The following is a 57,671-nucleotide window of genomic DNA, read 5'->3' as shown; positions in this document are numbered from 1 at the left end:
CACCGTTATCAGCTAATAATTGACGAACACAGTCTTCAACTTGATCAATAAACTGAAGGTCACGAGCCGCAATAGTGATCCCCGTTTCAACCCGACTCGCTAAACAAGGCTGACTAGGTAAATGTTCTAAATCGGTTAAATTAAACTCGGCCGCTAACGCATAAATATCGGCTTTAGTTAATTCAGCCTCAATGTAAGGATGCACAACCTGTTGTTCTTCAGCCGCTTTTAAACCCGGTCTAAAATCAGCTAAATCGTCTATATTAGTGCCTGACATAACCACGCCATTTCGAACGCCTCGTAAACGGCTATACAAGTTAGATTTGCAAAAATAACAACGGTTGATTGGATTTTTTAAATAATCTGGGTCGGCAAACTCGCCAGCATCCAGCACCTTTAAATTCCACTCATATTGATGTGTATAGTTTAAAACGCGTTGCAACGCTTTTTTAGGTACCGCAGGTGAATGTGCATGTACCGCTAATGTGCGTTTAGGAAAATATAAATGGCTAACAAAACTCAACAACATACTGTCGATACCGCCACTCACCGCAATAGTTAATTGGGGGTACTTTGCTAAGCAATCAATGAGTCGATTCAACTTATCCGCTATATTCATCGTACAATCCTTGTTAATTGAGCCGCCGGTGAGTTTTGCTCTGCGAGCGCTTTAACTGCACGACGTCGAGCCAACGAATCGTATTTAATCAACTCATCATGTTCGATTTTTAATGTAGTGGTCGCATCTGGCCGCTGTACTTTTTTTACGGTTACAATATTGTCGGTATTTGATGTGCGCTCAAGACAGCGTCGTTGCTCAAAACGCCAGCGCAACCCCGTTGTCGATGTTTCAATAAAACACTGATCAATCACTTGTTTATGTAAACTTAAACACGCTTGTATCTGAACTTGTTCTACGTGACGACCTTTTTTACCACGTGCCGAAAACACATTAACGTCTAATACTCCGGTTGTTGCTCTTAATTTATCTAATGCTAATGCCACTTCTTCACCGGTCATATCATCAATATCAAAATGAATGATCGCGATTTCTTGTGCTTCTTCCTCTTTTGCGTATTCATAAACCATTGCGCGCAACATATTAGGCAGGCCGTTTAAGGTTCGATTGCCGCCGCCATAGCCCGAGGTTAATAACACGCTTTGTTCAACCGGTGTTAATTGGGGTTTTAAATAACGTAAAATAGCGGCACCGGTTGGTGTGATCCGTTCACCTTCAATGCCGTCGTCTCTAAAAGAAAAACCTTGCAATAATTCACTTGTTGCAGGCGCAGGAACGGGTAATAAACCATGCTGTGTTTTAACAAAACCACGCCCCATGGGTAGCGTTGATACACTCCAACTCACCTCTGCCAGCTGAGAAAAAATAATGGCTGCCGCGACGATATCCATTAAAGAATCCCAATCGGCTAATTCATGAAAATGAACGCGATCTAATGTGGTGTTATGTACTTTGGCTTCAGCGGTTGCCAATATGGTCAGTAAGTCACAGGCAATGTCTTTTTCATCTTCGCTCAATTCACTTTTGGCAATAAGCGACAATAAATATTTACACGTTGTTTTGATATGGGCACTTTCATGCTGATGTGTATGTTCTTGTGTATAAGAATGTTCGTGCTGATGCTTATGAACCGGTTGGGCCTCAGAGCCACTTGATTTAGCTAAATCAATCTCGGATGCAACAACATCATTCATTAAAGCAAAACGTTTAATACACATGCCACCATTAACCGTAAACCACGTTTTTACGTCACCCGCATCCGCCGGCATAATCGCTTTTAGTTTATCAAGAACAATCGTTTCTAAACGAGGAAATGCATCCAACATTGCACCGACAAACATATCGCCAGCGATCCCGCCAACGACATCTAAATGTATATGTTTTTTTGGGTTTAATTTAAGCATGCAATCCCCCTTTATGAATATTTTATTAATCTGATGGAGTTAAAATTCGTGTTAATTTTGACCTGAATAGTGATATTAAAATCAATTCAAACCACAACCTTGTTAAGCTTCAAACCGGGCTCGGGTTGACCATAAGCCTAATGCGGGGTTGCTCACATAAAATATTTCTTCACCGTCTGGCATCGTATTCCAACCGTCTTTTAATTCACCAATTGGATATCGCTTAAGCATTTCATCATAGTGACAATAGCCATAATTAACGGATTCAATTTCGGCTTGAGAAACACCATCGCCAGGGCAATAAGTTACGTTGAAACGTTTATCACTGGTGCCATGAATTAAATGTGCCGCAGCCGATAAATTATTGGCAAGTTCAGGGTTTTCTTTAACCGCGGCTAATGTTTCGTCTGTTGTTTTATAACCAAACTCGCGAATCAAACGGTCAATCTCTAAATCTTCACCAAAGCGATGTAAAGCTGGCGCTAAAATAATCAGTTCACCGGCATCAGCCATCGCCATACGCGTGCGATAAATCGCTTTATTGCCTAGCCATGTAGTTTTAAATTCAGAAGGTTCTAAATACACAATCGCCTTGTTGATCGGTTTATCTAATAAATTTAAATTAAGCTTTTGACTTAGCTCGGCAGCCGCTTCGTAGGTTTCGTTTCCTGAGCCGCAATACACACCTTGTAATGCTAATTTATCGTGTTTGTTACCTAATACCGTTAAAATAAATTCAATCGGCAAGTGTGTTAAAAATGCGTCATACCCTTCATTTAATGCTTGGCGCACAGGTGTGTTAACACGCCCCATGATGCGCTCCATGCCATAAACGGCACCTAAAAAATGTGATTTATGAATAGTGTCTGAGCCACCGGTACCCACCAAGATATTTTTGGTGTAATTAGCCATGCCAATCACTTCATGCGGGACCACTTGGCCAACAGAAATAATTAAATCCCAATTGCCTTCAACCAACAGTTTATTGGCCGCGACATCCATACTGTAATCGAGTTTGCCTTCAGAAAGCGCTAACATTCTACTGCTCGATATTTCACCCAACTTAACAACATCGGTACGCCATAAATGCGGCAAAAATAATTCTTTTGGAATAGCAGTACCAAACATCGCATCAATTTCGTGTGCCGGCATCGGCTCATGTGTGCCTAATGCCGGTAAAAAGAAAATTTCGGCCTGGTCTTTTAATTGAGCATATAAATAGGCCGAAATGAAACCCGCTTTAGAATAAAACCGTGTAATATCAGGTGGTAAAATTAAAATTCGCTTTGCATTTTTAGCCTTAACCGCAATAAACTCATCAAGAATCGCTTTTAACTGTTCATCTGAGATTGTGTTATCGGTGTCGACTTTATGGATTGGGTAATTCATTTTTTTATCTCTTCTATCGTTCGCGCAACAATGACATCAGGCGTAGAATCAATTGAAACCGTGATTGCATCTGTAGGCGCTTCTAGTGCTTCAAACTGACTATCTAATAATGTAGAGGCCATAAAATGGTTTTGACGATGCGCTAAACGATCACCTATGAGTTGTTTTGAACCCGCTAAATAAACAAATTTAACTTGTTCTGCTTGAGTAGAAACTAATACATCACGATAAGCTTGTTTTAACGCAGAACACGCTAAAACCGCACCGCCTTGTTGCAACCAACCAGACATTTGATCAGCTAAACGCGTGAGCCATGGCCATCTGTCGTTATCGTCTAATGCGACCCCACTGCTCATTTTTTTTATATTGGCAGCAGGGTGAAAATCGTCTGCGTCATAGAAAGCCAGTTTTAATTGATCAGCAAGCATTTGACCAATCGACGATTTGCCACAGCCACTTACCCCCATAACGATATAAATCATTTAATTAATCCTCGAGCTCTGTTGTAGAATGCGAAAATACTATATGCCACCGGTGGCAATGTCAAATACTATGCACTATTATTTACACTTAAGTAACATAAAAGTGTAATTTACCGAGCTAGTCATCGATTAAACACGAAACAATAGGCATCTAGAATCGCCGAAATGGATACATAAGCAGCATAAAAATGGCGAATAATCGTTAAACGTATATTAAAACCCAGTGCCAGTGTTCTTAACGACACCTCAAACGCCTTAAACAGATTAGGTCTACCAAAACCATGGCTGATTGATTACAATTGGCTTAAAGCTAATGTATGCTACCGGTATCTTTGCTTAAGTAGCGACATAAATAACCCCGCCTACACGCTGATCAGTCGTGAGGCCAATAGAGTATTGTTGGAAAAAAAATGGGTGAGGAAAAAGTCACAATTAATGATATCGCCAGATTAGCTGGCGTATCAAAAAGAACCGTTTCGCGAGTTATCAACCACTCAGATAAAGTCGGTAAAAAAACCCAAGAAATGATTGAAAAAATAATAGCAGAAAAAGGCTTTGTGCCCGACAAACAAGCGCGTGGCTTAGCCTCTAGTCGCTCGTATTTGCTAGGGTTAGTTTATGACAATCCCGATGCACTTTATATTGATGAAGTACAACGCGGTGTGTTGAGCTACTGCAGCCAACGTGGCTACGAGCTCGTTGTACACCCTTGCGAATATAAAAGTGATGACTTAATTGCCAATGTGATCTCTTTTGTCAAACGTTCAAAATTAGACGGTGTCATTATTTTACCGCCCGCGTCTGAAGTTGATCAGTTAGGTGCTACGCTAGACGATAATAATATCCCCTACATGCGTTTAGTCTCGGGAACCGACGAGCGCTCTGAACGCTTTGTTGTGTCAGACGATGGCAGCGCAATCGGTGAATTAACCGACTATTTAATTTCACTTAATCATACAAAAATAGCCATGATCACCGGTCCAATGATTTATCGTTCATCGAAAGAACGGTTTGGTGGCTTTAAACGTGCAATGGAAAAAGCCAACTTAAACATGCCCAGTGAATATATTGTTGAAGGCACTAACCAATATGTGAATGGCTTAGAGTGTGGTAATCAGCTGTTGAATTTAGATTCGGCGCCAACGGCCATTATCGCTAATAATGATGAAATGGCAGCGGGGGTAATGAAAGTCGCTTTATCAATGGACTATTCAGTGCCTAACGACATTTCAATTTGTGGTTTCGATGATAACTTACTCGCCTCGCGTATTATTCCACAACTAACAACCGTGCGTCGCCCAGTGCGCGATATGGCAATATCAGCCACTAAAAAGCTCATTACTATTGTTGAAAAAGGCAACCCTGCCATTATCGAAGAAAAATCAGTTTTTAGTCCAAAAGTGATTGTGCGAGAATCAACCACGCCACCAAAATAAATCTGCATACGTATTATAAATATTCAATTAAGAATATATACCCACAAGTCACTTCAACAGGCTAGTTCAGCGTCTTGAAGTCACTTGGGTAGCGCGTTTTTATCACTTAAATTAAAGCACTTTGCAATGAATCACCAGCATCAATAATTTTTTGATAGGCGCACGTTAAGGCTTGTTTAAAATGCACATTCGATCTTAATGTTTCAGGAATAATCCCTTCCTCCGCCAAAAAACACTCGATATCATTCATTGCATTATTGTTAAACCTTGAAACGATCGCGATTAATTGAGTTGCATTTGGATCATTTAACGTTTGTTGCTGTTGCGCTTTTAAATACACAAATTGGATCCATGCAGCGACCACTATCGACAATAATTGAATGCTGCGCGCTGCTTGCAAGTTTTCAGTGATCGGTTCTAAGGTGCGCACTGCAATTTTAATCGAACCATCACAAGCAATTTGTTCTAAATGATGTTGAATTTTAACATTCTCAAAACGCTTAATAATGTCGCGAGAATACACATGCAAATCTAAGCCGGCAGGCGCCGCAATAGAGGGAATAATCTCTTCATCAACTAAACGCAATAAATACTTTTTAATAATACTGTCGTTAATCGCCTGATAAACCGTATCGTAACCCGCAACTCGCCCTAAATAAGCTAACGCAGAATGCAAACCATTTAAAATACGCAGTTTGGTATGCTCATAGCCCGCCACATCGTTACTATAAGTGACTCCCACTTTATCCCAATGCGGAATATCAGCATGCAAGCAATCTTCTATCACCCACTGGGTAAACGATTCACGCTGCACAGGCGCACTATCAACTAGGCCCGTACTGTTAGTGATCAAATCTATCGTTTCTTGTTCGGTTTTAGGCGTTATGCTATCAACCATCGTATTGGGAAAATTAACTTGTTCACTAATCCAATCACTTAATTCCGACGATATAAAACGACTATATTGCACGATCGCCGCTTTCAATTTTTTACCATTTGCAGGCAAATTATCACAGGCTAATACTTGAAAAGGCGCAATGCCGTTTTCTTTTCGTGTTTGTAATGCTTTGCTAATTAAGCCAATCGCGGTTGAAGGGATTGCTTGGTTTAATAAATCATGTTTTATACCGGCTAGCGCCAAATCTAAATTACCTGCACTGTCTAAACAATAACCTTTTTCAGTGACGGTAAGCGACACGATTTTAGTGGTTGCGGCAGTCATACGTTCTAGCACTTGATCTAATTGCTCAGCGGCAACAAGCACTTCTTTAATGGCACCAACAACCTGAAATTCATTTTGCTGATCAAGCTTAGCGATCGTAAATAAATTATCTTGCGACGCCATCGCGTCACGCGTATGAGTGCTGCGCATTGAAACGCCACAGATAGCCCAATCGCCACCAAATTCATTTAACGCCTTTTCGGTGTAATAAGCTTGGTGAGAACGATGAAAAGCCCCCAACCCCAAATGGACAATTCCGATCCCCGTTTGCGAGCGATCATATTTTGGCAAGGTTAAACCACTATCGTCACCTTGCTGTTCAGCTAATTTAGCCAGATTAAAATTATTTAATTTCACAATTCTTTCCAATTTTGACAATACATAAAACACTGCTACCGGTGGCAATCTAGCAATTATAAGTAATAAGGTCAATGTATAATTACCTATGCAACCGTAATAAATTCATATAAAAAACAAAATAATTATATTTAAATAAAACAACTAAATTTAAGTGATTGATAATTAACCTTAAATAACGGTAATTAGCGCTATATACACTCAATTCACTTCAACAGGAGCCACGCCGCTTAAAATAAAGAGGTATTGATATTAATCCACCGCCGCTAGGGCGTGTTTATCTTTGTCGTATATATTTTGTTCAATTCCAAAGCGTTTTGATCGCGGCATTGGCTTGACGGCATAGTGGTTCTACGTCAAAAGCCAATAACAAAGAGCAAAACGTTTTGGATTGAACCCAAAGGGTAGCGAATTTGCACTATTTCTACTACGTTATCGCTCTTTTATGTAGAATAACGACACCGCAATCGCTCTGCCTTGTATAAATCGTGCAATTGATATTACGCAACAAAAAGCCCTATAGGTTAAATAGGGCTATTTTCTTTGCTCCCAAAGAAGCCAAACCTTCGGGCAACTAGCCTTGAAATCAAAATAAAGTTTACCTGCCCCATTTATCTAACTAAATCGAAACAACCTGTGCCCGACCCCATCTAATTTCGAGTGGGTGTCCGTTATTTATTCCTGACTTTATTGATTTGATTTTAATGAATTAGACGCTCTGGAACAGTTGACTTTACGCCCTTTTGTTTGTTTCCATTAACGTCAATAAGCTTAAAAAGCCTATCATATTCATTATAAATAAACTCATGGAGATCAGCCCACTGATTCAAAATTTCTTTGTTTGATTTTGATTGTCTAAAGACCTTCCCATTATCTATATCATAACCCACTACAGAACCATCATATTTGTATGCTCCGATATAAATAGCTCTACTTATGTGATAACCAAAAGAAGTGTTATTTGGCATAGCTATATCGAACGGTTGCTGGATAGTAGCCAAAACAGTCCTAGCTTTATCTTTGCGCAATCCATACATATATAACGTACCACAATAAAAATCTAATCCATTTACCGTCATGTAAAACTGTTTAAGTTCTTCAGGTAAAGCGTATGAAATTTGTGCTTCTAGATCTTCAATCTCACTTTCATCCAAAGGAGCATATAACGAGTGTAAATATGCTTTTGGAGCTATATCAGGAACATTTCTTAACAACACAGATCCATTTTCCGTTGTTATATTAGGGCTATCTATATACTTTTCTTTTAATAGCCTAATAAATTCGATAAATTTCATTCTTAATCTCTTAACTTATATTGCATTTGGATCATTAACTTCACCGCCCATAATTTGATAGGAGTTACACATAGCAGCGTCACCAGCAGCGCAACCAGCTCCAGCAGACATCATCATCAATCCCTCTGGACTATAAGTATCCATCACCTCCAGAACGCTAATACCTACGCCCAATGTTATAGAGAAAGTTCTATCCATTAGACTACCAACTGTCTGGTTTCTCCAATTGTTACCATGCTTAGCAAAGTGCTCTTCAGGAGTCAAAAATTCGATATTGTTAGGATCTCCAGCCTGAGTTGGATGATCTTTTACACTATTAATATGATGACCATGAAATCCGCTTGGAACTTTTCCATCCAACGCAATCGACTAAAATCAGCTGCTGTTGGATTAAAAAAGGTCAAAATAAAGCGATTGAAACAACGGGCAGCCAAACGCGATTAACTTAAATGATATTGTAGCGGCTCAGGTTACAACCATGATTATTTGACATATTCAATTGGCTGCTGATCATCTTAGTTAAATGCAATCGGGTTAGTTAGGGTATTTTAAATGAATGAGTTCGATATTCCAGCATAAAGCAGCTTCCACAAACTATTTTCATTCGGAAATGCCCCTTCGTCAATTTTCTAAACTGACGATACACAGCCTCAACGGCATTCGTCGTATAAATCCCCTTGCCAAGGTAAGATTACGTGTGCATAAAAAACAAGCTGAAAGACTTTATCTGCATAATCAGTAGCTAAAGCGGTTTTAAATCGTTTAGCTTTTAACCCTTTGTTAACGCTTGTTTCTAATTTTAATAAGCACATAAAAGGCCCGTTCCTTCTTCGCAAGAGAATAATTTTCTCTATAACTAATAAAAAACACCTTCCTTTATTTATGCGTTCGTATAAATAACGGAAAGCGTTTTCATTATCACCCTTTATTTATGCGTTCGTATAAAATTATAGTGTTAGCGGTGTTTTATGGTAGTATTCATGCGTTCGCATAAATAAGGTAGTTCTAATGCAAGTTAAAATAAGAAATATAAAACAGCTAGGCGCTGTATCTAAGCTTGTAAGACAAAGCCAATCGCTTGATCAAGAAACCGCAGGGCTATTATCAGGAAATGGCTTAACCTTTATGAGCCAATTTGAAAATGGAAAAGAGACAGTGGAAATTGGCCGGGTGCTTACTCTATTGGAGCAATTAGGCATAGAGCTTGAAATTAATTTACCTCCAAACCTACCTGAAAAAACAATTGATAAGCTAAAGGCGTTGCATAATATGGATGTAGGGTGAATAAATGCGCAAGCTAAATATATTCATTAATCAATTAAAAGTAGGCTCGCTATTCGAAGAAAATGATATATGGGCTTTTCAATATTATGATATGTGGCTTAACCACCTAGAGAGGCACCCTATTTGTCCTCAAATTCCACTACAAGCTGAGAAGCAGGTAGACGGTTCAACAAAGCGATATATTCAATGGTTTTTTGATAATTTATTACCTGAAGAAGGAGCTAGAACGTTATTAGCAAAAGATATAAAAATAAACGAAGCCGATTCGTTTGGTATTTTAGCTATTACTGGTGCTGAGTCTGCGGGTGCAATTACATTATTAGAATCAGAAAATGATAATGCTGAAAAAGGCGTTATTGAGTTGTCCTACTCTGAGTTAAATTCTCGAATTAAAAGTCTTCCGGATGTTCCATTAAATAATCAAAAAAGTAAAAGAATGTCTATTGCTGGGGCACAGCATAAAATGTTGATTATTAAACAGGGTAATCAATTTTTAGAGCCTGTAGGGGCGACCCCATCTTCACATATATTAAAACCAGAGCACTCAAAACCCGATATTTATTGGCAAACGGTCAGGAATGAGTGGTTTGTAATGAACTTAGCGGAAGCTGTTGGCTTGGATGTGCCTCATACAGAGGTTTGTTACCTCCCTAAGCCTGTATATATTATTGAGCGATTTGATAGAAAAAATTTATTTCCGGATCAACTTAGGATGCACGCATTGGATGGGTGCCAATTACTGGGCTTAAGCCGCTCACTTAAGTATGCACAAAGCAATGTAGTACAATTAAAGCAATTTACAGAAGCTTTAAGAGGCAAAGGTAAAGCAAAAATTACCGTTTTAAAGTGGGCAATTTTTAACGCCATAGTAGGAAATACCGATGCACATTTAAAAAATCTATCTTGCTTAGTCACTCCTGATGGAATGGTGCTATCACCAATGTACGATCTTATAAGTACCGCTATATACGATGATGAAGGCCGCCATTTGCACGCTGAATTATCTCAACCAATGGGAAATGCAAAAGTACTAGGGAAACTTACTCGTAATGATGTCTTAGAGTTTGGCGAAGGGCTAGGTTTAAATAAAACGATCACTCAACGTGAGCTTGATAAAATGTTGAAAATAATAGAAATAGAAGCAGATAAAATTATTGAGAATGTCACTAAGCTTGAAGGGATAACAAATAAGGCTGGTGAACTCCATATGCTAAGAGAGATTCGTTATAAAATGATCCAAGAAATGGTAACAAGATTACAACCATGATGATTTGACATAGGTAGTGTTTAGAAATCGATATCAGCTTAATTTTTTTAAATATTAAGGGCAATCTAAACGCCCTTCAAAATAAAACGCCAATGATGAATGGAGGGCATTATCCACTTCTCGGTGGCGTTCAACATGCCAGCATAAAACAGCGTCAATAGGCTATGTTCATTCGGCCCCCTTCGTCAATTTTCTAAACTGACGACGCACAGCCTCAACGGCATTCGTCGTATAAATCACTTTGCCAAGGTAAGATTACGTGAACTTAAAAAAACAAGCTGAAAGACTTTATCTGCATAATCACTAGCTAAAGCGGTTTTAAATCGTTTAGCTTTTAACCCTTTCTTAACGCTTGTTTCTTTTTTAATAAATGCAGCACTAAATGGCGTAATACAGCCTTGTTTCTGCTGCATGACCTCGCCTCACTCGGCTTAAATTTTCATGTTTAATACCTTAGCTTTAAATGTTTTGGGTCAACGGGGCGTGTTTTAGCCGCGAGTGGATGCTGCATAGTACGCAACGCCACTAAAACGAGTTGTGCCACTTCGCGCGCACCCATTTGATTTAAATGGGTATCATCTCTTACGCCATTCGGGTAATTAGGATGCAAGCCCGGTTTAATGTGCATAAAACGTATAGCGGATGCTTGATCACCTAATTGATTAAAATAATCGCGAGTTAAGCGCTCCATATCGATAAAAGTAACATCAGGGTTTTGCAATGCCACTTTTTGTACCAATGGCGCGTAAGGGTGGGTTTCTTTTAATTTACCATTATCTGCAAAATATCGACGGGTGATTGAGCTCATTAAAATGGGATACGCTTGTTTAGTTTTTACGTCGTTTATAAAGCGCTGTAAATTTTCTTGATATTGCTTTGGTGTAGTAAACCGATCTTTTTTTCGGGCAGATTCGTCATTATGACCAAATTGAATAATCACATAATCGTGTGGTTTTACGGTGTTAATTAATGTGCCCCAAATGCCTTCTTCAATAAAGGTACGGGTACTTCGACCATTTTTAGCATAGTTTGCAACGTTTATATCGTCGGCAAAAAAAGTAGCAAAAGGCACACCCCATCCTGTTTCTGGGTAGTCTTTAGGGTCTTTTATCGACATGGTCGAATCACCCGCCATGTGTATGGTTAATGCCAAAACTTGACTGGTTAAGGTCATCAATACTCCCCCAACCAAACTGAGAATAATACGTTTCTTGATTGTGCTTTTTTTCATGTTTTTTTTCACCTTTTTCTCATTATTTGAAGCAACGTCTTAAATGTAAAATACCCACTAAAATCGCTCTTAGTGGGTATTGTTTATCTAAATGCTCAACTCGACATTAAGCGTTTATTTTTTACTAATAACAACGTTATCAATCGTAATAGTTGCATCGGTTTCTGTTCTAAAAGTAAGAAATGAGGTTGCCGTCGCGGTTAAACCGTCGACAGTGTAGGTGTCACCTACGACTAAATCATCTAATACTGTTGAGTAAAATTTTGACGCAGAACCATGAATTGAATTTCCACTGCCGGAAGTATTGTTATCAACATAGATTTGGAAGCCTTTGGTGGTGGTTCCACCCACACTGACCACATTAAAACTAACGGTATAATCAGCACTTAAATCTAATACACCGGTTGTTGTGGTGTCTGCACTGGTTGTCGATGTATCAATTGTATTACCGATACTAAAACGTGCACCGGTCATTTCTAATGCGCCATTAGTCACAAATATACGACTACCGCCTGTCGCAATACGATACATCGCGGCATTCGTACCATCAGTACCTGTTGCCGCTGTAATGTCACGATAGGTTGAGGTAAAAAAGGCGGTCGCATCGACAGCCGAGAACACTTCAACATACGGTGTCGTTAAATCAACCGCACCAGAGTTTGCCAACTCAACGCTTTTTTTCTCGATTTTTAAATCATCGATAGTAATTGTCGCATCCGTTTCAGTTCTCAATGTAATAAACGAGGTAGACGTCGCGACTAACCCATCAACGGTATAGGTTTGGCCAACCACTAAATCATCTAGTGCAGCTGAATAGAATTTTGACGCTGAGCCATGAATAGAGTTGCCACTGCCTGATGTATTATTATCAACATAAATTTGGAAACCTTTAGTCGTTGTACCGCCAACAGCAGTCACTTTAAAGCTAACCGTATAAGCTGAACTTAAATCGAGCACCCCCGTTGTGGCGGTATCAGCATCAGTAGTTGAGGTTGTAACCGTATTACCCACACTAAAACGTGCACCGGTCATTTCAAGTGCCCCGTTAGTCACAAATATACGGCTACCGCCTGTCGCAATGCTATACATTGGATCTTTAGAACCGTCGCTTCCACCTTCAATGTCGCGATAAGCCGACGTGAAAAAGGCATCAGCATCCGTTGCCGAAAATGATTCAACATAAGCCGTTGCTAAATTTGGCGTACCCGTATTAGCGTCTGAGCCTGAACCACCATCGTTGCCGCCAGTTCCCGCATCAACAGCTGGAATAGTGTCATTGGATTGATCAATTTTACCAATACCGGCATGGGCTTTAACATGGGCCTTTACATCGGCCGTATCAAGTAAATGAGTCGCGTAATCATAACTGACATCATCATACGTACCGGTTATCGCACCCGAAATACTGTAGCTGTCTTCTGTGCTACCAAAAGTATCGTTATCGCTATAAGTCACCGTTCCTTCAAAGCTATTACCACGAGCATACCAATAACCCACTTCTCGTGAATCAATTGAAACAATCGGGTTTTTAACATCTTCAAACACGTTGTTTTCAATTAAGAGTTGAGCACCCATGCGTGAATTAATCACCGAACCGTTTATATTGACAAAATAATTATTATACAAGTGTCCAAAACCATAGCGGAATAGCGGTACACGGGAGTTGATGTTGGCAAAGTGGTTATGGTGATACGTAATATAACGATCGCCTGCATCATCGTCTGATGAACCATTTAACATGGTTTTCCAGTGATCGTGTATGTAGTTATACGAGATAGTAATGTGCGAAGCACCTGATCTGCTATCAATCAAACCATCGTAAAAATCTTTATCAACCGCCAATGATCCATATAGCTCGTTGTGGTCAATCCAGATACGGCTGGTGCCAACATTTTCATCACCTTCAATGCCAATCACATCACCGAAATCTTTTGGTACTTCGTGCATTTTTAAGTTACGAATAATAACATTTTGAGCGCGTTCTATTTGCAAACCAATTCCGTTGAATTCACCTCGGTCAGCAACCCCAACAATTGTAATGTCTTTAATATCTTTGATACCGATATTACGTGTTGCATTGCCCGTATTAGCGGCCGTAATAGTACCGTCGATATATATAGTGGAGGGTGAACCTGCGCTTTTAGCGGCATCAAGTGCGGCAACTAAAGCGGTACCGGTTGCAACCGTTACGACCGTTCCGCCTTCACCACCCGTTAAGGTGTAGTTGTCGCCAGCAAAACCGCCATCGCCCATCGCAGGGGTCGAAATAACATCGCCGCCGCCATTATTTCCGCCATCGCTACCATCTGTTGGCAAATTCGTAAAATCAGGTATGGCGAGTGGCTGAGGGTCCCAGCCGGAGCCAGCACCATAGTTCGAAAATACACCAGCTCGGTCATTAAACGGAGCTGAAGTTAATACAGAAGCCAACGGATCACGACCACTTAAATCAAGTGCATCACCATTTGCGTTCATGCTACCAAACTCGCGCCAACCCATTGTATTAGTCGCCGGAGAAGGATTTGGATCAGGTTGCTTTTGGTCAGTATTGCTTTGTGTAGCCCAACCTTCATTAATAATATGTGAACCTAGTTTATTATTAATAAGCAATACGTTGTCGTAATAACTCGTACTGCCGCCACTTCGCGCGATATAAGTTGAGTTGTCTAATACGCCATTGCCTTTTGGCCCTGCTCCGCTGGTAAATTCACTGTTTAAGAAGACAAATCCGGCATTGTCTTTATCACCTTCTTGTACACGGGCTTGCAATATATAACCGCCTTCGCTGTCTGCTGGCGCTTTTTCTGAACGGCCAACCGTACGAATTTCAGTGTTTTCAAACAAGGCCGCTTCTGGATACCCCCAGATAAAATCAACATTGCCCGCAACTAAACTGTTATAGAACCAGGTATATCCTTTAAGTTGCAATGTATCTTGTTCGCTCACAAAATTCATATTGTTCGCGATTAGGCGTTTGCCTGGACTATTAAAGTAAATTGTTTCAGCTTGATCGCCCGAGCCTGAACGTTCGTGTGTATTTTTCAACGTAAAGTTGTTTAACACTAACATATCGGCGCTTTCAACTAAAAATACCGGACGCCCACTTGAACCCCCATTTAAACCTTCATAGTTGTTGTATTGTACAACCGTGCCATCGCGGCTTTCACCTTGTATGGTTAAGTTGTTTTTATCGCGCAAATATAAAATTTCATTGTAAACACCATCACGGATAGAGATCGTTGTGCTCGCGTTTTTATCTGTCATCGCGTAAGCCATCGCCGCTTGCAACGTTCTAAAATCAGCCGTGGCGCCATCATCATCAACTAAAATAGCCGTGCCGGTAGGCATTGTTGATTTAGTCGTGAATGACCACTGCGTTGAGCTGCCTAAACCATCAAAATCAAGGCCATTAAGTTGAGTGTTTAAAGCAACATCATTGCCAATAACAACGTAATATTCAGTGCCGTAAGCTAATGCACCGCTGTGAGGTTTAATAACAAGCTTGTTACCTTCAACATAAATGGCTTGATAACGCACATTACGAAGCTTTCCTTCCGTTGCTGACTTGATCGTATCTAAATCACCTGCCACATTAAGTTCATCAACGAGCTCATTGGTATTGGCATTATAAATACGGACCATGCCGTTTTCGCCTAAAGTCGGCGCGGTATCAAACGCTACGCTGATTAAGGTATCGGTATAAGCCGACATTTCGTTGATAGCTGGGCTTAATTTAGCGGTTAAATCACCATAGTCTGTTGTTGAATCAACAAATTGGGGGGCAACGGTAATATCAATTTTTTGTATCACGGTTGGATCAGTCGCCGAGACCAAATAAATTGCCGTCATGCCTTCTTCTAATGGATTAACCGTAACGGTTGAGCCATCAATCGTGGCTTTTGCAATATCGCCATCACCCGAATGAACCGTAACCGAATCAGCTGAGCCATCACCTAATAAAGCCGATACATTAAAGGTTAACGGATCACCATTAACACCACCAATCAAACTAGATTCGGCTAAATCGGTTGATATTTGAATTGGCTTGTCCATTGCCGCACCAATTTTGAAATCATCTAATTCAAAGGATCGATTATACGTATATAAACCGGCTAACCCTTTAGCTGTGAAATTTGTATCCGCAAACGTGCCTTTTAATTCACCATTGATATATAGCGTTAAATCGCTACCCAGCATTTCAAAACGCACGGTATACCAAACACCATCGTCGGTTGCATCTCTTTCGCCGAGAATAAACGGTTGTTTTTTCTGCACAGGACGCGAAAGTGAATCAGCAATAAGCGTTGCGACTTCAGATTGTGTTGAAGCAGAACTATTTTGTAAATTAAGTCCGCCGCCATACCAGTTTTGTTGATCAACATAACGCCCTAACATATATAAATGTTTATTAGCTGTTGTGCCATTTTGGCGCGGGCGTAATTTAGCCTCAACAAAATAATCGGCATCCGGTACATTGGCCATGGCACTGTCTTTAACCGTGGCTAATACCCCCCCTAGGCTACCGGCGGTATAACGCATTGCGTTATTACCTTTAATATCGAGCACATCAAATACGCCTTCGGGTCCAGCGGTGTTACCTTCTGACGCAAAGATATTCCAATTGTCTAACGTACCTTGTGAAAAATCATCACAGAAATATAAAGCAGGCATGTCGCTACAACTAAATGCCACCGGCTCGTAAGCTTCTTTAACAACCGCACTCGCAACCGTTTCGATCTTCAGGTTATCAATCGTGATACTACCTGCACTATCGGTACGTAACTGGAAGAATGAGTTCGTTGTGGCCGGAAAACCATCATGCGTAAAGCTAAAGCGTTGACCTTTCGGGAAGTTTTCGTCGTTAATTGAACTGCCAACAAATTTAGATCCACTCCCATGTAACGAGTTGCCAGCACTGGTTGTATTATTGTCGACATATAAACTCAAACCACCAGAACTGTTGTGATCAATCACATCAAAGCTAATGGTAAACCCTTGACTCAAGTTATATATACCCGTGCCTTTTGTATCGGCAGAGGTTGTTGATGATGCGGGCTCAGCATTACCGATAGAAAAACGATCACCAGCGAGTTTTAGCTCACCATTTTCGATTTCGATTGTCCCGCCGGTTTTAAAATATAGTGGACCACTACTCGTTGATTCGGCTAATCGCTTGTATGTAGATGAGTAGAATGTGTTTACACTATCCACTTCAAACTCTTCAAATAAAGCGGGTTCGGGTTCATCTATCGTCGCGGCATATTCTTGCATAGCGGCCACTTCATCAGCGACTAATTCAGCATTTAAAATGAGCATGTTGCTTTTACGATCATCTGCAGTTTCACAGGCATTGATCAGTGTTTGTAAACCTGACACATTGGCGGCATTACAAACACTGTAAAGTTCACCTTCAGAACGATTGGCTAACGAGACTAAATAATCCGTATCTGCATCCGTTTGATTTAACATCAATACTTGGCGGCTGCGACTTAATTCATATAAACCCGATGCGACTTCAACATCATCTTGGCTAATGGTGTATGAACCTTTAGTGGCTGAATTATCCGTACTGGCTTCTGGTACAAAATTGATAATTTGGCTAACGACGGTACCATTTTCAACATATATATGAGTAATGGGGCCGGTTAGTGTAGCTAACTTAAATGCTTGCGCTTTGTATTCACCTAATTCAGCCGCTAAAGTCGCAACAAAATGCGAAACCGCATCTTCATAAGACACCAAAGTAGACCGAGTGTTATTAGTGGCTTGACCTAACCATGTCTCAACTGCGGCTGCGAATGCGTTGCCTGATTGGTTAAAAAAGTCTTTGGCACTAAGCGGGTTACCTTCGTCATCGTTATTAACGGTTGCGACACCACCCAATGCGCTATCAATAGTAATGCCATTGCTTGGATCATTATCGCTATCAAGCGATTGTAAAAAGCGCGCTACGTTAGCGACATTTTCGGCATTTGGATTATTAGTTGAAAAAAAGCTTAAAGGCGTAATGATCGATTTAGCTTGAACCGCCGGAAACGTGACCCCGCCGATATAAAATTCGATGCTTTCACCACGGACATATTCATAACGCCCCTCCGCATCGGTTACACCTTCAGTCACTTCGCCATTAATGTTGGTTCGACGAAACGGCATTCCACCCACGCCACTATCTAAAAATTGGCCTTGTAACGGTGTGACTGTTACTGCTGATACATTTTGCTCAGATTCAAATCCGCAACCTGAAACGAGAACAGCACCAATAACACTGCTCAATATTGATAATTTATAATTCATGATTTTTTTCCTTTCGCAGAGCCACCGGTAGCAGCCCTGTTACAAAAATACAATGTCAGTTGGTTAATAAAACTTGTAATTCACACCAACTTGCAACGTTCGGCCATATGCTTCGCTTTGCGCCAACACTTTTCCACCGGTTAATGCGTTACCATCGTAGTAACGTAAATCAACATTATCGGTAAGATTGATCGCATCAAAATAAACCGACAGCCCTTTTGCTAAGTTAACTTTAGCTTTAAAATCGACCGTGGCGATCTTGTCTTGATATTGATCTGACCAGGCTTTACAAAATTCCCACGGTTGAGCTTGATAACGAGTAAAATTATCATCACCTTCAACAGGTAAAGTCGAACAAGATCCAATTTGCTCTAAAATTTCTGAGCGATAATTACCAATAACACGGAAAGATAAATCATCGTTTTCCCAACCCAGTGTTAAGTTAGCCATCATGTCGGCTTGGTCAGGTAACGCAATTGAACCAATGCGCACACTTTCATCAAGCTCTGCGTCACTTTGTTGAATCGTTAAGTTACTTTGTACAAAACCGCCCCAATCAAAAAACTGGTTATAGCTAAGCTCTGCCCCAAAAACCGTTGCACTCTTACCGTTAAGCGTATAGTTAATGTCGTTAAGTAATGTGTCTTCAGCAATAATAAACTCAGTAATTTGACCAACAGGCAATGTTAATGGCAATTCATCTAACCGTTTAGAAACGCCTTGCACATCCACAATGAAATTTTTAATGTCTTTGTAGAAAACCGCTGCTTCAATAAATAAGTCTTCTGAGTGATACCAACTAACAGAGGCATCGTAGTTAGTTGATGTCATCGGGATAAGATTAGGGTTACCCAAATCTAATGTATTATTGGTTCCCAGCACCATGTCTTGTAAATCAAGTGCCGATGCGCCTAAAGTGTCGTTATCGGTATAACAACTGGCCATTTCGCCTTCAACCGTTGGCGGCAAACACAATTCAATATCATTTTTAAACTGAGCCTTTGCTCGGTTCTGTTTAAAAGTAGGACGGGTATAACTGGTCCAAATGGCGGCACGCACTAATAAATCATCAGCGGCTTCCCAACGTAAATGCGCACTCGGGAAAAACTCACTGTATTTAATCGAGGCGGCCGGTAATGGTTCAAATACATCAAGCTGCGCACCCTCACCATCACCAACGGCAAATTCATCGTTAGACAACGCCATATTCCCATTTGAAGCATATTCGGTTGTCACATAACGCAAACCCGTAATTAACTTTACGTCTGCGGCAATTTCCATATCAGCCATCACATAAGCTTCGCTTACATCTTCTTGTAACGTGTAATCACTGGCCGAGCTTTCAAAAGACAACGCACTGTCGGTGCCATCGTATCCGGTGACCGCGTACTTGGTTGGCCCAACAATTTTGGTTAAATATTCTAAAGCGGCGTTATCAACAAACGGATGTTGGAACTTGCTATTGATCGGCATCTCGGTAGTAAAACCTAACCCACCCTCGGCTACCGAGGTTGCTACCGTTTGCTGCGACACTTTATAAGTTGCTAAACAAGCTGAATGCGCTTCACTGCCTATATCGTATGTATCGTCACAGCCATCGGTTGTTGGCACAAAGCTCCAGCGATTTTTATCTAAATCATTAGTCCTTTCACTAAATGACACACCGGCTTTAACGTAATACAACCAATCTGAATCAAAATCATATTTTAAGTTGGCTTTGAACGTGTTGATTTCATCCGTTCGAATACTGTCTTCTAAAAACATGTTATCGAATTCCCAATTATCACGATTGGCGGCATCACCATCGTAATTATCAAAAAGGGTTAAATCGACACCATAGCGTTCAGTTGCCTCGGCTGGGGTTAACGTGCCATAAAAAACGTCTTCTTTAGTTGCACGCCCGTGCATTAATACATTTTGCTCTCGGAACTGTACACGGCGATCATCAACTGAATCTTCACGTGCACTAGACGATGAATAATCATAATCGAATGTCCAAGCATCACCTAAAATGTGAGAACCACCAAAATTAAACGTTTTAACAATTTGCTCCGATTCTTGAATAAAATATTGGTGTTGCATTTCGGCATCGGTAATCAAAAACTCACGTGTGTTGGGGTTTACAAAAACAATTTCATTTTCTTTGTCGGCTTTATCAAAACGAAAATATTCACGATAGGCGACATCTTTATCGGCAAATCGAACATAATTGCCTTTTAAGTAAAAACGGTGAGCATCATTTGGACGGTATTCAATGTTTAGCGCCGCCGTATCACGTTCACGATCAGCGACTTCTTGACGTGTCTCAACTTGATAAGGCGCTAAAATAGCCTCACCAATAGACATTTCGTTAACGGGATCCCATTGGCGAATTGTGCGATAAGTATTTGTTGTATGGTGGCGCTGCTCGTTTACTAAAGACGCACGCTCTTCGGTTGACAACACAAAGCCTAAACCAATTGTGTCATCCGCTAATAACTGCGTACCGTCCAAGGTAAATTTGGGTGAATGCTCTTCACGCAGCTCTGAATACGAATCTTGAATTTTGAGCTTAAGTGAATCCCCTTGACGATCAAAAGCAGATATCGATTTAACGTTAACCGCCCCCCCAATCGAATTTAGATTCATATCGGGGGTTAAGGTTTTAACAACCTCAATCGACCCTAAACTATCGCCAGCGATACCATCTAGCCCAACTTTGCGATCTTCACCCGCGCCAGCCATTTCTGCGCCGTTCATATTAACGGATACAAATTGCGGACCTAAACCGCGCACAGTAACAAATTTACCCTCACCTTCAGAGCGTTGTAAACTAACACCGGGTAATCGACGCATCGATTCAGCTACATTTTGATCAACGAAGTTACCAATATCATCGGTTGATACAACCGAGCTATATTGACTTTTTTCGCGCTCCATCATGCGCGCTTTTTGGTCACTATATTGAATACCTCGTACTTCAATCACTTCTACTTCAGCTTCTTCTGCTGCTGCAGCGTCTTCATTTTCAGCTGCGAGCGGCACGGCTGAGTAGCCAAGCATCATCGCGGCGGCTATGGCATTTAATTCCCAACGTCTCATGCGGTTAGTCCTCATATTATTGATATGATTTTATATTTATATAGAGCCCTTAAAAGTGTAGCTCCACGCTGTGTTCTATCTATCGATGTTCTCTGTATTTATGTTCTTAATATCGAAAATTCAGTTTATTTACGCCTAAGTCTCTGCTTTATCATAATTGCCACCGGTGGCAGGTTGTTTTCCATTATATAGCTCTAAAATTTTTTTTGTATAGTTTTTGTTAAATATTTTAATTTATTTAATGATATTGTATTATAAATAATACTATTTCAGTCGTAATCCACTAAAAATATTAACTTTTAGTTACGTACTAAGGTATATATTAAAATTTATGATGAGGCTTCAATGGGCTCAGCTTTAGTTAAATTTAGCCAAAGCTCTTTACGCTGTAGCGGAGTCGCTTTAGGTAAATAAGGGTTAGTTAAACGTATCGCACGACGATTTTTAAGATCGGCTTGTTCAAGCGTTGCTTTAATCTCTGGGCTATTATAAAAATAATCATCAAATTGCCCATCAACCAACATAGTTTCCAGTCCGGCTTCAATGTCTGCTGCGAGCTTAGGATAGGCCTTAGATACAAAAAAGTAAGTCGGTAACGGATAAACAATAACTAAATCTTTCTCAACGGTTAACGGCAAATCAGAATAAGAACTTAATTCTGTTAACGCTTCACTGGCTCCCCGAGGAAACGCATCAAATCGGTCACCATCCAACATGTAATACAAATTTCTTTTTTTATTCGTTTTGATAACCTGCATACCAGCAGCTTCTAAAATTTTAGCATCCATCCACTTACGCCCTTGGCCAAACCGAATTAACTTTAAATCTTCTGTATTTTTAATTTGGCTGAAAATAGCTTGCTCACCTTCACGTATTAACATTAAGCGATGACTCATTAAACCTCGATAAGTATCAATGCGAATAGGAATATAATTAGCTTCCATCTGATCTGACGTGCCACCCCACGTTAACGAAATAGCGCCCGTTTTCATTGATTCAAGTACTTTAGATTTTGAATAAACTTGATCAGTTGATTCAATTTGGTACTCGCGATGTGAATAAGATAAAGCCAACGTCAGCAAGCCGGTCATATAGACCCCTTTTGTATTAGACTTTTTATTGATAATTACACTTTCACTTGCTGCTTTTACATTCATTGCAACCAAATAGGTCAGTAATAAAAGTACAAGTGTTGCTGAATAACCCGGTTTTTTTGTCATTTTGTACACCTCTTCAACAATTGCCACCGGTGGCAACTATATATCACTAAGGACGAAAAACAAACATTTATTTAACATAAAAACACCTTTTTATATATTTACCTTGTAAATCAGCGTGATAATGTTTCAAACTTATTTGAAGTTAATTCTGATTTCAATCAAGTTATTTTTTTATATGAATGGGATAGGCAGCTACGTTCATTAATTCTAGATGCTATCGAACGTACAGAGATAGCGGTTAAAACACAATTGACCTACCACGGTGGGCATTCCTTTCAGACGAGTTTTAAATGCGCTTACTCTGTGTTGCTCGAACTCAAAAGAGCACCACTATTCTTTCATTTCAGCGCATTTAAACGCTCGCTGAGTGGGCACTTATTATTACTGATTGATATTATTCGTCACTACAAATCAAATATACTGGATTTCCAAGCGTACCTATCTGGATGCTTACTGAGGTAATGTTATTAGGCGCTTTATCATTTGGATATGCAGGCTGATAAATGATCAAAAGAATGGAGAGAGCACCCACTATGGAAGTAAAATGGGTAATTTATCTGTTTATTTTCAATACCCTGAATTCATCCATGATGAGTTAGGGCGTGTTTATCTTTTGTGTATGCTTTGCCAGCCGTATTTGCACGATTTATACAAGGCAGAGCGATTGCGGTGTCGTTATTCTTGACATTAATCATTAATTAAAAGTTCAAATTTATGCTTAGCCAAGCTTTCTTCTTTTCTTACTATTTGATAACGCTTCATGATTGAGCCAACTAAGATGTGTAACCCCGCCGGAATAAAAGCAAACATAAACACGATCCCTTGAGATGTCGTTACGCTTAACTCAAGATCTTGAGCGTTATAACCAAAGTATGTCAGGCTAAAGCCAACCACGGCGCCAGCCAGTCCTATCGCTAATTTTTGACTCATCGAGATCATACAATACGAAAGCCCAGTTACACGTGTGCCTAAGGTTCGGCTGCCATAATCAACCGCATCAGCAATCGCGGCCCAAAAAATAGGGGCATGTAAATCAACCACAAAACTAAGCAAAAAGAACACAATAAAAGCGAACACAACCGCATCTTGACCCGCAAACACGTACAAGCCTAAACTCAATAAGCCGGCAATAATTTGGCTTTTATAATACAACTTAATTTTAGAATAGCGCTTAGTGATCCAGGTTGAAGCCACCATCGCTAAAATTGACGCTAGCACATTGGTAACTAAAAAAAGTGATTGCCCAAATGAGCCAAGGTTTAAACAATATTTAGCAAAATAAATGGCCAGCGCCCCCCTGATCATAAAGCCCATCGTGCTCACTACACAACTAGCTGAAAGCAACATCAATAACTTGTTTGCCAATACTAACTTAACTTGTTGCAGCATATTTATACGCATATTATCGAGTTGCACACGCTCTTGTATAAATACAAAGCAAAAAATCAAACAAACAACCGCAATCAACGCCATCGTCGTCATTACAACTTGGTAACCATGCGATAAATTACCGTTTAAATAATTTGATGCAGTCATGATCGGTACAATTGTTACTACCAAAAAAGCCGCTAACTTAGCCATAAATAAACGATAGCCACTGGCTGATAAACGGGCTTCTCGGTTTTCAGTCATCACGCTGAGTATCGAAATATACGGAATAGTCACCGCAGTAAACATGAGTGAAAAGAAACCATAGGTACAGTATGCCCAGAGTAGTTTTCCGTCGTAATCGAGATCGGGAGTCGTAAACGTTAAAATAATGGAAGCACCAAATGGTAGCGCCAGCAAGATAAAATAATGACGATAGCGTCCCCATTTAGAGCTAAAAGTATCGGTTAAATAACCCATTATTGGTGTCAACATCGCATCAGCGGTGCGCACAACAACAAACATAATACCCAGATCAATGGGCGTTAAATGATAAATGTCTGTATAAAAATAAGTGATTAGCAGCATCATTGACGAATACGCGATATTAATAGCGAAGTCGCCAGCCCCATAACCTATCTTTTCAATAAATGACAAATGTTCTGCCGATAATGCTTTCTTTGCTACCACGTGTTATCGCCTCGATCTCAACCTTTTAATTAATAAAATAATATTACTATTAAGAAATATTAGCGTAAATAGACTAAAAAATCATCTAAAAATAGTTAAATGTGAGCAGAAATGACTTATCTTTGATCGTTTCTCATTAACCGTACGCCATAAATGCCACCGGCAATTGAGTGGTTAGCCGCAACAAACTTTAAGGTGTATTGTCCTTTGGCTGTGCTAGCAATCAAATTAGAAATGGGGTAATCGACAGTAAAAAAATCATTCCCCTTGTCGCCTTTAAGTTCAACATCCGCCAGTTTATGTTCGTTTAACCAAAGGCTAAATTGGCGGCCGGCATCGAGTCCAAAATAGGTAATACGTAAAAAATCCGCGTCTTGTTGCTTATCGTTCAATTCATAACTAAACCATTGATGTGCATGTCGCCAATGACGTCCCATATGCACACCAGCTTCACTTTGCTCGGCTTTAAAAAAATGATCGGATTCAGGTTGTTGCTCACCAGGGGCTACTTTATCAATGGTTAATGCCTCAAGCTCTGCTATCGCTGCAGCGGCTTGAGCCGCCCGATCACGAAATTTTGTTAACGCTTTTGGGGTGGTATTCGCCCAATAGGCTTGATAACGCGTATCATGTAAGCGATAAAAAGGCACCAAAATCACAGGCGACATTAAAGGATTTGATAACTGTTGTTCGGCCACAAATGTTAATGGGCTGCCTGTAACAGCTTTGATCTTTTTAACAAATTCATCAGGGTCATCTAAAATCACAGGCAAGGCTTCGGGCGGACACATAGGCCCATTGGCGATGTGCCCCATGCGGCTATCATCAGCAATATATTCAAGTTTTTCATTCGGAAAAGGGTCGACTTTTGAAGCCAACACAACAGGTCCGTAAACCAAAGCATAGTGTTGAGTATTGCCAGGTAACGCTTCAGCTTTAATCTGCATCGGTAAATCAAACTCGATTGTGTCGCCATTTTGCCAATGGCGGTTTAACGCTAAATAATGATTGTCAGTGATGGAAAAGGTAACAGGGTTACCATTTAAGCGAATATTCATTTTATTACCCGCTAACCAAGACGGCTTACGAATGTGTAATTTGAATTGCGCTTGTCCTTTGATCACGAGTTTAGAGCGCGCCTGATCAGGAAATAAAGTGTGTTGTTTTAAATGGACCCCTAACGCCGGTAGTTTAATCTCAGACGCAACAAACATATTTACGTAGATACCTTTTTGGGCATCAGTATTGTAGATAAGCTCACCATATTTACTGTGATTTTCGATACCGGAACCAACACAACACCACATGGCTTTATCTACCGCCGAGTATTTACGATAATGACCAGGGCGCATCGAAGTAAAATATACAAGCCCGCCGTGTTTAGGGTGCTGCGACGATAATATGTGGTTGTAAGTCGCTCGTTCATAATAATCGAGGTAGCGCGTATCTTGCGTTTTAAAAAATAACATTTTAGACAGCTTAAGCATGTTATAAGTGTTGCACGTTTCTGGGCCTTCAACATCGGTGATCATGGCATTAAAATCATCCAAACCATGAAAATGTTCTTTTACGCTATTGCCACCCATCGCCGTTGATCTATGGTTAACAACACGATCCCAAAAATATTCAGCCGCTTTTTGCCAGGTTTTATCGCCTGATAATTCAGACACACGTAAAAAACCAATAACTTTGGGGATTTGTGTATTCGCGTGTAAGCCACTCAGTTGATCTTGTTGTTTAATTAATGGTGCTAAAATAGATTGCTGCGAGAACGCTATGGCTAAATCAAGATAAGTGTTATCACCACTGATTTCTGCCATATCAGTTAAGACTTCATTCATACCACCATGTTCAGTGATCAGCATGGTTTGAATGTCTTGCCGGCTTAATTTTTGAGTTAATATTTTGAGCCACTCAGCATAATTAAGTAATAATTTTTTAGCCAGCGGGATCTCAGCAATAAGATAGGCATCGCGTAAACCAGCAAACATTTTATGCACGTTATACCAAGGCACCCAACGCTTATTCATCGAGAATAAATCGGCTTGTATGTTTCCTGCCGCTACGTCTTTCCACATAGCAGAACCATTAGGAATACCGCCTAAATAACCATTACCATTGGTTTTTTGAATTACCTCTAGCTGTGCAAGCATATAGATTAAGTGTTTATATAAACGCTCATCACCTGAGGCCGCATAACCTAAGCTGAGCGCAGTTAAATAATGCCCTCCCATATGACCATCTAAACCGGTGTTTTCCCAATTACCGTAGCTGTCAGACGAGGTCTCAAGCCCTGCTTCACGTAAATACGGCGCTAATAATTTATCAGGTTCTAAAGCTAATAAATAATCAAGGTTAACACGCTGAGCCTGTAAAAATGGCCCATCTGTTATCTGTACACTTGATAACGGCAGCATTTTTAAGCGATTATTAAAATCAATTTTATCTACCGCCGCGTTAACAGTTTGTATAAATAGATATAGCAAAACCACGACTAATTTACGTGAAACACGAAATCGCATGCCTATTCTCCTAACCGCTGATTAACTCGGCTTGATCAGCGGGTGTACCAAAATTAGGAAAACCGTTATCATGCCAATTGATTTTTTTAACAAAAGTATGACGGTCAGGGTTCCACAATGGATCACCTTCAATTTCGGTATATTGGCGGGCATGAAACACCAACATATCGTGCTGGCCACATTCAGATTTAGTAAAACTGTTATGCCCAGGGCCAAACATCTTGGCTTCAGTCACCGTTTTAAAGACCGGTGCTTCGGCTTTTACCCAATTACTCGGCTCAAGTACATCCGCATTATCATCTATTGATAGCAAGCCTACACAATAGTTTTCATCTGTCGCACTGGCGGAATAACTAACAAATATTTTGTTATTGCCTATTAATACGGCAGGGCCTTCATTAACCCAAAAGCCACGTGTTTCCCATTCAAACTCAGGTTTACTAATTAAAACAGGTTCGCTCGAAATGGCGGTTGGCGTTGCCATTGGCGCAATATACAAGTTGGAATTACCGGTGATATCTTCTGCTTTTTGCGCCCATAAGTAATATAGTATACCTTTATGGGAAAAAAGAGTGGCATCTAAACAGAAGGTATCTATCCCCGTATCCACTTGACCCACAAAAAACCAATGGCCAGAAACCGGATCTGCGTCATTACACTGCAACACATACATACGATGTTGAAATAAGCCATCAACAATATCTCGGTTCGGCGCGGCAGCAAAATAGACATACCAGATACCCTCTACATAATGTAATTCTGGCGCCCAAATGAGTTCAGAATAAACGCCTTCATCAGGTTTATGCCAAACATCAGCCGGCGTTGCTTGATTCAATTCGGCAATTGTTTTTGCTTTGCGGATCTCAATTCGATCGTAGGCTGGCACAGAGCCCGTAAAATAATAATAGCCATCACTATGTTTAAAAATAAAAGGATCGGCACGTTGCTCAATTAACGGCTTAATAAAATTCATAAATACTCCAAATGCGAAAATAATGACAGCGAATCGCTAGGGCGTGTTGCTCTTTAGTTAACAATTGTTGTTCTATCGGAACACTTTCAGATTGCGGTGCGTGGCTTTTACATCATTATTCTATGTAAAAGCCGATCACAGCTTCCGCATCTTGGTCACGCCAAATACCTGCATCCATGCAGGTAACAACACGCCCTAAATAACTAATTGTTTAGCGCTATCGTTTTTAATTCAGGTTTGATCTCATCGTAATATTGATCCGTGATCACATATTTATACATAATGAAACCGACCACGGTATGAAAAAAACCAGGGATAATACAAAGCATCAATGCGATGCCATACAAGGCTTGTGAGGTTTGTTCTTGATCGGCTTGGTAACCGTAGTAAGCCAATAATGAACTGACTAACCAACCACCAATCCCCATGCCGGCTTTTTGGAAAAAGGTGATACCGCCATAAGCTAATCCTGATGCTCGGTTTTTATTTTTCACCTCTCCATAGTCAACCGACTCAGCAATAGCTGACCAAAAGATAGGCGCATGTAAATCAACAACAAAAGATAATAAAAAGTATAAAATTAAAGCTAAAATATAATCACCCGGCGAGACGGCATAAAACATTACAACGCTTATAATGCCAACTGCAATTTGACTCAGGCGAAATAATTTAACTTTACAATACGATTTGGTGATCCAAGTTGAAGCAACCATCGCTAAAATAGCCGCACCAACCGAAACAGATAAAAACAAAGATTGAAAAGCGGCATCGCCGCCGAGATAATATTTAGCGTAATACAAGGCAACAGCTGAGCGCACCACATAACCCGTTGTGCCAAATAAACATACAGAGGCTAAAATAAGCCACTGATCATTTCGGCACAACACCTTAGCTTGCTGCCATAAACTGCGTGAATCTACTTTATGAGTTAAGCGTTCTTTTGTTGTAGCAAAACAAAAAAGTAACAATGCAGTACCAATAAACGCCATTAAGCCCATCGCAACTTGATAACCTAATGCTTTATCGCCTTGCCAATAATCGGCATCGGCTAAAATAGGCACCACAATTGTTACTAAAAATGCAGCTACTTTGGCACAAAACAAACGATAGCCATTCGCTGACAAGCGCTCTTTAGGGTCGTCGGTCAGTACACCAATTAACGAAATATAAGGGATCGTGACACTCGTAAACATAATGGTGACAAAAATATAGGTCGCATAGGCGTAAACAAGCTTGGTGTTATAATCAAAATCGGGCGTACTAAAGGTTAAAAACACCGAAATACCAAACGGTATGGCTAAAAACAAAAAATAAGGACGATACCGACCCCAGCGGGTGTTTGTTCGATCAGTCAACAAACCCATTAATGGATCGGTCACCGCATCAATCAATCTAACCACTAAAAACATAATGCCTAAATCTTCAGGCTTTAAACCATATATATCGGTATAGAAAAACGTCATGATTAAAAACATTGACGATATCACCACATTAACGGCCATATCGCCTGCGCCGAAACCGACTTTTTCTAATCGTGTAAGTTTAATCAAACTCATATTTACTTCCTAAGTAACCTAAATTGCTCTGCGTACAGGCAAGATAACGCAATGAATATCTTAATATTAGTGTCTATTGCATATTAATTCTGTCTGAGTAACGATTTTATATTACTCAGCTTGATATCAAATAATGCCCAGATAGATTGACCTTATAAATGGGAACGATAATAAATAAGCAACAAGCGATTTTTAAATAATTTAACACAACATATCAACAATTAAAACATATAGTAATACTATTTGATATTTATTACGCTAAAAAATCTATTTTAATTTACATTTAAGTAAAAATTTACTATAAAGCTATATAGTAATACTAATAAGAGAGATCTTATTCTAGTTGTTCAGTTATTATTTTTAAAATAGATGAGAGGCACAATGAAAAACTTAAAACGACTTGCACTCGCAGCAACACTAATGACCACACTGAACGTTTCGGCTAAAAATCCGATCGTAGATAACGTGTTTACCGCTGACCCTGCCGCCATGGTTCACGACGGAAAAGTGTACCTATATACAGGGCACGACGAATCGCCCAGTAATAATGTGTTTTTCCAAATGCATGATTGGCTATTATTTTCATCTGAAGACATGGTTAACTGGACACAGCATGGTTCAATAATGCGCGCAGATGATTTTAAGTGGGCCAAAGGTGAAGCTTGGGCGGCTCACACGATTGAGCGTGATGGCAAGTTTTATTTTTATACGACGGTACGCCACAAAGATGACAAACCCGGATTTGCAGTGGGGGTAGCCGTTGCAGATACACCTTATGGCCCTTTTAAAGATGCCCGTGGCAGTGCCTTAATCACAGATGATATGACAAAGCACACGTCGAATGATTGGGATGACATTGACCCTGCGATACATGTTGAAGAAAACGGCGACGTATATATGTTTTTTGGTAATTTAGTGCCTAAATACGTAAAACTTAAAGATAACCTGATTGAACTTGACGGGCCTATCAAAGTTGTCGATGTACCTAATTTCACTGAAGCAGCTTGGGTGCACAAAAACAAAGATAATTATTATTTAAGCTACGCGTGCGAGTTTCCTGAGAAAATTTGCTACGCCATGAGCAAAAGTATTCATGGTCCTTGGCAATATAAAGGCATATTAAATGAGCTAGCCGGTAATAGCGAAACCAATCACCAGGCGATTATTAGCTTTAAAGGTCAAGATTATTTCTTTTATCATACGGGAAGCTTACCACCTAAACCAGGCCAAGAAAGCGGCGGCCGTTTTAGACGTTCAGTCGCCGTTGAAGCGCTACATTACAACAAAGATGGCACGCTTAAACGCGTTCAAATGACAACAGAAGGGATCACCAAACCCGTTAAATAATCAACGGGTCTATATTTATACTCAAGTTATTGCAGCGTTATACCTAAATAACTTGGGTATATGCTGCTTAAAACAATTTACATTACGCATACAGATAAAATAGCTCATCACCTATTATCATTTCTTTTTTTACTTAACATTTCTTTAACTGATCACGTTTTTACATCCATTTATTCAAAAATGAAACGATGATTCTTTTTCACCACTAAAATTCAAACACGATCAAACACTTAAACAAAATATTAACTTTTAAGTAACATTTCTGTTGATCTAATTAGTATTATGATAGTAGTATTAATGGTGATTTTTATAATGTTATTCATATTTAATAAATCAAACTTATAAAAAACGCCAAACACTTTTTATCAAAGTTTACCTCATTGTTTAAAGTCTTGGCTGTTTAATATGCACACACATAAAAGCTTTTTTGGAGGCGAAATGTTACAAGCACGCAAAATTATAAAAGTACTCAGTGGTTTACTTTGTTTAATAAGCAGCCAAGTATTTGCGATAGACAATGGGGTTTATACTATTAAGTCTAAGCACAGCGGTAAATTGATTGAAGTGGGTAGTGGATCACCTGAAGACGGCGCTAATATTAATCAATGGTCAAGCAACAATGAAGATGCGCAAAAATGGTTAATTACAAAACTTAATAACGGATATTATTCGATTATTAACTTAAGTAGCGGTAAAGCGATGGAGGTTTACAATTTTGATAATAGCGACGGTGGTAATATTACCCAGTGGGAATACTGGGGTGGAATAACACAACAGTGGGATATTAATGAACAAAATAATGGTTATTTTACCTTTACTAATCGTCATAGTGGCAAGACATTAGATCTATTAAATTTTGAAACCGTTGATGGTGCCAATATTGGTCAATGGACATATTGGGGAGGTGATTCACAATTTTGGTCGATGCAAAAGGTCGGTTCAATTGAATCAGGCCCTTGGGACCCATCCACGACGAATGGTTCAACTAATCATTGGGCACTAACAGGTAACATAGTCACACACGACCCTACTATTGGCTATGAAAACGGTACTTGGTGGTTATTTCAAACGGGCCCGGGTATTTATGGTAAATGGTCAAGTGATGGTGTTAGTTGGAATGAAGCGTCTCCTATTTTCCCTAATCCATTAAGTTGGTGGACGAATTATGTACCTGGTAATACAAACAATGATGTATGGGCACCAGAGCTTAAACATTATAACGGTCGAGCATGGCTGTATTATTCTATTTCGACATTTGGTTCACGACAATCAGTTATTGGCTTAACATCGGCAAGTAGTGTTGCAGCAGGTGATTGGCGAGATGATGGTCTTGTTGTAAACACGACAACCAATGACGATTATAATGCAATTGATCCCGATCTGGTTATTGATAAAGACGGTGCACCTTGGTTAGTATTTGGCTCTTGGAACTCTGGGATCAAGCTTAAACGAATCAACCCAATAACAATGAAACCTTATGGCTCATTATATTCATTGGCTGCCCGTTCGGGTGGTATTGAAGCGCCAACGATTGTTTACCGTCAAGGATATTATTATTTATTTACTTCTATCGGTAAGTGTTGTGCAGGTATTGATAGTACTTATCAAATTGCTTATGGTCGTTCGACTGATATCAGAGGTCCATATTTAGATAAAAATGGCACCGATATGTTAAACAGTGGCGGTTCTATTTTAGATTCAGGTAATAGTGCTTGGGCAGGCCCTGGTGGACAAGATATTTTAAATACAGACGTTATTGTGCGCCATGCCTATGATGCATCAGATAACGGTACGCCTAAATTAATGATAAGCACACTTAATTGGGATTCAAGTGGTTGGCCAAAATACTAATTTTTAGTTGATACACTTTTTAAAATAAATGAGTTAAGCCGTAACGTGTTAACTCATTTTACTTAATGTGCGCAAGCATTACTATCAATAGGATAATGCCAGAAAGCTTCATTTTGCATAGCCTTATCAATCTGTAAAGTCGGGTTACATAAATATAATTTTTTACGACTGTTAATATTTAGCTGTTTCAAACTGTTTTTAATATCTGGATCATTGTAAAAGATGGAATCAAATGTACCATCTGCTCGCAATGACTGAATACCTGATTTTAATCTATTGGCTAGTTTTTGATTTTGTTTGCTAACAAAAAAATATACGGGCATTGGATAAATCAAACTTAAATATGGATCCAATTCCAGCCCCTTTTCTTTATGTAAATTGACATCTGGCAATGCTTCTGCGTAACCACGAGATAATAAATCAAATCGCCCCCTTGCTAACATTTTATAGAGTTGTTCAAAGGTGGATGTTTGTATGACTTCAAATTTATTATATTTCATTATTTCAACATCTGGCCAACCTCTACCTAAACCAAATGTAAATTGGCGAAGCTGTTCTATGCTATTTATATTTTGAAGTATGTGTTTATTATTTTTGTTTACTAACATAACGCGATACCCCATTAAACCTTTTAATAAAGGTTCTTTAACTGCTTGATTTTGTGCTTCCCTTTTTTTTGATGTTGAGGTCCAGGTTAAATTTATATGTTCATTTTTACCCAGTAAGACATCGATACGTTGATGGGTTAAAGGTATGTTATGTTCTAAAACGTTACATTTACCATATTCTGCTTCAGTTCGTTTTAATATCGCATCAAGTAAGGTCAAAAAATATTGATTGTGGATACGCTTGGATGGTTCTTGATAGGGAATATAAACTACGGCTAAGTTTGATTGATTATCTAACGTACAGCTTTGAACTTTATGCGTGAACATACACAAGATAATAACTAACCAGATAAAATGCATTCAACCAATCTCAAGATAATTTAACTTAACAAAACTAAGTTTTCTTTATCATTAAGCTTAGTGATTAATAAAACTAACACAAGATGAGTACTTACATTTGTTTATTACGTTTATATTTTTTAGTTTAAATAAACATAAAGTAAATAGACTATGTTGACTGTGGTATGAACTTAAAGCGAATGACACAGATTTTTGGACGCCCTAGATTAAGAATAAAAAATACCGCGATATACGCGGCATTTTAATGGAGTTAATATGCTCTTCTTATAAAACGTTAGCTAAACCATAATAAGCTGAGTTGTTTCGTAAATCAGCCTTAAACTGACGAATTTTGGTGTCCGCATCGATAACAACAAGTTCAACCCCTGCCATTTCTGCGTAGTCATTTATCATATCGGTCGTTACTGCTTGGCTATAAGCGGTATGATGTGCGCCGCCAGCGTAAATCCATGCTGCTGCGGCTATCGATAAATTAGGACGTGGCTCCCACAATGCATTGGCAACCGGTAATTTAGGTAAATCTGCAGGTGGTTTTACAGCATCAACTTCATTAACAATAATGCGGAAACGATTGCCTAAATCAATTGGTGATACATTGATTGCCGGTCCTGCAGCACCGGTAAATAATAAACGCGCGGTATCACATTTAACGCCGATTGTATGGCGATGTATTTCTAATTTTGGTTTTTCTGCTGCTATTGATGGGCACACTTCAAGCATATGCGCTCCTAAAACTTGATCGCGCTCTCCAAAGTTATAGGTATAATCTTCCATAAAAGATGTGCCTCCTTTTCGACCTTGACCCATTACTTTCATTATGCGAACCATAGCCGATGTTTTCCAGTCGCCCTCTCCACCATAACCAAAACCATTTTGCATTAAGCGTTGAGTAGCTAACCCTGGTAAACCGGTTAGTCCAGCTAAATTTTCGAAACAGTTTGTAAATGCACCGAAGCCTCCATCGGTTAAAAATTGACTCATACCCAATTCAAGACGAGCCTCGTTTTTAAGCATGTTTAGCTGGTAGTCATCTTTAAATAATGCATCATTTATTGCATATTCTTGGCTATAACATTCAATTTGTGCAGTAACATCAGCATCAGATACATTGTTAACTAATTCAGCAAGTTCACCTAAACCATAGGCATGAACTTCGTAACCAAATTGAATTTGAGCACTGACTTTATCACCTTCGGTTACGGCTACTTGGCGCATGTTGTCACCAAAACGGGCTACCTTTAGGTTTTGGCTTTCGTTCCAACCTGCAGCAGCACGACACCATTCATCGATTTGTGTTTGTACTTGTGTATTTTGCCAATGGCCAACAACTACTTTGCGTTCTTTACGTAGTCTTGTTCCGATAAATCCAAATTCTCGACAGCCATGTGCACTTTGGTGTGTATTCATGTAGTTCATATCGATATCAGCCCAAGGTAATGCGGCATTGAACTGCGTGTGTAAATGCATGAATGGTTTACGTAATTCGCTTAAACCCGCTATCCACATTTTGGCAGGTGAGAAGGTATGCATCCATAATATAACCCCAACACATTGACTATCGGCATTTGCTGCTTGGCAAACAGCATGAATTTCTGATGGCGATTTTACGGTCGGTTTACAAACAACATCAAACTGGATGTGTGCTGATTTGTTAAAACCGGCAACCATTAGCTCACTGTCTTTAGCCACTTGTTCTAACACCTTTGGCCCATATAAATCTTGAGATCCTGTGATAAACCAAACTTGTTTTTGTGAAAAATTCATATTTTTATCTCTATATTATGCTGTACATTAAACGTTTAAATGATTGATGAGTGCTATTTACTTTGTCCGTAATATGCATTTTTTCCATTTTTACGTAAGTAGTGTTTATCCATAACCTCTTGTTTTAAATCAGTAACTTGTGGTGTTAAGGTTTTAGTTAAATAGGCCATCTTAGCTATTTCTTCCAATAATGCAGCGTGATAAACCGATTTGGCGGCATCTACACCCCACGTAAAGGGAGCGTGGCCAGCAACAATAACCATGGGTGATTCATTTGGGTCACGATCAATAAAACAGTCTGTGATTTGCACACCCGTTTCTTCTTCGTAATCACGATCAATTTGATCATTACGTATAACAGCGGTGCAAGGAATATCACCATAAACATAATCAGCGTGGGTTGTGCCTAAGCAAGGTATCGGTGATCTTGATTGTGCCCATGCCGTAGCATAAGTCGAATGAGTGTGTGTGATCCCACCTACATGATCCCAATGACGATATAAATAAGTATGCGTTTTAGTATCTGAAGACGGGCGCATATTACCTTCAACAATATTGTTTTCGAGATCAACAATGACAATATCATCGACATTTAAATTTTCGTAAGCTACGCCACTTGGCTTTATAGCAACAACGCCTTTTTGACGGTCTATTTGTGAAACGTTACCAAAGGTATAAATAACTAAGTCACGGGTGACTAGTTCCATATTGGCTTCAAAAACTTCACGTTTTAGTTCTTTATAACTCATTATTTAATTCCTCCTTCAACGAATACACCGAGTTTTATATAGCGTTGGTACAATTCATCAAATTTTTCTGTGTTTTGCCTATTAGGCTGATACGTTTTACAGACAGGTGAAGCCATTTGAGCTTGTGCACTTGCGACATCAGGGTAAATACCCGCAGCAACCGCGGCAAATATGGCAGCACCAAGAGCACAACTTTGTTCACTTTCAAGTACATCTATTGGACTATTCCAAACATCAGCACATGTTTGCATAACAAAATCTGATTTTTTCGAGATCCCACCAATAGTGACGACTGAATCAATGCGAACGCCTTCTTTTTTAAAGCGCTCTATGATTGCACGCGAACCAAACGCCGTTGCTTCGACTAAAGCTCGGTAAATATGCGGTGCTTGACTACCCATTTTTAATCCGGCGATAGCCATCGACACGGTCTGATCAGCATCAGGGGTACGCCGACCATTAACCCAATCAAGCGCCGTAAGCCCCGACGAACCGATCGGCAACTTAGCCGCTTCTTCGCCTAGCGCGATTAATGTTTTATCTTCTACCTCTTGGATCAATTTAGCTTTGGTTGCATCATCGATTAAATCGCTAAGCACAATGTTTTGCAGTGGCCAATTAATTAAACGACGGAACCAAGCATATAAGTCACCAAAAGCAGATTGACCCGCTTCTAAACCAATAAAACCAGGCAAAACAGAGCCATCAACTTGTCCACAAATACCTTTAATATTTTTATCGGCGACTTCATCATAAGTAGCCACTGTAATATCACAGGTTGAAGTGCCCATTACTTTAGTTAATACACCCGGTTTTACATTGGCGCCTACTGCGCCCATATGACAATCAAAGGCACTAAAAGTAACGGCAATTCCCACAGGTAAAGAGAGCTTATCAGCCCATTCAGCACTTAACTCGCCACAAATTTGATCAGCTGTAAATGTTTCACTGGGTAATTTATCGCGTAAGCCATCTAAGAGAGGATCTATTTGAGTGAAGAATTCATTGGGTGGGTATCCTCCCCAGCTTTGATGCCACATTTGCTTATGGCCTGCCGCACACCGGCTTGATCTAAATACGGTTGGATGCAACGTGTCGGTTATTAACGCTGACATCCAATCACAATGTTCAACCCAACTATAGGCTGCATCAGCTATCGTTTTATCTTGACGTAATGTATGTAAAGCTTTAGCCCAAAACCATTCAGATGAATAGACACCACCTTCGAATTTCAAATAATTCTCATTGGCGGCATTAGCGGCTTGTGTTATCTGTTGAGCCTCAGTGATCGCAGTATGATCTTTCCATAATATAAACATGGCATTGGGGTTTTCAGCAAATTCAGGTTTAAGCGCTAAAGCGGTACCGTGTTCATCGACTGCGATCGGTGTTGAGCCTGTTGTATCAAAACTAATCCCAACAACTGACTGTTGTGTTTCAACGGGAACTTGTGACCAAAGACCTTGTACAACTGCAGTTAAACTTTCAATATAATCTAAAGGATGTTGGCGGAATTGGTCTTTAGTAGGATCACAATAAAAGCCTTGTTTCCATCTTGGGTAATAAACCACATGAGTCGCGATCTCTTTACCATTTTTTGTATCTACCAAAAGAGCTCTAACTGAATCCGAGCCAAAGTCCAAACCTAATACATAGGACGTCATATATTCACCATCATTTAATATTGCAATAAAATACCGCTTTCAATATATATTAATATAGTATTACTTAATGAAAAATACAATAACTTACACACGAGTTTTAGAAAATAGTATGACTATTAACCCTTAAATTGACTTTTTCAGTCGATAAATTGCGATAAAAGTAATAAATAACGCAATTAGTACTACTTTATGTAAGTGTATAGTTGAAGAAGGAAGTGGTGACGTTGAGCGCCAAGTTCAAAACTAAATTAGTTTTAGCTTCATTGGTGAAAGTCAGTCAGGTATACCGGTTTATATGAAACTAGAGAGTGGTAATTGCAATGATATGGTAAAAGTTAACGTATTGTGAGTAGCTTGAAGTTTTCACAATATTGCTATTATTAATATTTTTTATAATAAGAAGGATAAATTATTAATTTTCTGGCGACCGATCAAATTTTTCATCTCGCTCTCACGTCCTAATAAACAATAAGAATAAAAGATTATTCTTATTGTTTATTATTATTAGAGATTAGGAAAATAAATTTACATGTATGTCAGTAATTTTTTTTTACGTTATGGATTAAAATGTTTGTTTAGCACCTTCATCCGTTACGTTTAACAATGCCATCATTTCAAAATTAGCTCTGTCTGGACTACGGGATTTTATGCCTAAATACACCGCTTTATGCATAGGTAACGAAGCTTGCCAATATTCTTCACCGCGATGTGTTGTAATATCAAACGAACGATATAGCGCTTCTGCCAACATAGTACCAAATGAGTCCATTAACGCATTTCCAGATGCCGTTAAAATAGATTGATGAAACTCAACATCAGCTAGTAAGGTTTGCTCAGTGCCATATTCGGCTGCTTCCATCTTATTGTAAGCTTCTTCAATTTTCAACAATTGCTCATCGGAGCCAGATTTAGCGGCAAGCATAGCAGCGCGAGGTTCTATAGCCTGTCTGAATTGAAATAAATCGGCCAGAATTTCATTTCCCATATCGGATTCAAAACACCAATTCAACACGTCAGCATCCAGCATATTCCATTGTTTTTTTATGCTTACTTTTGTCCCGGTTTTTGGTTTTGACTCGATTAAGCCTTTAGCGGATAATAATTTAAATGCTTCACGCAGTGCTGTGCGCGAAATACTAAACTCTTCCATTATTTTAGCTTCTTGAGGTAAGTTAGCACCTTGGCTGTAATGACCGCTAACAATACGCTCGCCTAATGCACTTGCAACTTGACCATACAAACTGCGTTTATTGACATTTCGTTTATTTTCTAGCATTTGGTTGCCCATCTCTTTTATATACTATTATGATAGTATTTTTTTAAGGATAAATAAAATTATTGCTTAATGAGAGACAATTTAGATATCAATTTGTTCATCTATTTACAATAAGCGCGCAATACCGGCCAAAATTGTATAACAATCAGGTTTAAACAAGATTGGAGCTTGGCTTAACATCGCTTGACAACTCAAGCTAATTTTTTATTACTGGCATGCATCATATTTATTGATAAGATCAGGAAAAAGATGATTTATAACACCGTCTAAATGAGTACCAGATTGATAGATAGAATTAATAAGTAACAAATCTGGTTAAATTTAGCACGGCATGTTGTATTGGTTAGCGAATTCAGCTTGTACTTTTTTATATTAGTGAAAGTAATACCAATTCATATAAATAAGTGATCTCTCAGAATGCATCCAGCGGTTTTTGAACAAGGCGTCGGTGTACAGGAATGGTTGTTCCCTTTCAAATACCGATAACGCAGGTCAAAAGCCGCTGGGGCATTCCTTTCAGGCGAGTTTTAAATGCGCTTACTCTGTGTTGCTGGAACTCAAAAGAGCACCACTTTTCTTTCATTTAAGCGCATTTAAACGCTCGCTGAGTGGGCACTTATTATTACGGATTGGTATAAGCAACCTTCAATACATTTAACTTAAAAAATAATCATTTACTATGTTCATACTCTCATGCACATCAATACAAAACATCCCGGCATCATTAGCCGCTTTAATGCCGGCTTGTGCGTCTTCAAACACAATACAATCCTCAGGTGCAGTTTGCATTAATTCAGCACATCTTAAAAAGGTATCAGGTGCAGGTTTTGGATTGTTAACCTGATCAGCCCCTACCACATGATCAATCAATTCAATTAAACCACAAGCTTCTAATACAGATTTTGCCTCTTCGGTATAAGCACCAGTACCAATTGCCATTGGGCGTTTACCTATATTTTTTTTAGCAAATTCAGCTAGTTTGGTGGGTTTTACGTAAGTATGCAACGTTGCTTTAACTATCGATTCTTTATAATCATTCACTTCATCAGCACTAGCAGATAAAGTTATTTTAAAATGTTTAGCTAAAAATATAACGGTTTCTTTAGTGGGTACCCCTGCAAGAGAGCGCATTAAAACGGGGTCTATCGGAATGCCATAATGATTAAGCGTTTGACTCCACGCATTTTCGTGCAACTTACCACTATCAACTAATGTGCCATCCATATCAAAAATAATGGCTTTAAATTTTTCATACATTATTTTACTTCCTCTTCATTTCAGGCATTTTAATTTACCCACACGTAGCACCAACATAAAACCATATTGTATTACAAATAAAACAAACATGCGATCTTATACGGGTTTAAACAAACGGGTGTACAAATGCCGCAATTTTATCATCTTGACAGTTTTCAAAGAAGCATTGTTGGAAGCGTTCTCCGCCGACAGCCGTTTTTATTAATTCCGGATCTAACGACTTTAACCCGTCTAAAAAGCTTTTAGCCGTTGCCAATTTCACTTGATTTAAAATACCGGCATTAGTGACTTGTGATTCTTTGCGTTCAGTTGGATAGCCTTGACCTCTTTCGCCGCCAAATGCTTTTTCAAAAATGTATTTAATGTTGAGTTCAGCCCCCCAACCAAATCCCTTAGCAAAAGGTAATGCGAGAGCATTGCCGTTATTAATTTGTGCAAACAAGAAGGCATCTGATGGGTCAATACAATAACCACATGCTACACCAGGGTAAGCATTTAATGAGATTAATGCTCCCTGCCCAGTTCCACAACCCGATACAACAAAATCTACCGCTTTACTGTTTAATAATAAGCTCGCGATAATGCCTAAATGGATATACGTTAAACGGTGATCATTGTCACCATTCATTCCGACATTAAAAATGTCATGGCCTTGTTCGTGCCCTACTGCTTGTAATTGTTCTAACACAATTGGATTTTTAGCGGCTTGACTAAATTCATTCATCAGTGCGATTTTCATTTTTACGCCTACATCATATATGGGTTAATAAATGTTAAATTGGATCACGATTAATAATTTAACTACATTGGTTTAATTTATTTGTTTTTACTTAAGTTTGAAAAATCATCCACACCGTTGAGAGTACGTTTAACCGGTTTTATGGTGCCATCAGCATTAAAATGCAAATATTCAGCCGCACTATGACGCTGACGTTTACGTGCCTTACATGCTGATTCTGGAGTTGCTAACCAACGATGGTAAAACAAAATCCATTGACCCTTGTATTCTACAATTGAATGGTGATTATTACTCTTATGCTCTTGAGCCATAAATACGCCTTTATATTGCCAAGGGCCGGAGGGCGAAGTAGCCATGTAATAAGCAAGTTCACGATTGTTTTCTGGCATAGTGTAATAATAGTATTGACCACGTTTAAAAACCCATGGCCCTTCCATTTTTGGTTCGTGCCCGCCCATATCCATTTTAATAAAATGGCCTTGGGTGCTTCGCATATCATCCGCCATTTTTATCACGTTGTAATCTTGATCTTTGGCATGAAAATATAGATATGCCTGACCGTCATCATCGATAAATAGAGAAGGGTCATTCGCATAAGGATGACGCCATAATGGGGCTCCTATTTTATCAACAAACGGGCCAGTAGGACTGTTACTTTCTGCGATGCCAATACCCATCCATTTAGTGCTGTTTTTGGGATTAACACGATCTTTATGGCCAGTGCCTGCAGGAAAAACTAAATAGTATTTACCATTTTTGTAGGCCGCATCAGGAGCCCAAGCATAGTTATCGGCCCAAGTTAATTCATCGACTGAAAATATAGCACCATGTGCAGTCCAGTTAACTAAATCGATTGATGAGAATACATGCCAATCTTTCATCCAAAAATCAAGTTGGCATTCTTGATCATGAGACGTATAGATATACATTCTGCCATCTTGCCACACATGGCCAGAGGGGTCTGCCGTTCGAATATGCGCACCCAAATTTAATGGATTAGCCGCAAAGCAATTGTTGATTAAACATAGATTTATCAAAATAAAACCGACAATTAAATGATAGAAACCAAGCATATATTTTTACCTTATTATTTTAACTAAATTGTTATTTCTCTGGTGATAGAAGGCGGATTATATAAGCCATAAATTGTTTTTAAATTGACAATAATCGCGAGAGTTTCTAACGCTATCCCCCCAATTGAAAACACCATAATATTGTTAATTAACCAGCAAAATGAACCCAATAAAAACCCTAAGCGCATTTTTATACCTGTTAAACAAAACATGGCATAAGTGCCTAAACATGAACCTAAAACACTTAACCAATCAAACCACTGCTCAATCCCCCATACAGCATTAATAAAGACAACCAATGCAATAAAAAAATACGCGACATAAACCGAGCTCGTTTTTATCGACGTGTAAGTACGTACTATAGCGATCGCTGTGCATAAAGCGGATGCAATGGCATCTAGTAGAAAATAGTGCAAGGTGTGAACGACATTTAGCGTGAGCATGGCATATTTGAAATACAGGTCATTTTTTTGTAGGTAGCAAATAATTGCGATAATAAAACTGAGTACCCCAAAAAACTGGGCTACGGGGTTATCTATATTCATTAACAATTTATTCCGACAAATATTACCTCCCAACAATATGCCACCGGTGGCATATTAAATCAAATAATACTTTTTATTTATATTTAAAAAATGATAATTTCTACTGATTTCCCTTCATTAACCTGCCACCAGAATAACAAACTAGCTATGCTCGTAAATAGGTTAAATTTGCTAAAAAAGGATCGTTAGTACAATATGAGGTTTATGAGGCATCTGCAGATTATCTTAGAAAAATCACTGCGAGAGTTAAGCAATATATGCCTCAAAATTGAATATAGTCAAAGCGATCGGGTTTTAGGGGCAGGTTTCTCGTTCCAGACGAAACCGAAGTACTTACATCCATGTAAGCAAAGCCGTCAAGCTTCGAGACGCCATGAGCATATGCTTTACTATGTGATTGGGGCCGCCTAAATGGATTTAGGTGTTAGAACGACGCAGGAGCCAAAGTCGAGAGTAAGCGCTGACAATGAACCATAAAACCTGAGCGAGAAGACTATAATTACTCAATCTAATAAAACGTCTATCTGCCCTACTCCACACAAATCAGTCTATATTAACGGCTTCTTGAGCTTTACTAATTGCTCGTTTTAATTCTTTTTCGTCAATAAATTCGTCACTATGCGTGTTTAAAATATATAATCTTACGATCGCCTCTTTCGCTTGCTCAGGCAACTTCTTAAACGCGGCACTTGGATTTTGTTTATTTTGCGCTTTTGCTGCTAATTCAAATATCGCCTGTCGTTCAGCTTCAGTTTTTGAATTTAAGTAGTTTTTAACTGCTTTTTTAGTAAACTCTTGAGTGACTTCCGAAGCAATTTTTTTATAAACGTTTCGCTTTCTTTGTTCTTTTTCTCTTCTGCTCATTTCTTCACGTTGTCGTTTTTCAAGATAATCTTTTTGGATCTGCGCCCAAATAGATTCAAATGCCGTCCTATTGTCATTTAACATTTTAGTAAAATACGAACCCGGATTACTTTTGTGTCCCGCTTTATATTTAATAAAACGTTGACAATTGAACTCAAGATAGTGCAACTCTTCTTCTGACATTTTATTATCAAAATACGCATCATCATTATATTTTGAATTATAATATTCTTGCGCTACGGTAGCTAAACCAAGATCACTTAAATGGGCTCTAACTCTTTTTTCTAAAGCAATTGATTCAACTTTTTCTATTTTACGCTTTCTCGTTAGCGACAGTAAAATTGTGTGAACGGGTCTTCCCCTCACAGCCATAAATACATCAAACTCAACAAAATCGGATTTATTTAGGTTATCAATTGAAGGTTGTAGCACGCGAGATTTGAACTTTTTAAATTCTCCATAGACCCAGACTTTTTCTCCTCCATCACCAATATCATACGTGAGATCTAAATTGGTTCGCATATTGTCTATTGAATATGCAGCGTTCCTAACACCATCCCTCCAATTTCGCATGCAGAGCTCATACATTCTAGGCGTATATTTATCACTCCAAATATTGGTTACACCTAAGTTGAATGTTATTTCATCAAATCCTTTAAAGTTAATTAATTCACGTCGCACAACAGGGTCAATACGAACGTTTAAAAAACCCTCATTTACATTTGCACCAGAAATTAACTGTTGAAAGCCGATGCTATCAACCTCGTCACTCATCCCCCATTCAACTTGAGCTTTTTTTAATGCCTGGATGACTTTCTTTGCATTATTTCGATTGGAGCTTTTCCAACCCATTGTGTCGCAGAAATCTGGCCATGGTATTGAAATTTGTAAAATAGATTCACCCAGCGCAGACTCGATGACTTCATTATCACCATACCTTTCGGTAACATAGTTTTGAAGATGAAATAATAATGCATTAAAACATTTATGTACTGATCCAGTAATTGCACCACGATCAGATCGCATTAATACAACACGGTCTGATTTAGTTATCAACTGAACAATTTTACTATCAGCATCTGTTTCTGGTTCTAAAGGCATAAAAATCATGAGCTATCTAAGGTACCCGAAATATAAACCAAAGGGTACCTTTGGTCAACACGGACAAGACGTTAACAAATGAGTCAAAGTACCCAAAAAAACGCTATAAGTACCTTAATAAACGAGGAAAGTACCTTAATAAACGAGCCTCTACACAAGGTGCCCGTTTTAACGGGTACCTTAGGTCGTTTTTAAAGGTACTTAAATATAGAAAAAGTCGTTTATGAAGGTACCCTAAACGTTTTTAAGTGTACCCAAACCCCGTTTATATGTGTACTTTATAGTTTATTAAGGTACCTTTGACCTTTAACTTATTGTTTTTATTGACCCCATGTTCAGATCGATCAGATCAACTCTTTTAATATTTAATTAAAAGATCTATTGATCTTATTTCATTTATTATTAAAAACTCTAAAAAATGGCTTTTTATACGATTTTTATTCAAAGTGTCCATTTAAACGACTAATTAGCTTGGTATACATTAGCTATTAACACAATTTAAGTACCCAAGAAAACGGTTAATCGAGAAATATAATAAATAAGCAATGATTTTGATACCGTTCTTTAACTAGGTTCCCTCTAAAACGATCAAAAATGGGTTTCAGCTCGTTTTTTGGGGTACCTTATTGAGTTTAAGACTGACCTTTCGTTATTTATTGGCGATAGGTACCCCAAAAAACTAATACCGTTATAAAAATTGCGTTTATTTGGGTACCTTATAAAAGATAATTATTTAGTAATCACTTGCCAGTATTAATCAAGCTGAAGTACGTTTATTTGGGTACCTTCATGTGTATATAATTATAATCAATTGATTTTAAAGCTTTTTATATGATGATAGATGTAAAAAAAACATATTAAAAAATACTTATATAACTTTAGGTACACTTAAAAACGCTCCTGCTTTAAAATAACTCTTTCTTGGTACTACTTTGAAAAATACATTTTCTTACTTCCCTCTTAGGGTTGGCTTACTGCCATAATCGCAAAACCCCTGCGTTTGCACAAAACAACAATAGTAATGCGTATCGATAACTATGTACCTAAAAAACTAAAGCCTGAAAATGACAGTAATCAATCTTGCCTTACACCAGAGCAAACAGCGCAAGTGGTTGCTCATATCACATAAGACACCTATCGGTATGATTATCAAATGACTGCAGATATTTGGACAAAACATAGTGTGAAATTTTCGGTTTAAAGTTTAAAAAAGAGGTTTCAGAAAAGCTGTTTTCGCTATACACAGCCCAAATATTTCCTTGTTAATTCTGTGCGGATAAACAAGCTGAATTTATTAACATTACAAGTTATTGATAAATATATATTATTTATGGGTGATTGGTTAAAACCAGCTACCGTTTGATTAAAAAAGGTCAAAATAAATCGATTTAAATACTGGTCGCCGAACATGTATAAACTTAATTAGCGCTATTAAATTAAATGATGACATGGCTGCGCATCAGGTTAGCCTATATAAAAAAATGTACAGCAAACTATTCAATTTTAATCTGTGTAATTCGTCAACATTATGGAACAAAAAATTCACTTAATTTTAGATGGCGAAGGCATACCACTGAACTAATACGGTCAAGGGTAAAATAACTCAATACGAATCATTATTTACCGTCTTACAGTCCAAATTTAGATCCCATAGAACTGCTTGGGGAAAAAGATTAACGTATAGGTGCGAAATAATATGTATTTCTCAACCGCTAGCGAATTTAGAGGCGCCATGAGCATATGCTCTACTATGTGATTGGGAGCGAGTAAGCGCTGATAATGAACCGTAAAACCTGAGCGAGAAGACTATAAACTCCCAAGATCGGTAGTGATTAGGGAGGTACAATTAATAATAATTTTCAAGTGCGTGTCCTGCAACTTTCCTACAACTTGAAGTGAAACGGGTATATGTTGGCTGTCTTGAGCTAAGTGTATTTATCTATGTGTATCAATTTCATAAAGGATAAAAATCAAGCATCTTTGATGAGTTCTACAATATTATTTTGTAAAAACATGTTGAAAACATGAGATATATTTGTCCTATGAAGGAAAAGTTCAACGTTGAACTTTTATAAATATAAATATTTTACGACCGATAAAATTTTGTTATGTAAGAGCTTTAAGCCAAAATAAAGACATAAATGTTCGGTCTTGAGGGTTTTACTGGATTAATACCATTAGATTATCTAAGTAATTATAAATAGTCTAAAGAGGAGCATTTTTATAAAAAATTTTATTGCCTTTCGCCTCTTTTCTACATCTGATAGGCCATGTTGTCATGCGAAGAATATATTATCTATCCGCTTACGTTTATATGCATAATTCAAGACGCGATCTAGACGTTCTTCGGTCAATGATAGACAGGGTAATAAATTTAAAGCGAGATAAAATGGGTACCATAGGCTCAGTGCGTTCTGTAAAACTCAATCAGAAAAAGGGCGATAAATCAGGCTTTCCCTACAAAAGCAATTCCATATAAATATTATCATCTGATCGATTGGGCTTGTTTATACATTTGATTAAGTACCAGCTTTGTGACACCTACCCTTATTTATAGTCTTCTCGCTCAGGTTTTATGGTTCATTGTCAGCGCTTACTCGCCCCAATCACATAGTAGAGCATATGCTCATGAGGTCTCGAAGCTTGACTGCTTCCCCTAAAACCCGATCGCTTTGACTATATAATCGTATACTCTACTTACTATTATTCTTGTCTATCACCCACTTAATCGCATTTATAACTAAAGCTGGATCATCTTCATGGATGTAGTGGCTACAAGTATCACAAATGATATGTTTCGATATTGGTGATTTTGAAGAAAGATCTTTTTTAAGTTCAACATCCACTATGTTGTGTCTTCTTTGTATATCGTTTTTGGGGTTTTCATAAGTAGTTGCACTTAAAACAACCAAAGGTACTTCTGGAAAACTGTCGATTGCATTCACTTGCGCAAGTGTTTTAGCAAAACCCTTTATCTCTCCCTCAATAGCAGGAGGTAAAATCAAACTCGCCCAATACGGCATTGATGAAGGCGGTTTACAGTAATTCAGTTTTTCGATTATACAACGTTCAGGATACTTGGAAGGGTAAGGATCTACTAAAATTACGCCTGAAACCTCTTCTGGGTAGGTTTTGGTATATAACTCCATGTATGTGCCGCCTAGGGAATGACCAACCAATATATAGGGCGGTGAGAGGTTTGCTTGTTTAAGTAAATTTCTGAGCTCATTAATAATAACTTGCCCACTTCTTTTTACGATATTGCTTTTACTTCCACTAAAGCCGGCTCTGTTATAGGCAAAAGCTTGCGAAACTTTTTCTACTTGATTAATGATAGGTTCCCAAGTAGTCATATCATTACCGAGTCCAGACTCAAAAGTAACTGTTGGTTAAGGCTCCCCTGCTCAGTTTCTATTTTTTGATAATTTAGGTGGCTAATAAATACAGCCATGAATAATAAAATAACGGCAAGTCGTCTTTCTAATGCTGTACCTTGAAAATTTTATAAATATTTTAATTTAGTAGGTCTTATAAGATCGAATATAGTTTAGAGAATTACAAAATATAAATATGTATCAAAAATCGTGTGCGAAAGGCATCGTTAGCATTCTAGCAGAAGACTTAAAATTAAATGAAATCATAGGTTTATTCGTGTCTGTTCGAATGAATCCTGTTTTGTAAAAACATGTTGAAAATATGAAATATATTTACCTTATGAAGGAAAAGTTCAACGTTGAACTTTTATAAAAATAAATATTTTGCGACCGATAAAATTTTGTTATGTAAGCGCCTTAAATCGAACTAAATATAGTCTTCTCGCTCAGGTTTTAGGGGGCATTGTCAGCGCTTACTCGCCCCAATCTAATAGTAGAGCATATGCTCATGGGGTCTCGAAGCTTGCCTGCATGCAGGTAAGGGGCGAGAGTAGGACGCGGTAGCTTTGACGGCTTTGCTTATCATGGATGTAAGTACTTCGGTTTCGTCTGGAACTAGAAACCTGCCCCTAAAAACCGATCGCTTTGACTATACATACTTAATTGTTCGGTCTTGAGATTTAAACTGAATTAATACCATTCGTTTATCTAAGAAATATTAAATAAACTCAAGTTGCTAATTCTTATAAATAGTTGTATTGCCTTCGCCCTCCTCTCCCCTCTTTTCTATATCAAATTAGCCTGTTGTAATGCGAAAAATATATTATCGATCCGTTTACGCTGATATGCATAATTCAAGACGCGACCTTGAAGTTATTCGGTCAATGTTCGACAGGGTGTAAATTCAAAGCGAGATAAAATAGGTGGTGTAAATGAATTAAGAAATCAAATATAAAGTCTAGATTGGAGCGTTGCCAAAAAGCGTAAAATAGGTGACATAGGCTCAGTGCGTGCTGTAAAACTCAGTCAGAAAAAATGCTATAAATCAGCCTACTCTACCAAAAGCAATTTCCTATAAATAGTATCATCTGCTCGATCGGGCTTGTTAAACAATTGGATTAAGTGCCGGCGTCGCGACACCTATTTTTATGTATTAGGTGCTTTTTCGTTGAAAAAGAGCACTTTATCACATGTATCATTAATACAATTGATGAGAAAGTCAATAACAGTGCAACAAGGTATGAAGCAATAACCGAGCTCACACCTACAGCTGTACCAATAATAAGTAACCATTTGGGTGCGTCATTATTTTTAATCCAGAAATATAAAATGACAAAATACATAACCCATGCTGCAATAAATAAAGGCGCCCCCATTGTTTGCGTAATAAGCAAAGTTAAGAAGGAAGGGACTGTGCATAAAACTGCCGCAATAAGACGATATTTCATAAGCACCTAACGAGCCTGTAGAATTACTCGTTTTTATGGTTACTTATAATTGTTAAAACAGTATCTGATTTTGTCAGCTGCTTCAATCTTATTTACAGTATTTTTGAGGGGCTTAATACTGATTGGCTATTTCAGGTGAGTGTGATGTGGGTGGCTGTTTTGATGGGGTTTATCGTAAATAGAGGCTGTTTTACGTTATGATTGAAGTTTACTTCTTAACTTCTCAAAATTATGTACTAAACAATACAGTTGCCACTATGTATTTACTTTATCTTGACCCCACAACGTGAATTTATTCATGCCTATATTAACCGTGACGTTGCCAAAAATTAGCTAAGCACCATGGATGGAGTGAATGTCGATAATGCAGGAGCAATTATCAACCTATTGTGCCAAGTCTTTTACTGTAATATGTCGGCCTGAAGGGATGTCTATTTTTATCTTCATTCTCGCCGTGTGATTTAAATGTGTATTGGCATTTAATTCAAACGGCACTTACTTACCGATTTTTGTGGTGGCTTTCACATGTATTGGGCTTTAAAAGGACACACTCGGTAGTCGGTTGAATAACCTGTAAAGCTGATATGGATTTTATCGCCGGTTTAATACGATTGTTTTGTCTACACTGTAAAAAAATCGTGTGGGCAAGCATCTTTCCCTTTAACTGAAGACTTAAAACTAAATGAAATCATAGATTTAATATTGTTTGTCCCGCATTAGTTACACACGATCCTGCCCTCACCTATTTGCCAGTAGGCCTTACTCTAAGCAAACTTGTTCAGATATCGCAGAGTTGTAATTCATGTTCAATTTTTAAGTGTAAATTTAATGAGTTCATTTAGCTTAATAATTAAATTTAGGTATCTGACATATTTATTAATATTGGAGGACACATAAAGGTTAAAATTATAAAAGTTCAACGTTGAACTTTTTAGCTTAGTCACGATCGGATTATGATTTTAATCACTTTGATCAAATCGAATACCCCCATATAAACCGTCTTAAACATCATCTCTTGCTTGATATTTTACTGTTGAATATAAGTGCTGTGATATCGATAGATAGAAACAGCGAGCTATTTTTAAAATCAAAGAGCGCAACACAGTACTTCATGCGGTCAGAGCTTGGAGCCTCAACATCAATTTTTTAGGGCTGGTCGTCGTTGATGAAAAATGAAATTACAGTTATACCTGAATTACTTAACTTGCTGAGTATTGAAAATAGCATTAAGAGGTAATTATTTGGGTATGCAAGCAAATTTAAAGCTTGGTGACATAAAATACACGAGAAGGATTACGGGTGAAAATTATAAAATCTACGCAAACATTGATAATGGCCATGGAGGGATAAAACGAGAAAATTCGAATGAATATTGTTAAATATTAGATGGTTAAGAAAGGATCAGTGCTTAGGACGGGTTTAAAAATCATGATTGAAATTAAATTTGAAGTCGTTGAAAAATAAACCGGTAAGTTGACTTTAGAAATCTGCGGGTATACCTGCTCGCTTAAATTAGATACAGATCAAGCACTTAATACGTTAGAAGCCATTGGCAAATATAAAAAAGTATTGGGCATGACGCTTACAGAAGGTGAGTGCCGATTTAGAAAAGGAAGTGGAGCTTGAGCGTTTAACGTAATGAGAAAAATAGTGCTGAATCGTTACAAACAAAATAATACAAAATCAGCCAGTAGGGCATGTAAAAAGAAGCTCGCAGGGCTAGACGATAAATATCACTCAATTTTGTTAGGTTCAGGAATTAAATGCGCACGTCAGATCATTTAACCATAGTAGAACTAAATAATTGTCAATTTGGCAGGTATGTAATACTATTTAAATAGTAATATCATAGTTTTAATGTGGGTGTTGGATGTTCATCAGAAAATTTTACATATTTGGAGGTATTTCATTAGCCTCTGCATTGCTTGGTTGTGGTATTAATTTAAGTCAAATTGATGCTTCTAGTGAGCAACCACAAGAGGCAGACACTAAAACCGAAATTATTGATAGTCGATTAATCGATAATGGCGGGAGTGGTCCTTACAAATCAATTGCCGCTAAAGAATCTAGCCTAGTGGATTTTGTCGTATATCGACCAGAGGATTTAGCCGTTGCTAGCCAACAGGAAAACAAGTTACCTATTTTAGTTTTTGCTAATGGCGGCTGTAATAACACGTCTATACCTCATGAGCGAATGCTATCTGAGGTTGCTTCGCAAGGCTATATTGTTGTTGCTTTAGGATCGTTACAGCGAACTTTGTTAGACAGAGAGTTAAATAAAGCGCCAAATGGCATGATGCTAGAAGCGATTAACTGGGTAAATCAAAAAAATAATGAACAAAAGAGCGAGTATTACCAAAAACTTGATCTTGATAATATTGCTATAGGTGGGCAGTCATGCGGTGGTGCCCAAGTTTTAGCCGTGGGTGCAAACAATCGAGTTAAAACTTACATAATGTTTAACTCTGGTATTGGTGACATGATAATGGCTGATGCTAACCGTGAATCTCTTAAAAATCTTCATGGTCCTGTACTGTATATGGTCGGAGGAGAGACCGATGTTGCAACTGCGAATGCTGAATTAGATTATGCGCGAATAAACCATGTTCCTGTGGCATTTTCAAACTTACTGACAGCAGGGCATGGTGGCACATTTGATCAAAAGTTTGGCGGGTCATATGCAGCCATGACATTAAAATGGCTTGATTGGCAGTTGAAAGGAAAAACAGACCAAGCGCAAGTCTTTTTACAAAGTGAGTTATCTCAATTCCCAGGCTGGACTATGAAAGCTAAACAGTTTTAGCTTTTAATCAAAATTATACTTACATGGGTGTCACTGGATTTTTAAATGAAAAAAAATAACATAATCAATAAGCTAGTTGTTGCTTCTCTCATTTCTGTTTGTAGTTTAAATCTTGCTGCAAAAAGCTTAACAACAGTTAGTGTTGAGCAAGGTATCGTTGAAGGCAAAAAAATTGACAATTTAGCGGTATTCAAAGGTATCCCTTTCGCTAAGCCTCCGGTAGGCGATCTTCGCTGGAAAGCACCTTTGCCAGCGGAAAAGTGGCAAGGTGTAAAGCAAGCTTTCACATATTCGCCTTCATGTATTCAGGCGGGAAATCCGCCTTCTCGCATTAGTGAAGATTGCTTATATTTAAATATTTGGACACCTGCACAAACAAGTAATGAGAGAGTACCTGTTTTTGTTTGGATTTACGGTGGGGGGTTCAGTTTTGGTAGCTCTGCCGATCCTATTTTTGACGGTCGCAATCTTGCTAAAAAAGGGGTCATAGTTGTCTCTATTGCATATAGGGTAGGGCAGTTAGGCTTTTTAGCTAATCCAGAATTAAGCAAAGAAAATCCTAATGTTGTTTCTGGTAATTACGGCCTACTTGACCAAATATCAGCGTTAAAATGGGTTAAACAAAATATAGCTTCTTTTGGTGGCGATCCAAATAAAGTTACCATTGCGGGCGAATCCGCTGGTGGTATTTCAGTTAGCATGTTAGCGGCTTCACCTCAGGCTAAAGGATTATTTCATGGTGCTATTTCACAAAGTGGTGGTTCTTTTGGTCCAAGTAGAAAGCGCGGCTACCCAGGCGAAAATATGATTTTATTAAGTCAAGCTGAAGCTGAAGGTGAAAAGTATGTGAAGCAATTTGGTGCTAGCTCGATTGCTGAGTTACGCAAAATGGATGCTGAAACGTTTATCCCTAAAGGCTGGTCTTTACCGGGGGGGTGGCCAATCGTTGATGGTTATGTGATCAAAGACGATCAACATGAACTATATCAAAGAGGTGAGTACAATGATGTACCTGTATTAGTTGGATATAACTCAGATGAAGGCGCAAGTTTTGTGTGGAATAATGATGCTAAGGCCTTCATTGAGGGATTAGAAACTCGCTTTGGCCCATACGCAAATAGTTTACTTAAAGCTTATCCCATGACAGATAAAAAAATCACACGTGCTGGGCGTAACATAATTCGTGATGCTGCTTTTGGTTGGCATAGTTGGAGCTGGGCAAAACTTCAATCCGAAACAGGGAAATCACCCGTTTATTTATATTTCTTTGATCAGCACCCAAACCATCCTAAAGGTTCGGAAAAATATAATTATGGTTCACCTCATGGACAAGATATTGCTTATGTTTTTCAAAATATGGATAGCAATAACCCTGATATTACAAAAGCTGATTTAGCGTTGTCGGATTCAATTTCTAATTATTGGGTCAATTTTATTAAGTTTGGTAACCCTAATGGTAATAAAAATTTAGCAACATGGCCTAAGTATGAGTCTAAATCGCAAAAAGTCATGTACTTTCAGCAAGAACCCAAAGTGGGTCCAGTGCCAGATGCTAAAGCGCTGAACGCACTTGATGAGTACTTTGAGTGGCGTCGAACTGATGAAGGACGACAGTGGGCTAATCAATAAAATAATACAGCTACACCTTGAGTAAAACGGGTGTAGTAATATATTTTGTGATTTTAGTAGAATTATCTCAGCAGTCCGTGCGCCGAGCTGCGGGTTTATTAGTGTCTGTTTCGCATGGTTCCCGCATGAGTTTTAATTTTTAGTGAAATCCGTCAACATCAGAGTAAAAAACACGTTCACTTAATTTTAGATGACGCAGGCATACCACTGAACTAATACGGCTAAGGGTTAAGTAAAATAACACAATACGATTCATTATTTATCGCCTTACCGTCTAAATTTGGATCCCATAGAGCTGCCTTGAAAATGATCAACGAACATGTGCGAAATAATAATTTTTAAGTGCGCAGTCCTGCAGCTTGAAGTGAAACAGGTAAATGTTGGTAATCTTGAACAACATTTGTTTGATTATGTATATCAATTTCATCAAGGATAAAAATCAAGCACCTTTATAGCACTCTACAATGTTATTTTGTAAAAACATGAAATATATTTACCCTATGAAAGAAAAGTTCAACGTTGAACTTTTATCAGAATAAATAATTCGCGACCGATAAAATTTAGATATAAGAGCCTTAAGTTGAAATAAATAATTGTTCGTTCTTGATCAACTATTAGAGCTATTGGAGGATTACCGTCTGTATAGTAAGAGCACTAATGATCCTCAATGTATGCTCTCGCTTTTCTTTTGCTGAAATTTATGACGCCAATCGTGGATTTATGATTCATGAATAATCTAAATCTCTAGCCTTGGCCCAGCACCGATACTTGCAGCCAATCTAACGGCTTCTAGTTTAAATTTAGTCGTATGATTTTTACGTGGTTTCTTTGTTGTCATAAGTATCTCTATGGTTATTGTACTTACTTAGTTTCACAGTGAAGCAAACTTAGCGTTTAGCCACACTGGCTTGGACAGTTATATCGCAGATACGGAGTTTAGAAGTCGAAATCCTTTATTTCAAAAGAGTGAAACATACCAAACAGAAAAAGAAAAACGACGTTCTAAACGACGAGGCGGCAAGCCTAAGTTGTTTACAGCGGCTGCATTTCATTTTGATAATGACAACGGAAGTTGCCATTGTCCAGCCGGTAAAAAGCTGTGGCGACAAAGCAAGCATATTCAAACGGGCGATAAAATCTATGTTAGGTTTACGGGGTATTTAAAAGACTGTCGAGCGTGTCCATTGCAAGCCCAATGTATGCGAAAACCACCGCAAAAAACAGGACGCCAAGTGCAATTTGAATTAAATGCCGATACACAATTAAATCACACAGCGAGAATGAAGATAAAAATAGATAGCGCCGTAGGGCGACGAGAATACAGTAAAAGGTTAGGCACAATAGGTTGATAATTGCTCCTGCATTATCGACATTCACACCATCCATGGTGCTTAATCCATTTTTGGTAACATTACCGTGAATAAAGGTATGAATAAATTCACGTTACGGGGTCAAGAAAAAGTGAATACCCAATGGCAACTGTATTGTTTAGTGCATAATATTGAGAAGTTAAGAAGCAAACTACATTAATAGTGCAAAACTGCCTCTATTTACGGTAAAAACCAGCATAACAGCCACCCAAATCACACTCGCTTGAAATAGCTAACCAGCATAAATACCCTCAAAAAATACGGTAAATAAGATTGAAGCAGCTGACAAACTCAGATACTGTTTAACGCAATTAAAAATAACAATAAAAACGAGTAATTCTACAAGCTCGTTAGGTACCCAAAATACCCTCGTATTCTTTCATCTATAAGGACATAGTGTAATTATGAAAATCGAAAAAATAATACTAGCAAACTTTCGCTCATACAAAGATGAAATTGAAATCGACTTTGATGATCTTAATGTATTTGTCGGTCGAAACGATATTGGTAAATCGACAATATTGGAAGCTTTGGATATTTTCTTTAATGAAAATAAAGGCATCATCAAAATTGATAAAGACGATGTAAATAAGCAAGCTAAAGCGGAAGAGGATACAGACATCAAGATCGGTGTCGTATTCGGTGACTTACCCCCAACTTTAACTATTGATGCAACTAACCCAACTAAGTTAGATGAAGAATATTTACTTAATAAAGATGACAAATTAGAAGTAATAAAAGTGTTTCCAAATGCAGGCAAAGAAAAAATATTTGTTAAAGCTTTCCACCCTACAAATCCAGCATGCGCCAACCTCCATTTAAAAAAACAAGCAGAACTAAAGAAACTATTAACTGACGAAATGGAATGCGCAGACAAAACAAAAAACTCAGAAGTTAGAAAAGCCATTTGGTCACATCACGCTGAAGATCTTCAATTAGATGATATTAATATTGAATTAACTAAAATAGATGCCAAGAATTCATGGGAACAGTTAAAAAGCTATTTACCAATGTATGCTCTATTTCAATCTGATCGTAAGAATAGTGATGGAGATAGTGAAATCCAAAACCCTTTAAAGTTGGCTGTTCAGGAGATTTTAAAAGACCAGCGGCTTATGGATAGTTTAAATGCAGTAGCTGTAGAAGTTGAGGCTAAGTTAAATGAAGTAGCTGGTAAAACCTTAGAAAAACTTAACGAAATGAATCCTGAAATTGCTGACAGCTTAACTCCTGTGATACCTAGTGCAGAATCTTTGAAGTGGGTAGATGTATTTAAAAGTGTGTCAATTACAGGTGACGAAGATATCCCAATTAATAAAAGAGGAAGTGGTGTTAAAAGGCTAGTTTTACTAAACTTTTTCAGAGCTGAAGCTGAAAGAAGAAAAAATGAAAGTAATGTGCCTGACATTATTTATGCTATTGAAGAACCTGAAACGTCTCAGCATCCTAGCCATCAAAGAAAACTCATAGAGGCATTTAAAGAGCTCTCTCAGAGTGAAAACACTCAAGTATTGTTAACAACTCATAGTCCATCAATAGTTAAACTTCTTGATTTTGAACACCTTAAGCTTATTAAGAAAGAACCAATTAAAGAAGTCGTAAGTGTAGAGAGAAGTGAGCTACCTTACCCCTCGCTTAATGAAGTAAACTTTCTAGCCTTTGGTGAATCCAATGATGAATATCACAACGAACTATATGGCTATATTGAAAGCGAACAACTACTCAATGATTATAAAAATGGAAAGCCTACGATCACGTATATCAGAGTGAAGCGCAATGGTGAGCTATTAGAAGAACAAAAAATTGTTAGTGAATATATACGACACCAAATTCACCACCCTGAAAATGTTGAAAATGCACCATATACTGATGAACAGCTACAAAGCTCTATTGGTGCAATGAGAATCTTTGTACAGGAACAGTTGGCGTAAAGGGTACCTAACAACACGCCCTGAGGTGGACAGCAAGCATTAAGTTTTACTTTCTACCGCATATTTTAAGAGCGGTGAACCCTTACTTTTCAAGGCTTCTAGATAGGTTGATTCATCATATGCGGTGCTGGTTTGCCAGCACCGAAACAATATTCTGATCCACTTAAATGCCAACGCTCTGATGATGGTATTATGTGGTTTTCCTTTCGCTGTTTGTTGTTGATAATAAGCTTTAGCCCAAAACGAATATCGCACCGATTGACCTGCCCATTCAACAAATGTTTGCCGTAAAAATGTTGTGCATGAGTATCGCCAATGTATCCACTCT

At 38.5% G+C, this 57,671-nt stretch carries 36 protein-coding genes and 5 pseudogenes (1 of these 41 running past the window's edge); 10 read left to right on the top strand and 31 right to left on the bottom strand.

The annotated features are described in order from the left end of the window. From larE to DPX34_RS12200, 4 genes are all read right to left on the bottom strand, one after another. Positions 1-619 carry the 5' portion of an ATP-dependent sacrificial sulfur transferase LarE gene (gene larE, locus DPX34_RS12215; protein WP_111978712.1) on the bottom strand. The gene continues 194 nt to the left of window position 1, outside the view, so 619 of the gene's 813 nt are visible here — the first part of the coding sequence; the start codon lies at positions 617-619; its stop codon lies off the left edge, out of view. Next, positions 616-1,923 carry a nickel pincer cofactor biosynthesis protein LarC gene (gene larC / locus DPX34_RS12210; RefSeq protein WP_111978711.1) on the bottom strand — a complete coding sequence of 436 codons (1,308 nt, stop codon included), beginning with the start codon at positions 1,921-1,923 and terminating at the stop codon, positions 616-618. Before larC ends, larE begins: the two co-directional genes overlap by 4 nt. 102 nt (positions 1,924-2,025) lie before the next feature. Further along, positions 2,026-3,312 (bottom strand): nickel-dependent putative hexonate epimerase, encoded by a 1,287-nt coding sequence (locus DPX34_RS12205; protein ID WP_111978710.1) that lies wholly within the window; start codon positions 3,310-3,312, stop codon positions 2,026-2,028. Then, positions 3,309-3,794 (bottom strand): gluconokinase, encoded by a 486-nt coding sequence (locus DPX34_RS12200; RefSeq protein ID WP_111978709.1) that lies wholly within the window; start codon positions 3,792-3,794, stop codon positions 3,309-3,311. The genes DPX34_RS12205 and DPX34_RS12200 overlap by 4 nt, the downstream gene beginning before the upstream one ends. A 410-nt stretch (positions 3,795-4,204) precedes the next feature. Between DPX34_RS12200 and DPX34_RS12195 the strand changes: the two genes are divergently transcribed. Continuing rightward, on the top strand, positions 4,205-5,230 hold the full coding sequence (locus DPX34_RS12195) for a LacI family DNA-binding transcriptional regulator (RefSeq protein WP_111978708.1): 1,026 nt from the start codon (positions 4,205-4,207) through the stop codon (positions 5,228-5,230). Between the two features lie 106 nt (positions 5,231-5,336). On the opposite strand, the gene DPX34_RS12190 is transcribed toward DPX34_RS12195, so the two are convergent. The 5 genes and pseudogenes from DPX34_RS12190 to DPX34_RS21750 all read right to left on the bottom strand — a co-directional run bounded on the left by DPX34_RS12190 (position 5,337) and on the right by DPX34_RS21750 (position 8,916). Beyond that, positions 5,337-6,809, bottom strand: a complete 1,473-nt coding sequence (locus DPX34_RS12190) for a mannitol dehydrogenase family protein (RefSeq protein ID WP_111978707.1) — start codon at positions 6,807-6,809, stop codon at positions 5,337-5,339. Between the two features lie 701 nt (positions 6,810-7,510). Continuing rightward, positions 7,511-8,104 (bottom strand): SMI1/KNR4 family protein, encoded by a 594-nt coding sequence (locus DPX34_RS12185; protein ID WP_111978706.1) that lies wholly within the window; start codon positions 8,102-8,104, stop codon positions 7,511-7,513. Between the two features lie 15 nt (positions 8,105-8,119). Then, a complete protein-coding gene (locus tag DPX34_RS12180; RefSeq protein ID WP_111978705.1) occupies positions 8,120-8,464 on the bottom strand; it encodes a hypothetical protein in 345 nt (114 codons plus the stop codon). A gap of 197 nt (positions 8,465-8,661) precedes the next feature. Next, a pseudogene (locus tag DPX34_RS12175) lies at positions 8,662-8,792 on the bottom strand (IS256 family transposase); the annotation flags it as partial. Then, positions 8,755-8,916 carry a hypothetical protein gene (locus DPX34_RS21750; RefSeq protein ID WP_157964711.1) on the bottom strand — a complete coding sequence of 54 codons (162 nt, stop codon included), beginning with the start codon at positions 8,914-8,916 and terminating at the stop codon, positions 8,755-8,757. The pseudogene DPX34_RS12175 and the gene DPX34_RS21750, both read right to left, overlap by 38 nt. Positions 8,917-9,112: 196 nt before the next feature. On the opposite strand from DPX34_RS21750, the gene DPX34_RS12170 reads away from it, so the two are divergent. Next, the gene (locus tag DPX34_RS12170) at positions 9,113-9,388 is read left to right on the top strand and encodes a helix-turn-helix domain-containing protein (RefSeq protein ID WP_198673696.1); all 276 of its coding nucleotides are present in this window, start codon (positions 9,113-9,115) and stop codon (positions 9,386-9,388) included. 4 nt (positions 9,389-9,392) lie between these two features. Further along, entirely contained in the window at positions 9,393-10,655 is a 1,263-nt protein-coding gene (locus DPX34_RS12165) for a HipA domain-containing protein (RefSeq protein ID WP_111978704.1), read from the top strand. Positions 10,656-10,709: 54 nt separating this feature from the next. On the opposite strand, the pseudogene DPX34_RS22020 reads toward DPX34_RS12165, so the two are convergent. The 6 genes and pseudogenes from DPX34_RS22020 to DPX34_RS12145 all read right to left on the bottom strand — a co-directional run. Then, a pseudogene (locus tag DPX34_RS22020) lies at positions 10,710-10,907 on the bottom strand (hypothetical protein); the annotation flags it as partial. Beyond that, positions 10,892-11,068: a hypothetical protein gene (locus DPX34_RS22430; protein ID WP_157964710.1), complete on the bottom strand. Its 177-nt coding sequence runs from the start codon at positions 11,066-11,068 to the stop codon at positions 10,892-10,894. The pseudogene DPX34_RS22020 and the gene DPX34_RS22430, both read right to left, overlap by 16 nt. Before the next feature lie 32 nt (positions 11,069-11,100). Continuing rightward, positions 11,101-11,886 carry a rhamnogalacturonan acetylesterase gene (locus tag DPX34_RS12160; protein WP_111978703.1) on the bottom strand — a complete coding sequence of 262 codons (786 nt, stop codon included), beginning with the start codon at positions 11,884-11,886 and terminating at the stop codon, positions 11,101-11,103. A 114-nt stretch (positions 11,887-12,000) separates the two neighbouring features. Next, entirely contained in the window at positions 12,001-18,180 is a 6,180-nt protein-coding gene (locus DPX34_RS12155; RefSeq protein WP_111978702.1) for a pectinesterase family protein, read from the bottom strand. 63 nt (positions 18,181-18,243) lie between these two features. Then, entirely contained in the window at positions 18,244-21,261 is a 3,018-nt protein-coding gene (locus tag DPX34_RS12150; protein WP_111978701.1) for a TonB-dependent receptor, read from the bottom strand. 329 nt (positions 21,262-21,590) lie between these two features. Beyond that, positions 21,591-22,481, bottom strand: a complete 891-nt coding sequence (locus DPX34_RS12145; RefSeq protein WP_111978700.1) for a diguanylate cyclase — start codon at positions 22,479-22,481, stop codon at positions 21,591-21,593. Between the two features lie 96 nt (positions 22,482-22,577). On the opposite strand from DPX34_RS12145, the gene DPX34_RS22390 reads away from it, so the two are divergent. Continuing rightward, a complete protein-coding gene (locus DPX34_RS22390; protein ID WP_111978699.1) occupies positions 22,578-22,943 on the top strand; it encodes an Abi family protein in 366 nt (121 codons plus the stop codon). 225 nt (positions 22,944-23,168) lie between these two features. Here the strand turns inward: DPX34_RS22390 and DPX34_RS12135 are convergent, their stop codons facing one another. The 4 genes from DPX34_RS12135 to DPX34_RS12120 all read right to left on the bottom strand — a co-directional run bounded on the left by DPX34_RS12135 (position 23,169) and on the right by DPX34_RS12120 (position 29,590). Beyond that, on the bottom strand, positions 23,169-24,539 hold the full coding sequence (locus tag DPX34_RS12135; RefSeq protein WP_111978698.1) for an MFS transporter: 1,371 nt from the start codon (positions 24,537-24,539) through the stop codon (positions 23,169-23,171). Positions 24,540-24,655: 116 nt separating this feature from the next. Then, entirely contained in the window at positions 24,656-27,061 is a 2,406-nt protein-coding gene (locus tag DPX34_RS12130) for a beta-L-arabinofuranosidase domain-containing protein (protein ID WP_111978697.1), read from the bottom strand. A 10-nt stretch (positions 27,062-27,071) separates the two neighbouring features. After that, complete coding sequence (locus DPX34_RS12125; protein WP_111978696.1) at positions 27,072-28,034, bottom strand: glycoside hydrolase family 43 protein; 963 nt, start codon at positions 28,032-28,034, stop codon at positions 27,072-27,074. Between the two features lie 203 nt (positions 28,035-28,237). Next, positions 28,238-29,590: an MFS transporter gene (locus DPX34_RS12120; protein WP_111978695.1), complete on the bottom strand. Its 1,353-nt coding sequence runs from the start codon at positions 29,588-29,590 to the stop codon at positions 28,238-28,240. Between the two features lie 381 nt (positions 29,591-29,971). On the opposite strand from DPX34_RS12120, the gene DPX34_RS12115 reads away from it, so the two are divergent. Beyond that, positions 29,972-30,937 carry a glycoside hydrolase family 43 protein gene (locus DPX34_RS12115; RefSeq protein WP_111978694.1) on the top strand — a complete coding sequence of 322 codons (966 nt, stop codon included), beginning with the start codon at positions 29,972-29,974 and terminating at the stop codon, positions 30,935-30,937. Between the two features lie 405 nt (positions 30,938-31,342). Beyond that, positions 31,343-32,788: a family 43 glycosylhydrolase gene (locus DPX34_RS12110; protein ID WP_232824721.1), complete on the top strand. Its 1,446-nt coding sequence runs from the start codon at positions 31,343-31,345 to the stop codon at positions 32,786-32,788. A gap of 62 nt (positions 32,789-32,850) precedes the next feature. Here DPX34_RS12110 and DPX34_RS12105 read toward each other — a convergent pair whose 3' ends face one another. The 11 genes and pseudogenes from DPX34_RS12105 to DPX34_RS12050 form a co-directional block, all read right to left on the bottom strand. Then, on the bottom strand, positions 32,851-33,756 hold the full coding sequence (locus DPX34_RS12105) for a substrate-binding periplasmic protein (RefSeq protein WP_232824720.1): 906 nt from the start codon (positions 33,754-33,756) through the stop codon (positions 32,851-32,853). A 264-nt stretch (positions 33,757-34,020) separates the two neighbouring features. Beyond that, the gene (gene araA / locus DPX34_RS12100; RefSeq protein ID WP_111978693.1) at positions 34,021-35,520 is read right to left on the bottom strand and encodes an L-arabinose isomerase; all 1,500 of its coding nucleotides are present in this window, start codon (positions 35,518-35,520) and stop codon (positions 34,021-34,023) included. 53 nt (positions 35,521-35,573) lie between these two features. Next, positions 35,574-36,269, bottom strand: coding sequence for an L-ribulose-5-phosphate 4-epimerase (locus tag DPX34_RS12095; protein WP_111978692.1), 696 nt, complete (start codon positions 36,267-36,269; stop codon positions 35,574-35,576). Continuing rightward, positions 36,269-37,933 carry a ribulokinase gene (locus DPX34_RS12090; protein ID WP_111978691.1) on the bottom strand — a complete coding sequence of 555 codons (1,665 nt, stop codon included), beginning with the start codon at positions 37,931-37,933 and terminating at the stop codon, positions 36,269-36,271. The genes DPX34_RS12095 and DPX34_RS12090 overlap by 1 nt, the downstream gene beginning before the upstream one ends. A gap of 562 nt (positions 37,934-38,495) precedes the next feature. After that, entirely contained in the window at positions 38,496-39,209 is a 714-nt protein-coding gene (locus tag DPX34_RS12085) for a FadR/GntR family transcriptional regulator (RefSeq protein WP_198673695.1), read from the bottom strand. A gap of 654 nt (positions 39,210-39,863) precedes the next feature. Continuing rightward, entirely contained in the window at positions 39,864-40,466 is a 603-nt protein-coding gene (locus DPX34_RS12075; RefSeq protein WP_111978689.1) for an HAD family hydrolase, read from the bottom strand. Between the two features lie 106 nt (positions 40,467-40,572). Further along, a complete protein-coding gene (locus DPX34_RS12070; protein WP_111978688.1) occupies positions 40,573-41,205 on the bottom strand; it encodes an RpiB/LacA/LacB family sugar-phosphate isomerase in 633 nt (210 codons plus the stop codon). Between the two features lie 77 nt (positions 41,206-41,282). Next, complete coding sequence (locus DPX34_RS12065) at positions 41,283-42,278, bottom strand: family 43 glycosylhydrolase (protein ID WP_111978687.1); 996 nt, start codon at positions 42,276-42,278, stop codon at positions 41,283-41,285. A 23-nt stretch (positions 42,279-42,301) separates the two neighbouring features. Further along, positions 42,302-42,823, bottom strand: a complete 522-nt coding sequence (locus DPX34_RS12060) for a YgjV family protein (RefSeq protein ID WP_111978686.1) — start codon at positions 42,821-42,823, stop codon at positions 42,302-42,304. 543 nt (positions 42,824-43,366) lie between these two features. Then, a complete protein-coding gene (locus tag DPX34_RS12055) occupies positions 43,367-44,797 on the bottom strand; it encodes a replication initiation protein (RefSeq protein ID WP_111978685.1) in 1,431 nt (476 codons plus the stop codon). A gap of 2,684 nt (positions 44,798-47,481) precedes the next feature. After that, positions 47,482-48,165, bottom strand: a pseudogene (locus DPX34_RS12050) (alpha/beta fold hydrolase); the annotation flags it as partial. 3,315 nt (positions 48,166-51,480) lie between these two features. On the opposite strand from DPX34_RS12050, the gene DPX34_RS12040 reads away from it, so the two are divergent. The 4 genes and pseudogenes from DPX34_RS12040 (at position 51,481) to DPX34_RS12025 (ending at position 57,343) form a co-directional block, all read left to right on the top strand. After that, entirely contained in the window at positions 51,481-52,413 is a 933-nt protein-coding gene (locus DPX34_RS12040) for an alpha/beta hydrolase (protein WP_111978682.1), read from the top strand. A gap of 45 nt (positions 52,414-52,458) precedes the next feature. Beyond that, positions 52,459-54,042, top strand: coding sequence for a carboxylesterase/lipase family protein (locus DPX34_RS12035; RefSeq protein WP_111978681.1), 1,584 nt, complete (start codon positions 52,459-52,461; stop codon positions 54,040-54,042). An 869-nt stretch (positions 54,043-54,911) separates the two neighbouring features. Beyond that, positions 54,912-55,572: pseudogene (locus DPX34_RS22310) on the top strand (transposase); the annotation flags it as partial. A 244-nt stretch (positions 55,573-55,816) separates the two neighbouring features. Next, positions 55,817-57,343: an ATP-binding protein gene (locus DPX34_RS12025; RefSeq protein WP_111978680.1), complete on the top strand. Its 1,527-nt coding sequence runs from the start codon at positions 55,817-55,819 to the stop codon at positions 57,341-57,343. Positions 57,344-57,382: 39 nt separating this feature from the next. On the opposite strand, the pseudogene DPX34_RS12020 reads toward DPX34_RS12025, so the two are convergent. Beyond that, a pseudogene (locus DPX34_RS12020) lies at positions 57,383-57,671 on the bottom strand (IS110 family transposase); the annotation flags it as partial.

Source organism: Algibacillus agarilyticus, from assembly GCF_003286125.1.
Classification (GTDB): Bacteria; Pseudomonadota; Gammaproteobacteria; order Enterobacterales; family Alteromonadaceae; genus Algibacillus; species Algibacillus agarilyticus.
Note: the sequence above shows the minus strand (reverse complement) of the source record. Positions and strands in the feature narration are given on the sequence as shown.

Bases quoted from the DNA above. Each gene is read 5' to 3' on its own strand.
- DPX34_RS21750 (WP_157964711.1), bottom strand. From the start codon at position 8,916: ATGTGCTTATTAAAATTAGAAACAAGCGTTAACAAAGGGTTAAAAGCT.
- DPX34_RS12150 (WP_111978701.1), bottom strand. From the start codon at position 21,261: ATGAGACGTTGGGAATTAAATGCCATAGCCGCCGCGATGATGCTTGGC.
- DPX34_RS12095 (WP_111978692.1), bottom strand. From the start codon at position 36,269: ATGAGTTATAAAGAACTAAAACGTGAAGTTTTTGAAGCCAATATGGAA.
- DPX34_RS22430 (WP_157964710.1), bottom strand. From the start codon at position 11,068: ATGCAGCAGAAACAAGGCTGTATTACGCCATTTAGTGCTGCATTTATT.
- DPX34_RS12185 (WP_111978706.1), bottom strand. From the start codon at position 8,104: ATGAAATTTATCGAATTTATTAGGCTATTAAAAGAAAAGTATATAGAT.
- DPX34_RS12170 (WP_198673696.1), top strand. From the start codon at position 9,113: ATGCAAGTTAAAATAAGAAATATAAAACAGCTAGGCGCTGTATCTAAG.
- DPX34_RS12060 (WP_111978686.1), bottom strand. From the start codon at position 42,823: ATGAATATAGATAACCCCGTAGCCCAGTTTTTTGGGGTACTCAGTTTT.
- DPX34_RS12105 (WP_232824720.1), bottom strand. From the start codon at position 33,756: ATGCATTTTATCTGGTTAGTTATTATCTTGTGTATGTTCACGCATAAA.
- araA (WP_111978693.1), bottom strand. From the start codon at position 35,520: ATGAATTTTTCACAAAAACAAGTTTGGTTTATCACAGGATCTCAAGAT.
- DPX34_RS12110 (WP_232824721.1), top strand. From the start codon at position 31,343: ATGCACACACATAAAAGCTTTTTTGGAGGCGAAATGTTACAAGCACGC.
- DPX34_RS12205 (WP_111978710.1), bottom strand. From the start codon at position 3,312: ATGAATTACCCAATCCATAAAGTCGACACCGATAACACAATCTCAGAT.
- DPX34_RS12120 (WP_111978695.1), bottom strand. From the start codon at position 29,590: ATGAGTTTGATTAAACTTACACGATTAGAAAAAGTCGGTTTCGGCGCA.
- DPX34_RS12075 (WP_111978689.1), bottom strand. From the start codon at position 40,466: ATGTATGAAAAATTTAAAGCCATTATTTTTGATATGGATGGCACATTA.
- DPX34_RS12165 (WP_111978704.1), top strand. From the start codon at position 9,393: ATGCGCAAGCTAAATATATTCATTAATCAATTAAAAGTAGGCTCGCTA.
- DPX34_RS12125 (WP_111978696.1), bottom strand. From the start codon at position 28,034: ATGAATTTTATTAAGCCGTTAATTGAGCAACGTGCCGATCCTTTTATT.
- DPX34_RS12035 (WP_111978681.1), top strand. From the start codon at position 52,459: ATGAAAAAAAATAACATAATCAATAAGCTAGTTGTTGCTTCTCTCATT.
- DPX34_RS12145 (WP_111978700.1), bottom strand. From the start codon at position 22,481: ATGACAAAAAAACCGGGTTATTCAGCAACACTTGTACTTTTATTACTG.
- DPX34_RS12160 (WP_111978703.1), bottom strand. From the start codon at position 11,886: ATGAAAAAAAGCACAATCAAGAAACGTATTATTCTCAGTTTGGTTGGG.
- DPX34_RS12070 (WP_111978688.1), bottom strand. From the start codon at position 41,205: ATGAAAATCGCACTGATGAATGAATTTAGTCAAGCCGCTAAAAATCCA.
- larC (WP_111978711.1), bottom strand. From the start codon at position 1,923: ATGCTTAAATTAAACCCAAAAAAACATATACATTTAGATGTCGTTGGC.
- DPX34_RS12055 (WP_111978685.1), bottom strand. From the start codon at position 44,797: ATGATTTTTATGCCTTTAGAACCAGAAACAGATGCTGATAGTAAAATT.
- DPX34_RS12200 (WP_111978709.1), bottom strand. From the start codon at position 3,794: ATGATTTATATCGTTATGGGGGTAAGTGGCTGTGGCAAATCGTCGATT.
- DPX34_RS12195 (WP_111978708.1), top strand. From the start codon at position 4,205: ATGGGTGAGGAAAAAGTCACAATTAATGATATCGCCAGATTAGCTGGC.
- DPX34_RS12085 (WP_198673695.1), bottom strand. From the start codon at position 39,209: ATGCTAGAAAATAAACGAAATGTCAATAAACGCAGTTTGTATGGTCAA.
- DPX34_RS12090 (WP_111978691.1), bottom strand. From the start codon at position 37,933: ATGACGTCCTATGTATTAGGTTTGGACTTTGGCTCGGATTCAGTTAGA.
- DPX34_RS12025 (WP_111978680.1), top strand. From the start codon at position 55,817: ATGAAAATCGAAAAAATAATACTAGCAAACTTTCGCTCATACAAAGAT.
- DPX34_RS12155 (WP_111978702.1), bottom strand. From the start codon at position 18,180: ATGAATTATAAATTATCAATATTGAGCAGTGTTATTGGTGCTGTTCTC.
- DPX34_RS12040 (WP_111978682.1), top strand. From the start codon at position 51,481: ATGTTCATCAGAAAATTTTACATATTTGGAGGTATTTCATTAGCCTCT.
- DPX34_RS12115 (WP_111978694.1), top strand. From the start codon at position 29,972: ATGAAAAACTTAAAACGACTTGCACTCGCAGCAACACTAATGACCACA.
- DPX34_RS12130 (WP_111978697.1), bottom strand. From the start codon at position 27,061: ATGCGATTTCGTGTTTCACGTAAATTAGTCGTGGTTTTGCTATATCTA.
- DPX34_RS12065 (WP_111978687.1), bottom strand. From the start codon at position 42,278: ATGCTTGGTTTCTATCATTTAATTGTCGGTTTTATTTTGATAAATCTA.